Below are 56806 nucleotides of genomic sequence, written 5' to 3'. Positions count from 1 at the left end.
AACTCGACGAGCGACTGGCCAGCCGCCAGCGCGGGCTCATCCCGGCACCACGCCTGCTCGGTGCGGCCACCGGAGACGGCCATCGGGCACTGGGCCGGCCAGACGCCGGCCGCATCGCCGTCGGTGCGCGTGCTGATCTGGTGGCGGTCGACGTCGCCTCCGTGCGCACCGCGGGCGGCGGCGCCACCGCGGAGAATCTCGTCTTCGCGGCGAGTGCCGCCGATGTCACCGATGTCGTCGTCGACGGTCGCGTCATCGTCACCGAGGGCCGCCACCACCGTGTCGACGTTCCGAAGGCGATCGCCAGAAGCGTTGCCGCACTGTGGGAGGACCGATGACCGTACTCTATGACCGGATTGGCGAACTGGTCACCAACGATCCGCGGGTCGGCGATCACACCGCTCTCGGCGTCCTGACGGATGCGGCGATGGTCGTCGATGGCGAGCAGATCGCCTGGGTGGGCTCCCGTGCCGACGCCCCGTCGGCCGATCGCAGAGTCGACTGCCTCGGGTCGTGTGTGCTGCCCGGCTTCGTCGACAGCCACGCCCACCTGGTCTTCGCCGGTGATCGCAGCGAGGAGTTCGCCGCGCGGATGAGCGGAAAACCTTACGACGGCGGCGGTATCGCGACCACGGTCGCCGCCACCCGGGCGGCATCCGACGAGGCGCTCGGCGCGAACCTGTCCCAGTTGGCCGACGAACTGCACCGCAGTGGTGTGACCACGTTCGAGACGAAGAGCGGCTACGGGCTGACCACCGCCGACGAGCAACGCAGCCTGAGCGTCGCATCGACGCTCACCACCGAGACCACCTACCTCGGCGCACACGTCGTCCCGGCCGAATATCAGGCTGACCGCGACGCCTATGTCCGTCTGGTGGCCGGGGATATGCTCGACCGGTGCCGTGACCACGCGCGCTGGATCGACGTGTTCTGCGACCGTGGGGCATTCGACGTCGACGAGGCCCGGTTCATCCTGGAGACCGGGGTGGCCGCCGGCCTGACGCCACGGTTGCACGCCGCTCAGCTCGGACCGTCGGACGCGATACGACTCGGGGTCGACCTTGGTGCGGCGTCGGTCGACCACTGCACGTACGCCACCGATGACGACATCGACGCCCTTGCCGCCGGCACCACGGTGGCCACTTTGCTACCCGGCGCCGAATTCTCGACGCGCGCAACCTGGCCCGATGCCCGCCGGTTCCTCGACGCCGGTGTCACGGTGGCGCTGGCCACCGACTGCAATCCCGGCAGCTCATTCACCACGAGCATTCCGTTCTGCATCGCCGTGGCGGTGCGCGACATGGGCTTCACCCCCGCCGAGGCGGTGTGGGCGGCGACGGCCGGCGGCGCGGCAGCGTTGCGGCGCAGTGATGTTGGCGTGCTGGCCCCCGGCATGCGCGCAGACTTCAGCAGGCTCGACGCGCCGTCGTACATCCACCTGGCTTACCGACCGGGTGTACCGCTGATCGCCGACGTCGTCATCGGCGGCTCGCCGGCGGCTACCAGGGCTTGATGGGGTTCACCGCGAACTGGATCACCCGGTACGGGGTTCCGCCACGGGGCATGGTGTTCCACTGGCTGACGAACACCCGCACTACGTCGATGGTCGAGCCCGGCGAGATGTAGCCGCCGTAGGGCTGCGCGAGGCGGTTGTCCTCGGGTGGTGGCAGGTGTTCGGCCGGATCGGGCCAGTCAGAGGCGAACACCACCGTCGTCACCGGCGCGGTGCCCAACGCGGTCGGATCGTCGGCGACCCGCACCTCCATGTTGCCGGTGCTGGCGTTGAAGTACGACAGCACCGTCGTGCCGTCGATCTGGCGCACGCTCATCTCCCCCACCCGGTCGGTCCACAGCGGCACCGGTTCGTCACCCCACCCGCTGCCCGTCCAGCCCTGCCAACTCGCCCGGTCGGTGAACGACTCGGGGGCGGCCCGGTAGAGCACCACGGGCCCACTGCGGTCGAAGTTGTTGGCCACGATGTAGACCCAGCCGCTGGGCGACTCGGCGGTCGGAATCGGGTCGTAGTAGCCGCTGATCTGGGTCTGCCGCCCGCCGGCGTAGTCCGCGGGCCGCTCGGATCCCGCGATCGTCGGCCAGTTCCCCTGCCCGGGAAGGGCCTTGACCAGGCGGGAGGTTTGCGGGGTGAGGTTCTCGGTGGTGGTGACCATCATGTAGTTCTCGCGGTTGATCTCGATCACTCCCGCGGGCAGCTGCGAGGTGTCCGGCGCCGTCGGTTCGGCCAGCAGCGGGGTGGTCACGCCGGTCACCCCGTCATAGCGCACCCCGCCCGGATCGTCGAGCGAATCCCCCACCACGTGCAGGGCGATCGGCGAGTACCAGCCGCCATAACCCACCCCCTGCCCGGCGAAGCTGTCGCCGCACACCTGCAGGATGCCGCTGGGGAACTCCATGAACTCGCACAGGTCGGTCGCCCCGATCCCGTAGTCGGCGGTCGGGGTGCCGGTTCCGGCGGCCGGGCCGAGCCGCAGTACCTGGCCCGGCATCAGCGGCGGCAACGGCGACGACGGCGGCCCCTGCGCCGGCGTCGCGCCCGCCACCGGCGCCGAAATGGCATTCCAGCAGAGAAAGGCCGAGAAGAGGCCTGCCGGAATGCGAGTTCGGCGCAAGGTGCGTGGCGGGCTAGAGTTCGGCGGCGAGTAGCTCGGCGATCTGGATGGTGTTCAGTGCGGCACCCTTGCGCAGGTTGTCGCCGGACACGAACAGCGCCAGCCCGCGCCCGTCGGGCACTCCCGGGTCACGGCGGATCCGGCCGACCAGCGAGTCGTCGACGCCGGCGGCGGCCAGCGGCGTCGGCACGTCCACCAGCGTCACCCCGGGCGCCCCGGCAAGCAGCTCGGTGGCACGCTGCGGCGACAGCGGCGCGGCGAACTCGGCGTTGATCGACAGCGAGTGCCCGGTGAACACCGGAACCCGCACGCAGGTCCCCGAGACCGCCAGCTCCGGGATACCGAGGATCTTGCGGCTTTCGTTGCGCAGCTTCTGATCCTCGTCGGTCTCACCCGAGCCGTCGTCGACCAGCGAGCCGGCCAGCGGAACGACGTTGAACGCGATCGGCGCCACGTACTTGTTGGGCGCCGGGAAGTCCAGCGCTCCGCCGTCGTGCACCAGCTGCTCCACGCCGTCGATCACCGCGCGCGCCTGGCCGGCCAACTCCTCGACGCCGGCCAGCCCGCTGCCGGAGACCGCCTGGTAGCTGGACACGATCAGCCGGGTCAGGCCGGCCTCGTCGTGCAGCGGTTTGAGCACCGGCATCGCGGCCATCGTGGTGCAGTTCGGGTTGGCGATGATGCCCATGGGAAGGGACCGAGCCCGGTTTCCGACATCGCGCGCGAAGTTGACCTCGCTGACCACCAGCGGCACGTCGGGATCCTTGCGCCACGCCGACGAATTGTCGACGACGACCGCGCCCGCCGCGGCGAACCGGGGCGCCTGCACCCGCGACATCGTCGCGCCGGCGGAGAACAGCGCGATGTCCAGGCCGGACGGGTCGGCGGTCTCGGCGTCCTCGACCACGATCTGCCGTCCGCAGAAGTCCAGCTTCTTGCCCGCCGACCGCGCGGATGCGAAGAACCGCACCTCGGTGGCGGGAAAATCACGTTCGACCAACAGGTTTCGCATCACCTGGCCGACCTGGCCGGTCGCGCCGACCACCCCGATTCTGACCACCTAAGGCTCCCGTCGCTTCGCTCGCCCCGCCACCTACCGCCCCGTTCCCGCGTAGACGACGGCTTCCTCGTCGCCACCGAGCCCGAACGCATCGTGCAGCGCTGCGACCGCACGGTCCAGCTCGGTGTCCTTGATCAGCACCGAGATCCGGATCTCGGAGGTGGAGATCAGGTCGATGTTGACGCCGACGTTGGCCAGCGCCTCGCAGAACGTCGCGGTGACCCCGGGATGCGACCGCATCCCCGCACCGATCAGCGACACCTTGCCGATGTGGTCGTCGTAGAGCACCCGGGTGAAGCCGATCTCGTTCTGCAACGAGGCCAGCTTCTCCACCGCACCCGGTCCGCTCTCCCGCGAACAGGTGAAGGTGATGTCGGTCTTGCCGTCCTCGACCTTCGAGATGTTCTGCAACACCATGTCGATGTTGACGTCGGCGTCGGCGACGGCGCGGAAAACCTTGGCGGCGTAGCCCGGGATGTCGGGCAGCCCGACGACGGTGACCTTGGCCTCGCTGCGGTCGTGGGCGACTCCGGTGAGGATGGCGTCTTCCATGGGGATGTCCTCGATCGATCCTTTGACGATGGTGCCCGGCTTGTCGGAGTACGACGACCGGACGTGGATGGGTAGGTCGAAGCGACGGGCGTATTCGACGCAGCGCAGCATCAGCACCTTGGCTCCCGCGGCGGCCATCTCCAGCATCTCCTCGAAGGAGACGGTGTCCAGCCGCCGGGCATTCGGCACGATGCGCGGGTCGGCGGTGAAGATGCCGTCGACGTCGGTGTAGATCTCGCAGACGTCGGCCTTCAGCGCCGCGGCGACCGCCACGGCGGTGGTGTCGGACCCACCCCGGCCGAGCGTGGTGACGTCCTTGGTGTCCTGGCTGACCCCCTGGAACCCGGCCACCAGCACGATCTGCCCCTCGTCGAGCGCATCGCGCAGCCGGCCGGGCGTGACGTCGATGATCTTGGCGTTGCCGTGGGTGCCGGTGGTGATCACGCCTGCCTGTGAGCCGGTGAACGATCGGGCCTGCGCGCCGAGCGACTCGATGGCCATCGCGACCAGCGCATTGGAGATGCGCTCACCGGCGGTCAGCAGCATGTCGAGTTCGCGCACCGGCGGGGCCGGGGAGACCTGCTTGGCCAGGTCGAGCAGTTCGTCGGTGGTGTCACCCATCGCCGAGACGACCACGACGACGTCGTTGCCCGCCTTCTTGGTCTCGACGATGCGCTCGGCGACGCGACGGATGCGCTCGGCGTCGCCCACCGAGGATCCTCCGTACTTCTGCACGACGAGCGCCACGACGAAACCTTTCGGGTGCGGGGATGGAACCCACCAAGGATAAAGGCTCCCGGCACCTGCTTTTTCCGGCCGGTAGCGTGCTCACCGTGCCCGACGCGCCCGCCGATCGGTTGGCCGACACCTCGGTCCCGATCCATCCCGCCCTCGCCGGTCGCTGGAGCCCCCGCGCTTTCGATCCGGCCTTCGAACTGTCCGACGAGGATCTGACCGCGCTGTTGGAGGCCGCCCGCTGGGCACCGACGTGGGGGACGCGCCAGCCGGTGCGGTTCGTCGTCGGCCGACGTGGCGACGCGGCGTTCACCACGCTGACCGGCCAGCTGCGGCGCGGCAACAGCTACGCCAAGGCCGCCAGCGCCCTGATCCTGCTCTGCGCCGACCGCGGCGAGGACGAGCGCACCGAGCTTTATTCGGCCGTCGACGCCGGCGCGGCCATGGCCAACCTGTTGGTCGAGGCGGTGTCCCGTGGCCTGATCGCGCACCCGATGGCAGGTTTCTACCCGGAGCCGACCGCCGAGGCCTTCGGCCTGACCGACGGTCCGCGCCCGCTGGTGGTGGTGGCGATCGGACGACTGGGCGACTACGCGCAGATCGCGCCGGAGATCGCCGAACGCGACGGCCGGCCCCGCCGCCGCCTTCCGCTCAGCGAGATCGTGCTCAACGGGTAGCGCTTCGGCCCCTCGCGCTGCAGACGGTTTCCCATCGTAATACGGTGATTCACACCAAGAGACAAGGGGTGTCGTCGTGCCGCAGGACCTCGCCACGCTGGCTGAGCTGTGCAAACAGTACGGAACCAGGTTCATCCTGGCACTGTTCGTGGACCTGCGCGGGAAACCGTGCGCCAAGCTGGTCCCGGTCGAGGCGGTCGACCTACTGACCACCGAGGGCGTCGGGTTCGCCGGCTATGCCGTCGGCGCGATGGGCCAGGAGCCCAAGGACCCCGACCTGATGGCCATCCCCGACCCGGCGTCGTTCACCCCGATTCCCTTCATCAAGGAGGGCCTGGCGCTGGTGCACTGCGATCCGCACGTCAACGGCGAGCCGTGGCCCTATGCCCCCCGGGTCATCCTCAAGGCGCTGGTCGAACGGTGCGGCGACGCCGGATTCGAGCCGTGGGTCGGGGCCGAGGTCGAGTACTTCCTGCTCCGCCGCGGCCAGGACGGCGCCGTCTCGGTGGCCGACGCGGCCGACACCGCCGCGCAGCCGTGCTACGACGCGCGCGGGGTGACCCGGATGTACGACCACCTCACCGAGGTGTCCACCGCGATGAACCAGCTCGGCTGGTCCAACTACGCCAACGACCACGAGGACGGCAACGGGCAGTTCGAGCAGAACTTCAAGTTCGCGGAGGCGCTGACCACCGCCGACCGGGTGATCACGCTGCGCTACCTGCTGTCGATGATGGCCGCCGAACGCGGCATGGTCGCCACCTTCATGCCTAAGCCGTTCGCCGACAAGACCGGCAACGGGCTGCACCTGCACCTGTCGCTGACCAGCGGCGGGACACCGGTGTTCCCGGCCGACGGCGAGGACGGTCGCGGCCTGGGGTTGTCGGAGACCGCATACGGTTTCATCGGCGGCATCCTCGAGCACGCGTGCGCACTGCAGGCCGTCGTCGCCCCGACGGTCAACTCCTACAAGCGCACCGGCGCGACCTCCACCGCCTCGGGTGCCTCGTGGGCTCCGAAGACGCCGACCTACGGCGGCAACGACCGAACCCACTACATCCGGGTGCCCGACGGCGATCGTATCGAGCTGCGTGGCGGCGACGGCTCGGCCAACCCGTACCTGGCGATCGCCGCGGCACTGGGCGCAGGCATCGACGGCATCAAGCGCAGCGTCGATCCGGGCGCGGTCGGCGGCGGTGTCGGCACCCGCGCCCTGCCGCCGACGCTGCTGCACGCGGTGGAGGACTTCGAGGCCGACCCGGTGGTCACCGGCGTTCTCGACGCCGCCGGCGAGGGCGTATCCGGCTACTTCGCCGGAATCAAACGCGACGAGTTCTTCGGCTACCACGGCGCGGTGAGCCCGTGGGAGCTCGACCACTACCTGACGGCCTTCTGACATGTGCGGGATCGTCGGGTTGCATCTGCGTACCCCCGAGCTCTACCCCCGACTCGGGGAACTACTCACCGGCATGCTCTGCGAGATGGGTGATCGCGGCAGCGACTCGGCCGGCGTCGCGGTCTACGGCGACCCGACTTGGTCGCCGCCCGGCCGGGGCTGCGTCTCGATCGTCGACCTCGGGACCGGGCCGGGCACCGACGTGGGCGAGGTGTCGGCGGCGGTGGCCGAGGCACTCGGCGGCGACGTCGACGGAATCGCGGTCGACGGTAGCCACCTGCTGTCGGCCGCGGTGGACGCCGAGGTGCTGCTGGCCGCCGTCCGGTCGGCCTATCCGAAGGCCCTGATCGCCGGGTTCGGCCCGGACATGGCCGTTCTCAAGGGCATCGGTCATCCGCGCACGCTGACCGACGGCTGGGGGCTGGCCAAGGCTGAGGGCTGGCAGGGCGTCGGCCACACCAGGATGGCCACCGAGTCCGCGGTGACCCCTGCCGGATGCCATCCCTATGCCGTCGGACCCGGCCAGTGCATGGTGCACAACGGGTCGTTCGCCAACCACGCCACGATACGGCGCGAGCTCCGTTCGGCAGGAATCACTTTCGACAGTGAGAACGACACCGAGGTGGGTGCGCGCTTCATCGCCAAACTACTCGCCGACGGCATGGACGTCGAAAGCGCGCTGAAGGAACTGTGCGGCACGTTCGACGGCTTCTACACGCTGCTGGTGTCCAACCGGGACTCCTTCGCCGTCGTCCGCGACGCCATCGCCTGCAAGCCCGCGGTGATCGCCGAGACCGACGACTGGGTGGCGATGGGTAGCGAGTACCGAGCCCTGGCAGGACTTCCCGGCGTTGAGGACGCCAAGATCTGGGAACCCGAACCGGAGGTCGTCTACGCATGGAGCAGGTGATGGCCGCGAACTCTTCGCGCGAGCGCTCATCGGAGACACACTCTTCGCGCGAGCGCTCATCGGCGACGTTCGATCTGCGCACCACCCCGCTACGCGACGTCAACGCCGCACTGCATGCCCCGGATCTGGCCGGCGAGTTCGTCATCGAGCATCCCGCCGGGGCGCACAACGTCGCCGTCGGCCTCGACGCCCCGGTGACGGTGACGATCGAGGGCCACGTCGGCTACTACGCCGCGGGCATGAACCAGCGGGCCGAGGTGATCATCGACGGCAACGCCGGAACCGGTGTCGCCGAGAACATGATGAGCGGGTCGGTGTGGGTGAAGGGCAACGCGTCGCAGTCGGCGGGCGCCACCGCGCACGGCGGCCTGCTGGTCGTCGAGGGCAATGCCGCTGCACGGTGCGGTATCTCGATGAAGGGGGTGGACATCGTCGTCGGCGGCAACGTCGGGCACATGAGCGCGTTCATGGCCCAGGCCGGGCGCCTGGTCATCCGCGGCGACGCCGGCGAGGCGCTCGGCGACTCCATCTACGAGGCCCGGATCTACGTGCGCGGCGACGTCGCGTCGCTGGGGGCGGACTGCGTGGCCAAGCCGATGACCGAGGAGCACCACCTCGAACTGCGGGAGCTGTTGAAGGCCGCCGGATTCGATGGCGACGATACCGCCGCGTACACCCGATACGGGTCGGCGCGTTCGCTCTACCACTTTCACATCGACAACACGAGTGCCTACTGACATGACCTACAGCAGTGACGACCGGGCCCGACTGGGCCTGCGTGAATCGGCCACGTTCGACCGGGCCACCATCGCGGCCATCCAGCGCGCCGCCGACACCGGCATCTACGACATCCGCGGCTGGGGCGCCAAACGCCCGCTCCCCCATTTCGACGACCTGTTGTTCCTGGGCGCGTCGATGTCGCGCTACCCGCTCGAGGGCTACCGCGAACGCTGCGCCACCGATGTGGTGCTGGGCGACCGGTTCGCCAAACACCCTCTGCACCTGGACATCCCGGTCACCATCGCGGGGATGAGCTTCGGCGCACTGTCCGGGCCGGCCAAGGAGGCACTGGGCCGGGGAGCCAGCGAGGTCGGCACGTCGACGACCACCGGCGACGGGGGGATGACCCCCGAGGAGCGCGGGCAGAGCAAGCACCTGGTCTACCAGTACCTGCCGTCGCGCTACGGGATGAATCCCGACGACCTGCGCAAGGCCGACGCGATCGAGATCGTGCTCGGCCAGGGCGCCAAGCCGGGCGGCGGCGGAATGCTGCTGGGCCAGAAGATCTCCGAGCGGGTGGCGCACATGCGCACGCTGCCCGAGGGGATCGACCAGCGCTCGGCGTGCCGGCACCCGGACTGGACCGGCCCGGACGACCTGACGATCAAGATCAACGAACTCCGTGAGATCACCGACTGGGAGAAGCCGATCTACGTCAAGGTAGGCGCATCGCGCACCTACTACGACGTCAAGCTCGCGGTGCACGCCGGAGCCGACGTGGTAGTGGTCGACGGCATGCAGGGCGGCACCGCGGCCACCCAGGAGGTGTTCATCGAGCACGTCGGGATCCCGACGCTGGCCGCCATCCCGCAGGCCGTGCAGGCACTGCAGGAACTCGGCGTGCACCGCACCGCGGCGAGCGGCGCCAAAGACCGAAAGAGTGTGCAGCTCATCGTCTCCGGCGGGATCCGGCACGGCGCCGACGTGGCCAAGGCGCTGGCGCTCGGTGCCGACGCCGTCGCCATCGGCACCGCGGCGCTGATCGCCATCGGCGACAACGACCCGAGGTACGCCGCCGAGTACGAGAAGCTGGGCAGCGCGGCCGGGTTCTTCGACGACTACCAGGACGGCAGGGATCCGGCGGGCATCAGCACCCAGGACCCCGAACTGGCGGCGCGGCTCGACCCGGTCGCCGCCGGGCACCGGCTGGCCAACTACCTGCGGGTGCTGACCATGGAGGCCCAGACCATCGCGAGGGCCTGCGGCAAGGCCCACGTGTGCCACCTGGAACCCGACGACCTCGTCGCGGTGAGCATCGAGGCAGCGGCGATGGCGCGCGTTCCACTGGCCGGCACCGACTGGATCCCGGGGCAGACCGGCACCGGGCTGTGAGCGACGCCGGGCGTACCGCCGACGTCGTCATCGTCGGCGGCGGCATCGAGGGTTGCGCGGCCGCGTGGGCACTGAGCCGGCGTGGCGTCACCGATGTGGTGGTGGCCGAACGCCACACCGTGGGCGCCGGGATGACCGGCAAGTCCAGCGGGGTGGTGCGCTGCCACTACGGGGTGAGCTCGCTGGCCGCGATGGCCACCACCAGCCTCGACGTGCTCGAACGGCCCCGGGAGTTCCTCGGCGAACAGATCACCGACATCGGTTTCCGCCAGGCCGGCTACGTCGTGGGCGTCGCCGAGGCCAACGTGGACGCGCTGCGCAAGAGCCTGGCCGCGCAGCGGCGCGTCGGGGTCGAGACCGAGGAGATCGGTCACGCCGAGGTGGCGAAGCTGTGGCCGTTCGCCGACCTGACCCCGTTCGCGGCGTTCGGTTGGGAGGCCCGCGGCGGATACGGCGACGCGTACCTGACCGCGCAGGCGTTCTCGACGGCGGCGCGCGCGGCGGGCGTGCGGGTACGCCAGGGCGCCGCGGTGACGGCGCTGCTGGTCGACGCCGACCGGGTCACCGGGGTTCGGCTGGCCGACGGCAGCCAGATCTCGGCGGAGACCGTCGTCGTCGCCACCGGGGTGTGGACCCGCCCGTTCCTGGCGCTCTACGGCATCGACGTGCCGATCACGGTGGCCCGCGAGCAGATCGTGATGATCGACCCGGGGATCGACAGCGCCGCGGTGCGCCGGCTTCCGGTCTTCTCCGACCTGGTGTCACTGCAGTACGTGCGCCCGGAGGTCGGCGGCGAGATCCTGTTCGGCAACAGCGACTTACCGAGCTACGACGAAATCGATCCAGCCGATCCCGATGACTACCTCAACCGCGCGACCGAGGCGTTCGTCGACCTGACCATCGACAAGGTCGGCAACCGTTTCCCCGGCTTCCCCGACGCGGCGATCGCCAGCAGCTACGCCGGCTGCTACGACGTCACACCGGACTTCAACCCGGTGATATCCCGCGCGCCGCTGGACGGCCTGGTCATCGCCGCCGGCTTCAGCGGACACGGTTTCAAGATCTCGCCCGCGGTCGGCCGGCTCGTCGCCGACATCGTGGTCGACGGCCGCAGCGGCGACCCCCGGATCCCGGAAACGGACTTCCGGCTGTCCCGCTTCGACGAGGGTGAGCTCCTCAAGACGCCGTACCCCTACGTCGGCGCAGGCGAAATGCGCTAGACAGGAGTCTTGTGGCCCCGCCTGACGATCACGCCGACGATCATGTCCCGCTGCTCCGCAACAAATCGGGCACGGCCCGCGACCGGGATCCGGCCGAACCCGTCGACGAACTCGAGATCGAGTCGGCGATCGGTCGCAACGTGCGCCAGCTGCGGCTGCAGCAGGGCCTGACGGTCGCCGAGACCGCCGCCCGGGTCGGCATCTCCAAGGCCATGATGAGCAAGATCGAGAACGCACAGACCTCGTGCAGCCTGTCCACCCTCGCGCTGCTGGCGAAGGGCTTCGACGTGCCGGTGACCAGCCTGTTCCGGGGCGCCGACATGGAACGGCCCGCCGCGTTCGTGAAGGCCGGCACCGGTGCGCGGATCGTGCGGGAGGGCACCCGGGAGGGCCACGAGTACCAGCTGCTGGGCTCGCTGCGCGGGGAGCACAAGCGGCTGGAGTGCCTGCTGGTGACGCTGTCGGAGAAAAGCCAGACCTACCCGCTGTTCCAGCACCCGGGCACCGAGTTCATCTACATGCTCGAGGGCGTCATGGACTACAGCCACAGTCGCTCGGTGTACCGGCTCAACCCCGGCGACTCCCTGCAGATTGACGGCGAGGGCGCGCACGGGCCCGTCGATCTGATCTCGGTGCCGATCCGGTTCCTGTCGGTGATCGCCTTCCCCGACTCCCAGGTCTGAGCCCTGTCACCTGCCGTTGGGTCTGCGCCCATGGCGGGAAAGTGCGAGTGGACGACGCCGTGGGTGCAGTGCCAACGGGCTCGGGGCCGCGGTTTGGGCATCCGCGGACACGGGAGTAGAGTGTCCGGCGTGCAGCGGGTGCTCCTTCTCGGACGCCGCGACGGGGTCTAGCCAGACCGGCCTCCCGTCGCGGGTGTTTCGCGATGCGCCGGTCTGAAATCCACCCGAGACCCACCGGAGCACCGAAATGACCAGCTTCTCCACGAACATCAATCCCGCCGACTCCTATTCGTCGGCACGCACCATCAGCACCCCGCACGGTGCACCCAACCCCGGCCAGCCTTCGTGGAACACCCAGCGTGGCACCTCGATGCCGGTGGACCGCTACCGCAGCTTCGCCGACGAGGTGGAACCCATCCGTCTGCCGGACCGCACCTGGCCGGACAAGGTCATCGACCACGCTCCGGCGTGGTGCGCCGTCGACCTGCGCGACGGCAATCAGGCGCTGATCGACCCGATGAGCCCGGCCCGCAAGCGCCGGATGTTCGACCTGCTGGTGCGGATGGGCTACAAGGAGATCGAGGTCGGGTTCCCGTCGGCCAGCCAGACCGACTACGACTTCGTCCGCGAGATCATCAACGACGGCGCGATCCCCGACGACGTCACCATCCAGGTGCTGACCCAGTGCCGCCCCGAGCTGATCGAGCGCACCTTCGAGGCCTGCGCGGGCGCCCCGCGGGCCATCGTGCACTTCTACAACTCCACGTCGATCCTGCAGCGCCGCGTGGTGTTCCGCGCCGAACGTGACATCGTCAAGAAGATCGCCACCGAAGGCGCCGCGATGGTCGTGTACGAGGCCAAGAAGTACCCGGACACCCAGTGGCGCTTCGAGTACTCGCCGGAGTCCTACACCGGCACCGAGCTGGAGTACGCCGTCGAGGTGTGCAACGCGGTCGCCGACATCGTCGAGCCCACCCCGGACTGGCCGCTGATCATCAACCTGCCCGCGACCGTCGAGATGGCCACGCCCAACGTCTACGCCGACTCGATCGAGTGGATGAACCGCAACCTGGCCCGCCGGGACTCCATCATCCTGAGCCTGCACCCGCACAACGACCGGGGAACCGCCGTCGCGGCAGCCGAACTGGGCTACCAGGCCGGCGCCGACCGCATCGAAGGCTGCCTGTTCGGCAACGGCGAGCGCACCGGCAATGTGTGCCTGGTGACGCTGGGCCTGAACCTGTTCAGCCGTGGCGTGGATCCGCAGATCGACTTCTCCAACATCGACGAGATCCGCCGTACCGTCGAGTACTGCAACCAACTGGGTGTGCACGAGCGTCATCCCTACGGCGGCGACCTGGTCTACACGGCGTTCTCCGGCAGCCACCAGGACGCCATCAACAAGGGCCTGGACGCGATGAAATACGCCGCCGACGAAGCCGACAGGGACATCGACGACATGCTGTGGCAGGTGCCCTACCTGCCGATCGACCCCAAGGACGTCGGTCGCACCTACGAGGCCGTCATCCGGGTCAACTCGCAGTCGGGCAAGGGCGGCGTCGCCTACATCATGAAGGCCGACCACGGGCTGGCGCTGCCGCGACGGCTGCAGATCGAGTTCTCCCGCGCGATCCAGACGATCGCGGAGGGCACAGCTGGTGAGGGCGGCGAGGTCTCCCCCAAGGAGATGTGGGACGCCTTCTACGAGGAGTACCTGGCGCCGATCACCCCGCTGGAGCGGATGCGGCAGCGCGTGGACGCCGCCGAGGTCGACGGCGGCACCGACACCATCGTCGCCGAGGTGAAGATCGACGGCGTCGAACGCGAGATCGTCGGCGCCGGCAACGGGCCGCTGGCCGCGTTCGTCGACGCTCTGGGCGCTGCGGGCTACCACATCAGCGTGCTGGACTACTCCGAGCACGCGATGTCGGCCGGCGAGGAAGCCCAGGCGGCGGCCTACGTCGAGGCCTCGATCGGCGGCCGGACGGTATGGGGTGTGGGCATCGCGACCTCGATCACCACGGCATCGCTGCGCGCGGTGGTCTCCGCGGTGAACCGGGCCGCCCGGCAGAACGCCGGCTGAGCCGCCGGTATCGGGGCGCGTGGAGACCTCGCTGCTGCCGTTGGCCCGCAGCCGCTGGATCTTTCAGCTCATCGCGTCCAGCGTCGCGCTCTCGGTCAGCCTGATCCTCGCCGCGGCAGCGCTGTCGGGCATCGCCAACCCGCTGTATCTGGCGTTGGCGATCGTGTCCGCGCTGATGTTCGGCACGGTCTTCGTCGGATGTGTGCGCACGCTGGCCACCAGCGGGCTGACCCTGTCCGATGCGGGATTCCGTTATGCCGGACGCTTCTACCCGCGGTCGGACATCGCCGGGTTCACTCCGGTCGGGATGTTCGGCAAGAGCCACGTACGAATCCTGTTCGTGCCCGGCGCAACGCTGGACTGGGAGGAGAAGCTGGCCGAGACGACCGCCAAAATCGGCTTCTACCATCCCGCTTCGCACATTCCGATCAAGGGTTTCGAGACCGGCGGGGTGCCGCTGGAGAAGGTCCTGACCGATTGGCGACGCCGGGCGTGACGGGTTCCACATCCGCCGTTCGTGATTAACTTGCGGTCGCGCGGAACCGCGCAGGACTCGGTTAAGGAGCAGCCGTATGTGGGATACGTTTTGGCACTTTCTGTGGTCGATGATCGTCATCTTCGCCGTCATCGCCTACCTGATGATCCTGTTCAGCATCCTGGTGGACCTGTTCTGGCGCGACCAGAAGACATCGGGCTGGGTCAAGGCCGTCTGGGTGATCTTCCTGATCGTGCTGCCCTATCTGACGGCGCTGGTGTACCTGATCGCCCGCGGTGGCGGCATGGCCGAGCGGGCCCGCGAGCAGGCCATGCAGGCCAAGAAGGAGACCGACGACTACATCAAGCAGGCCGCCGGACGTTCCCCTGCGCAGGAGATCGCCGACGCCAAGGCCCTACTGGAGTCCGGAGCGATCACCCAGGCCGAGTTCGAATCGCTGAAGGCCAAAGCGCTGAGCTGAGCCGGATCCGGCCGGCCTACCGGCGTCCGGCGAAGGCCGAGAGGGTGTTTCCGGTATCGCGGCAAGCGTGGGTGCACCAAGCCGTTCTCTCCGGTGTCTTCGTCGGGGTGGGCGTTGGCGTCGTCGGGTACGGTCTCGTCGGACTCAACGGCGGCGGGGGGCGCTTGTTGGCCGCCATCGGACGCATTTGCCGAACGGTGGATTCGACACCGGCGGGCGACCACTCGATGCCGTCCTGGCCGAAGGCCCGCGCCGGCACCGGGATGGCCGAACCCACTAGTCAGAACAGCCTGAACTGGTCGTCGTCGATGGTGGTGTCGGTGAACGTCTCGATTCCCGCACCACCGACGACGGAGTCCAGCAGGCGCATGAGCTCGGCGCTGGTGACCAAGGGCACACCACGCTCGGTGGCCTGAAATCCCTTGCCCTGCTCCGGCGCCGGGCTGTCGCACACCACCGCCGACGTATGCAGGTCCACCGCATCGGTATAGGCCAGGCCGGCGTGCAGGATCCGCTCGATGAGTTCCTCGTGGGTCCGGCTCACTTCGGCGATCGCGATACGCATGCCCTGCACGAGCGGACGGCCGGAGACGAAGCGGCCGGGGTTGGCATACGGGCAGGGCAGCCGCGCGGCGACCACCTTCAGGGGATGCAGTTCGTCGTGGGTGACCCTGCCGTTGGGCCAGGCCCGCCGGGTGACCGGATGCACCGGCAACCACACCCGGCGTTCCTGGGCGCGCACCAGAACGGGCTTGAGGATCTGGGTCAGCACCATGGCGTCGTCGAGCGCGTCGTGCGGGCGCATCTGGCTGATGCCCCAGTGGCCGGCCAGCGTCTCCAGCCGCAGGTTCTCCAGCCCCAGCTCGAGGCGGCGGGTCAGCTCCACCGTGCACATCACCGTCTCGACGGGCAGCTCGGCATCCACCAGCTCGGCCTCGGCGGCCAGGAACGAATAGTCGAAACCGACGTTGTGTGCGACCAGGGTCCGTCCCCGCAACACCTCCACGAGATCGGCGGCGATGTCGCCGAACGTCGGCTGACCCTCCAGCATCTCGGCGGTCAGTCCGTGCACATGCGTCGGCCCGGGGTCGACGCCGGGATCGAGCAGGGTGTAGAGGCTCTTCTCGACGTTGCCGTCATCGCTGAGCGCCAGCGCCGCGATGCTGACCACCCGGGCCTGCCCGGGGCGAAAGCCCGATGTCTCGACGTCCACCACCGCCCAACCGGCTCCACACTGGTCGGCGGGCCTGCCCCAGCTGCTTCCACCGATCGAGCTCACATTTCGAGGATGGCACGCAGGGGTGACATGCCCCGCTCCATCGGCCGCGTGTCGGGCACTCTTCTAGACTCCCGGGCATGATCACCCCGCGTGGACGCGTCGCCCTGGCGGCGGGCGCCGCCGCGCGGTGGGCATCGCGGGTCACCGGCCGCGGCGCGGGCGCGATGATCGGCGGGCTGGTGGCGATGACGATGGACCGGTCCATCCTGGGCCAGCTGGGCCGGGGCCGCCGCACGGTGATCATCACCGGGACCAACGGCAAGTCGACCACCACCCGGATGACGGCCGCGGCACTGGCCACGGTCGGCCCGGTCGCGACCAACGCCGAGGGCGCCAACATGGATGCCGGCCTGGTGGCCGCTCTGGCCGCCGCGCCCGATGCGGGGTTGGCGGCGCTCGAGGTCGACGAGATGCACGTCCCGCACGTCAGCGACGCGGTCGAACCCGCGGTGATCGTGTTGCTGAACCTGTCCCGCGATCAGCTGGACCGGGTCGGTGAGATCAACCACATCGAGCGCACGCTGCGCGCCGGGCTGGCCCGGCACCCGTCGGCGGTGATCGTCGCCAACTGCGACGACGTGCTGATGACGTCTGCCGCCTACGACAGCCCGAACGTGGTGTGGGTGGCCGCCGGCGGCGGCTGGGCCGGCGACTCGGTGAGTTGCCCGCGCTCCGGGGAGATCATCGTCCGCGAACAGAACCACTGGTACTCGACGGGCAGTGATTTCAAGCGGCCCGACCCCGACTGGTGGTTCGACGACACCCACATCCACGGTCCCGACGGCCTGTCGCTGCCGATGACGCTGACGCTGCCGGGAACGGTCAACCGCGGCAACGCCACCCAGGCGGTCGCCGCGGCGGTGACGCTGGGCGCCGACCCGGCCGCCGCGGTCGCAGCGGTGTCTGCGGTCGACGAGGTCGCCGGCCGGTACCGCACCGTGCGGGTCGGTGCACACACCGCGCGCATTCTGCTCGCCAAGAACCCGGCCGGCTGGCAGGAGGCCCTGTCGATGGTCGACCGCGAAGCGGCCGGCGTGGTGATCGCCGTCAACGGCCAGGTGCCCGACGGGGAGGACCTGTCCTGGCTCTGGGACGTGAAGTTCGAGCATTTCGACACGACGGCCGTGGTGGCCGCCGGTGAGCGCGGCACCGATCTGGCGGTGCGCCTCGGGTATGCCGGTGTAGAGCACACGCTGATCCACGACACCGTACGGGCGATCGGGTCCTGCCCGCCCGGCCACGTCGAGGTGCTGGCCAACTACACGGCGTTCCTGCAACTCAACCGCGCCCTGGGACGGATGGCGTGACCTCGGAGTCGACGGTGCGGATCGGGCTGGTGCTGCCCGACGTGATGGGCACCTACGGGGACGGCGGCAACTCGGTGGTGCTGCGCCAGCGGCTACGGCTGCGCGGCATCGACGCCGAGATCGTCGAGATCACCCTGGACGACCCGGTGCCCGCCGAACTGGACCTCTACACCCTCGGTGGCGCCGAGGACTACGCGCAGCGGCTGGCGACCAAACACCTGATCCACTATCCCGGCCTGCAGCAGGCGATCTCGCGAGGCGCGCCGGTGCTGGCGATCTGCGCGGCCATCCAGGTGCTGGGCCACTGGTACGAGACCTCCGCGGGTGAACGGGTCGACGGGGTCGGGGTGCTGGACGTGACGACCTCACCGCAGCCGGAGCGCACCATCGGCGAAGTCGCCTCGACTCCGCTCGTCGAAGGACTCACCGAGCAGCTCACCGGCTTCGAAAATCATCGCGGCGGAACGGTGCTGGGCACCGATGCGCGCCCGCTGGCCGCGGTGACCAAGGGCGCGGGTAACCGGGCCGGCGACGGTATCGACGGCGCGGTCCAGGGCAGCATCGTGGCGACCTACCTGCACGGGTGCTGCCTGGCCCGCAACCCCGAGCTGGCCGATTACCTGCTGGCAAAGGTGGTCGGCCCGCTCGCGCCGTTGGATCTGCCCGAGGTCGCGCAGTTGCGCCGGGAACGGTTGGCCGCGCCGCGCCGCGTCTAGGCCGCCGAACCCCCGACGGACCGCGGGATTTCGACCCCGTCCAGCGGGCATCCGCGGTCGCGCAGCGCGACCTCGACCCTGGCCAGCCACTCCCGCGGCCGGTCTTCGGCGATGACGCGCACCACGATCCACCCCATCTGCTCGAGCATGCGCAACCGGTTGATGTCCTTGACGTACTGCCGCCGGTCCTTGCGGTGGTGGTCACCGTCGTACTCGACAGCGACCAGGTACTTCGGCCAGGCCAGATCGAGGAACGCCACCGGCCGCGACCCGATCACCACCGGCTGCTGGGTCTGCGGACGCGGAAATCCGTTGTCCAGCAGCCACAGCCGGATCCGGCTCTCCCGCGGGGAGGCGGCACCGCCGTCGACCAGCGGAAGCAGTTCGCACAGCTGCCGGACCCCGCGGGCCCGCGGGCGGCGTTCGGCCAGTGACACGACGTCGTCGATGTCGAAGCGCTGATTCCACATCAGCGCGTCGAGCCGGGCCAGTGCCTCGGGGCGGTCCAGATGACGACCGAGGTCGAATGCGGTCCTCTCCCGGTTGGTGACGGGAAGTCCTGCACGCCGGGTTATCTCGTCGGCGGCGATCCGTTCCTCCCGCAACACCAGGCCGCGCTGTGGCCGGCCTTTCACGCCGCTGACCTCGACGGGTTGGCTTGGATCCACCCATGGCGCGCCGTGCAGCGCGGCCGCAGTCACCCCCGCGATTACCCCCTTGCGCCCCGTGGCCAGCCATGCCCCGATCGCCCGGTCGCGCAGCGTGATCTCGCCATCACGGCGCACGAACACGCCCCGATACAGCTTGTCGTAGTCGCGTGCGAGTTCGTGACGGGTGACCACGCCAGCCCGGACCGCTTCCCCACCCAGGATGACCTTGCTCATGCCGGTCATGCTGCCAACGCCCCCCGACAGATTTCGAAACCCACGTTTTGCAGCAGAAGTGCGAGTAACCGGCCGCAAAACGTGGGGCTCGTCGCGAGCAGCCGCGGCGAGCCGCGCATCAGGCCACCGCGGCCGAGCCGCGCATCAGGCCACCGCGGCCGAGCCGCGCATCAGGCCACCGCGGCCGAGCCGCGCATCAGGCCATCGCCCGGCGGCCGGCCAGCGCCCGGCCCAGCGTCAGCTCGTCGGCGAACTCGAGGTCACCACCCATCGGCAGGCCCGAGGCGATGCGCGTCACCGTCAATCCGGGGATGTCGCGCAACATCCGCACCAGATAGGTCGCGGTCGCCTCGCCCTCGGTGTTCGGATCGGTGGCGATGATCACCTCGGCGACGTCGACGCCGTCCACCCGCTCGCCGATCCTGTTCAGCAGCTCGCGGATGCGCAGCTGGTCCGGCCCGACGCCGGACAGCGGATCCAGCGCACCGCCGAGTACGTGGTAGCGGCCGCGGAACTCCCGGGTGCGTTCCACCGCCTGCACATCCTTGGGTTCCTCGACCACGCAGACCAGCGAGGCGTCCCGGCGGGGATCGCTGCAGATCCGGCATCGTTCGGCGTCGCTGACGTTGCCGCACACCGCGCAGAACGTCACGCCGTCGCGGATCTTCGCGAGCACCGCGGTGAGCCGGTCGATGTCCGGTGGTTCGACCGACAGCAGGTGAAATGCGATCCGTTGCGCGCTCTTGGGCCCGACACCGGGCAGCTTGCCGAGCTCGTCGATCAGATCCTGGACGGGGCCTTCGAACATCGAGGTCCGGTCACATCCCCGGCAGGCCGAGATCGCCCATACCGCCGGCCAACGGGCCCAGCCGGTCGTGGGCCAGGATGGTGACCTGCTTGGCGGCGTCGGCGATGGCGCCGACGACGAGGTCCTGCAGCGTCTCGACGTCGGCGGGGTCGACGACCTTCGGGTCGATGTTCACCGAGACGACCTCGCCACTACCGCGCATGCTGACCTGCACCAGCCCGCCGCCGGCCTGACCGTGCACCACGGCGTTGGCAAGGGCCTCCTGGGCCTCCATCAGCTGCTGCTGGACCTGCTGGGCCTGCGCGAGGAGCGCTGACATGTCGGGTTGGCCGCCAGGTTGCATTGCTGGTCCTCTGTACGTGTTGGTGTGCGGATAGGTTGCGTACCGGTCTCGACTTGGTTGCGCTCGCCCGGATCCGGCCCTTCGGGGTTTCAGCGTAGTCGCCGACCGGGCTACCGTGGCGCGGTGCACGTGACAGCCAGCCTGCGTGTCGGCCTGCGGAAAGGCTCAGCGATCACCGCCGGTGCGCTCGTCGCTGCGTCGACACTCGCCGCCCCCACCGCCGATGCGGCGCCCGCGAACATCGCGGGCAAGATCGTCTTCCTCGATCCCGGCCACAACGGTTCCAACGACGCCTCGATCAGCAGGCAGGTCCCCACCGGACGCGGCGGGACCAAGGACTGCCAGGCCAGCGGCACATCCACCGACGACGGCTACCCCGAACACACCTTCACCTGGGACACCACGCTTCGGATCCGCCAGGCACTGACCGCCCTGGGCGTACGCACCGCGATGTCGCGGGGCGACGACACCGGACTCGGCCCGTGCGTGGACCAGCGCGCGGCGATGGCGAACTCGATCCAGCCCAACGCCGTCGTCTCGATCCACGCCGACGGCGGCCCGGCGACCGGGCGCGGATTCCACGTGCTCTATTCGTCGCCACCGCTCAACGCGGCGCAGGCCGGCCCGTCGGTGCAGTTCGCCAAGGTCATGCGTGACACGCTGACCGGGTCCGGCATCCCGCCGTCGACCTACATCGGATCGTCGGGTCTCAACCCGCGTTCCGACATCGCCGGGCTCAACCTCGCGCAGTATCCGTCGATCCTGATCGAGCTGGGAAACATGAAGAACCCCGCCGACTCGGGCCTGATGAAGACACCCGAGGGCAGGCAGCGCTACGCCGACGCCGTGGTCCGCGGCATCGTCGCGTTTCTAACATCCCAGCGCGCCTAGGTGCCGGTCGGGGCTAGATGCGGGTCGGGCCCAGGTGCCGTTGGGGCCCGGGTGCCGGTCGGGCCTAGGTGCCCTCGATGCCCTCGGTGCCCTCCACCTCGCGCTTGAGGTTGCCCAGCACCTCCGCCTGGATCTTGCGTAAGCCGATCGGGGCGAACGCCTTCTCGAAGAAGCCGCCGATGCCACCCGCCCCGTTCCAGGAGGTCTTGACCGTCACCGACGACCCGGGTCCCGCCGGCGCGACGGTCCAGTTCGTCACCATCGACGAGTTCGCGTCCTTCTCGATGACGGTGTGTCCGGCCACCTGGACGCCGGCCTTGACGTCGCGTGAACGCGACTTGGTCGCCTGCAGCTTCCACACCGCGACGGTGCCCTCCCCCTGACCACCCTCGAGCACCTGATAGCCGCTGTAGTGCGGGGAGAGGATCTTGGGGCGCATGGCCTGGTAGTCGGCAACCGCGCCCAACACCGTCGCCGGGTCGGCGTCGATCAAAACCGTACTGGTGGCGCTGACCTGTCCCATCAGTGCACACTCCTTGTCAACCGGGGGATCCTGCCTTGGTGCGGTCGCACAGGTTGCGACCGCGGACTAGCGTATATGTGTGTCAGTTGCCTCGACCGACGCACGGTCTGCCTACGCCGACGGCGTGCGGCGGCTGCTCGCCAGCTACCGGGCCATTCCCTCCGACGCGACCGTGCGACTCGCCAAACCCACGTCCAACCTGTTCCGGGCGCGCGCCAAGAACACCGCCCCCGGCCTGGACACCTCCGGTGTGACCGGCGTCATCTCCGTCGACCCGGAGGGACGCGCCGCCGACGTGGCCGGCATGTGCACCTACGAGGACCTGGTCGCCGCCACCCTGCCCTACGGCCTGTCCCCGCTGGTGGTGCCGCAGCTGAAGACCATCACCCTGGGCGGCGCCGTCACCGGCCTCGGCATCGAATCGGCATCGTTCCGGAACGGCCTGCCGCACGAGTCGGTCCTGGAGATGGACATCCTCACCGGCACCGGCGACGTGGTGCGCGCCAGTCGCGACGAGTGTGCCGACCTCTTCGCCGCATTCCCGAACTCCTACGGCACGCTGGGCTACTCGGTGCGGCTGAAGATCGAACTGGAGCCGGTCAAACCCTTCGTCGCGCTGCGCCATCTGCGCTTTCACTCGCTGACCGCGCTGATCGCGGAGATGGACCGGATCGTCGAAACCGGTGGACTCGACGGTGCGCCGGTGGACTACCTCGACGGCGTGGTGTTCAGCGCCGACGAAAGCTACCTGTGCGTAGGGGTCCAGACCGCCACACCGGGACCGGTCAGCGACTACACCGGCCAGGACATCTACTACCGGTCCATCCGGCACGACTCCGCCGGCGAGGGCGGTGAGAAACACGATCGGCTCACCATCCACGACTACCTGTGGCGCTGGGACACCGACTGGTTCTGGTGCTCGCGCGCGTTCGGGGCGCAGAACCCGCACATCCGGCGGTGGTGGCCGCGCCGCTACCGGCGCAGCAGTTTCTACTGGAAGCTGATCGGCTACGACCAGCGATTCGACATCGCCGACCGGATCGAGAAGCACAACGGGCGCCCGCCGCGCGAGCGCGTCGTGCAGGACGTCGAGGTACCCATCGGCCGGACCGTGGAATTCCTCGACTGGTTCCTCGACAACGTGCCGATCGAACCGATCTGGCTGTGCCCGCTGCGGCTCAGGGACGACCGGGGCTGGCCCCTGTATCCCATCCGGCCGCACCACACCTACGTCAACGTCGGATTCTGGTCCTCGGTGCCCGTCGGACCGGAAGACGGGTACACCAACAAGATGATCGAACGCAGGGTCAGCGAACTCGACGGACACAAGTCGCTGTACTCGGATGCGTTCTATTCGCGCGAGGAGTTCGAGTCGCTCTACGGCGGTGAGACGTACAAGACCGTGAAGAAGGCCTACGACCCGGACTCCCGCTTCCTGGACCTTTACGCGAAGGCGGTGCAGAGGCGATGAGCGGAGGAACACCATGACCACATTTCGAGAGCACACCGGTGGGCAGGCGCAGGACGCCGACGGCAGACTCTCGCTGGCCGAGATCCTGGAGATCTTCGCCGCGGGCCGGCTGCCACTGAAGTTCACCGCCTACGACGGCAGCAGCGCAGGACCCGAGGACGCGACGCTCGGACTCGACCTGCTCACCCCGCGCGGAACCACCTACCTGGCCACCGCACCGGGCGACCTCGGGCTGGCCCGCGCCTACGTCTCCGGCGACCTCGAACCCCATGGTGTCCACCCGGGCGACCCCTACGACCTGCTGACCGCGCTCGCCGAGAAGATGGACTTCAAGCGGCCACCGGCGCGGGTGCTGGCCAGCATCATCCGGTCGATCGGAATCGAGCACCTCAAGCCGATCTCCCCGCCCCCGCAGGAGGCGCTGCCGCGCTGGCGCCGCATCGCGGAGGGCCTGCGGCACAGCAAGACCCGTGACGCGGATGCCATCCACCATCACTACGACGTGTCCAACACGTTCTACGAGTGGGTGCTCGGCCCGTCGATGACCTACACCTGCGCGTGCTACCCGCATCCCGACGCCACCCTGGAGGAGGCGCAGGAGAACAAGTACCGGCTGGTGTTCGAGAAGCTGCGGCTCAAGCCGGGCGACCGGCTCCTCGACGTGGGCTGCGGCTGGGGCGGCATGGTGCGCCACGCCGCCCGCCACGGGGTGAAGGCGATCGGGGTGACGCTGTCCAAGGAGCAGGCGGCCTGGGCGCAGAACGCGATCGACGAGGAGGGGCTGGGCGACCTCGCCGAGGTGCGCCACAGCGACTACCGCGACGTACGCGAGTCCCAGTTCGACGCGGTGTCCTCGATCGGCCTGACCGAGCACATCGGGGTGGCGAACTATCCCGCCTACTTCCGGTTCCTGAAGTCGAAGCTGCGCACCGGCGGTCTGGTGCTCAACCACTGCATCACCCGCCACGACAACCGCTCCGGCGCGGCCGCCGGCGGTTTCATCGACCGCTACGTGTTCCCGGACGGGGAGCTGACCGGTTCGGGCCGGATCATCACCGAGATCCAGGACGTCGGCATGGAGGTGGTGCACGAGGAGAACCTGCGCCACCACTACGCGATGACGTTGCGCGACTGGTGCCGCAACCTGGTCGAACACTGGGACGAGGCGGTCGCCGAGGTCGGGCTGCCCACCGCGAAGGTGTGGGGTCTGTACATGGCCGGGTCCCGGGTCGGGTTCGAGCAGAACACGATTCAGCTGCACCAGGTGCTGGCGGTCAAGCTCGACGAGCTGGGCCGCGACGGCGGGCTGCCGTTGCGGCCGTGGTGGACGGCGTAGCGGCTAGGCTCGTGGCGTGATCCGTTTTCTGCTACGCGTCGCCGTGTTCCTCGGCTCCTCGGCGATCGGACTGCTCGCCGCCTGGTTGCTGGTGCCGGGGGTGGGGGTGTCTGCGCTGGGCTTCATCGTCGCGGTGTTGATCTTCACCGTGGCCCAGGCGCTGCTGTCACCGTTCTTCCTCAAGATGGCGAACAAATACGCCTCGGCGTTCCTGGGCGGGATCGGGCTGGTGTCGACGTTCGTCGCGCTGCTGCTCGCCTCGCTGCTGTCCAACGGGTTGACCATCAACGGGATCGGCTCGTGGATCGGGGCCACCGTGGTGGTCTGGCTGGTGACCGCGTTGGCGACGCTGGTATTGCCGATGCTGGTGCTCAAGGAGAAGAAGAAGGACGCCGCGTCCTAACCGCCGTCGATTCGGCGCGCGCCCAGTTCGTTCTGGAGGAGCTCGAGTGCCGCCTCCTCCGGATCGCGCCGTGGCGCGGCGTCGACGGTGCCGGCCTCGGCGAGCATGCTCTCCTCGTCATCCTCGGGTTCGGGCTCGGGGTCTGGGGCGGCCGGGGCGGGCCCGGGTGCGGCGGCCCTGGGTGCGGTCGGCGCCGCGCCGGTCTCGCACCGGATCGTCCAGTTGACGCCGAGGGCATCCTTGAGGGCTTCCCGGATCACATCGGCGTTGCGCTGCTCAGACAGCCGCTTGGCCAGCGGCGCCGACTCGTGGCTGAGGATCAGGGTGTCGCCGTCGACCGCACGCACGATCGCGCCGGCCAACATCACCTCGGTGGTGCGGCTGCGTTCGCGGACCTTTTCCCGCACCGTCGTCCACATGCTGCGCACCGCGGCCGCGCTCGGTTCACCGGCAGGTGGTGCGGCATGGGCCGCCGGAGGCCGGGCCGGCGCACGTTCGGGGGGCGGGGGTCCGCTGCGCGACGGCGCTGCGGGCTCGGGCGGAGGCGGTGCCGCTTCAGGTGGCGCGGTGCGTGGCGGTGCCGCTTCAGGTGGCGCGGTGCGTGGCGGTGCCGCCTGCTCAGCCGCACGCGGCGCTGCGGCGGCGGCCGGCACTTCCGACGGCTCCTCTGCGGTTCTGGTCTTGCGCACGTACTGCTTGGGCGGTGCCATATCGGCGGGGACCTCGTCGCCGGCCGGGATGGACATCTCGAGTCGCTTCTCGATGCGCTCGACCCGCTGCAACAGCGCGGCCTCGGTGTCACTGGCCGACGGCAGCAGCAACCGGGCACACACCACCTCGAGCAGCAGCCGCGGGGCCGTCGCCCCGCGCATCTCGCCCAGCCCGTTGTGCACCACCTCGGCGTAGCGGGTCAACGTAGCGGCGCCGAGCCGGGCAGCCTGGTCCCGCATGCGTTCCAACACGTCCTCGGGGCCGTCGACGACCCCGCGCGCCACCGCGTCGGGGACCGCCTGCAGCACGATCAGGTCACGGAACCGCTCGAGCAGGTCGGTGGCGAACCGGCGCGGATCGTGACCGGCGTCGATCACGCCCTCGATGGCCCCGAACAGCGCTGCCGAGTCACCGGCGGCCAGTGCGTCGATCGCGTCGTCGATCAGGGCGACGTCGGTCGCGCCGAGCAACGCGAGCGCACGCTGATAGGCCACCCGGTTGCCCTCGGCCCCGGCCAACAGCTGATCCAGCACGCTCAGCGTGTCGCGGGGAGATCCACCGCCGGCCCGGATCACCAGCGGATAGACCGCGTCGTCGACGTCGGCGTCCTCGGCCGCGATGATCTTCTCGACCAGGGCCCGCATGGTGCGCGGGGGCAGCAGCCGGAACGGGTAGTGGTGGGTGCGTGACCGGATGGTGGGCAGCACCTTCTCCGGCTCGGTGGTCGCGAACACGAATATCAGATGTTCCGGCGGCTCCTCGACGATCTTCAGCAGCGCATTGAAACCGGCCGTGGTGACCATGTGCGCTTCGTCGATGATGAAGATGCGGTAGCGGGACTGGGCCGGTGCGTAGAACGCACGGTCGCGCAGTTCCCGGGTGTCGTCGACGCCGCCGTGGCTGGCCGCGTCCATCTCGACGACGTCGACGTTGCCCGGGCCGTTCGGCGCCAGCGCGACGCAGGAGTCGCAGACCCCACACGGTGTGGCGGTCGGGCCCTGCACACAGTTCAGCGAGCGGGCCAGGATCCGGGCCGACGACGTCTTACCGCAGCCCCGCGGCCCCGAGAACAGGTAGGCGTGGTTGATCCGGCCGGAGTCCAGCGCGGTGGAAAGCGGCTCGGTGACATGTTCCTGGCCGACGACCTCAGCGAACGTCGCCGGGCGGTACTTGCGGTAGAGAGCCACCCAAGCAGGCTACTCAGTCGGTCCGACTACTCGCCGGGCAGCGCCGAGAGCAGCCGCTCGGTCGCCGAGTAGAGCGCGCAGGTCGCCAGACCGTCGATGGCCTCACGAAGATCGGACGTTGAGGGGAACGTCGGCGCGATGCGGATGTTCTTGTCCTCCGGGTCATTTCGGTAGGGGAACGACGCCCCTGCCTCGGTGACCGCGATCCCGGCGTCCTTGGCGAGTGCCACTGTCCGCTTGGCGGTCCCGGGCAGCACGTCCAGGCTGACGAAGTAGCCGCCCTTGGGTTCGGTCCAGGACGCGATCTTGGAGTCGGCCAGCCGGTCCTCGAGGATCTCCAGTACCAAAGCGAACTTCGGCGCCAGCAGCTCCTGGTGGCGGCGCATGTGCAGCCGCACACCGTCGGCGTCGCCGAAGAACCGCAGGTGCCGCAGCTGGTTCACCTTGTCCGGCCCGATCGACTTCTTGCCGGCGTGCTGCAGGTACCAGGCGATGTTGCCCAGCGATCCACCCAGGAAGCTCACGCCGGCACCGGCGAAGGTGATCTTCGACGTCGAGGCGAACACCAACGGCCGGTTCGGGTGGTTGGCCGCAGCCGCGAGGCCCAGCACGTCGACCTGCCTGACGAACTCGTGGGTCAGTGTGTGCACCGCGTAGGCGTTGTCCCACATCAGCCGGAAATCGGTTGCCGCGGTGACCATCTGGACCAGTCGCCGGACGGTCTCCCAGGAGTAGGTGGTGCCGGTGGGGTTGGAGAACACCGGCACACACCACATGCCCTTGATGGCCGGGTCCGCGGCCACCAGCTCCTCGACGAGGTCGACGTCGGGCCCGTCCTCGAGCATCGGCACGGCGATCATCTCGATGCCGAGGCTCTCGGTGATCGCGAAGTGCCTGTCGTAGCCCGGTGCAGGACAGAGGAACTTCACACCGGTGCCGTCGCGGAGCTCGTCCACCCACGGCCGCGGCGAGTCGACGCCGCCGTGCAGCATCGAGTACACGACGACGTCGTGCATCAGCTCCAGGCTGGCGTTGTTGCCCGCGATCAGGTTGGGCACCGGGATGCCCAGCAGCTCGCTGAAGATCGCACGCAGCTCCGGCAGGCCGTGCAGGCCGCCGTAGTTGCGGGTGTCGGTGCCCTCACCGTCACGGAACGAGTCCGCACCGGTTCCCGGCAGGCCGAGAAGAGCGTTGGACAGGTCCAGCTGGGCCGGCGACGGTTTCCCGCGGGTCAGGTCCAGCCGAAGACCCTTGGCCTGCAACTCGGCGTAGTTACGCCGCTGCTGTTCATGCTCTTCTACCAGTTCGGCACGGCCCAGCGACTGAAACGACACCGCGCGCCTTTCACCGTGTGGATCTCGGACGAGTTGGGGGACCCCGCGCACCCGCCAGAGCCCGTTGACCCTTGCTGCCTTCCGGCCCTGGGGGAGTTCACAGGATGGACGCCGCGCGGGGTCCACAGGCGAGTCTATAACCCACCCACCGACCATCCGCCGCCGAGGAGCACCGAGCGGATTTGTGGGCCGGGGAGCCTGGTCGGCTACCATGGCCCGCGGAGGATTCGCCTAGTGGCCTATGGCGCTCGCCTGGAACGCGGGTTGGGTTAACAGCCCTCGCGGGTTCAAATCCCGCATCCTCCGCACTCAGCCCGGGCTGCGGCCGGTCGGCGCACCGTTCGGCCGCATCCCGGGCACCACGATCGAGGAGGGGTATGGGCCGCACCGTCGCGGTGGTCTGGCACGCGTCATTCTCCCTCGCCGCCGGTGTTCTGTACTTCTTCTTCGCCCTCCCCCGTACCCCAGAGCTGCTGGGCCAGACCTCCCACCCGCTGGGCACCGCACTGCGCATCGTGACCGGTGCGTTGATCGGGCTGGCCGCGCTGCCGGTGGTGTTCACGCTGGTCCGGACCCGCCGGCCCGAGTTCGGCACCCCGCAGCTGGCGCTGAACCTGCGCACGTCATCGATCGTGCTGCACGTGCTCGCCGGTGCGCTGATCATCGGCACCGCGATCAGCGAGATCTGGCTGTCACTCAACGACGCCGGGCAGTGGCTGTTCGGGATCTACGGTGGCGCGGCCGCGATCGCGGCGCTGGGCGTGTCCGCGTTCTATCTGGCGTTCATCGCCGAACTGCCGCCGCCCCCGCCCAAGCCGGTGAAGGTCAAGCAGCGTGCGACGCGACGCGGTCACACCGGCGACGCCGACCAGGCCGAGCCGGCCGACGAGGACACCGCGGCCAACGCAGCCGACGCAGCCGACGCAGCCGACGACGAAGCTGCGGAATCCGAAGCCGAAGTTGTCGCCGAATCCGCACCGGCAACCGATACTGATCGGGATGCCGATGACGACACCACCGCCGACACCAGCGGAGACGATGCAGACAACGACTCCCCCGAACCGTCCGACGGCAAACTCCAGAACCGCCATCCGGCCGGCAAGGGATCGGTACTCGGACGGCGGAAGCGGATCCGTGGCGGCGTCGCTGTCGAGGACTGATCGGCGGGGGCCACGTCGACAGCGGCCCGAGCCAACGCCACTATTGATGGGTATGGGCCCGTTTCCCCCGCTGCGGCTTGCGCTGATCGCGCTGGCGACGATCTTTGCGCTCGTCGCCCCGGCCGCACCCGCAGCCGCCGCGCCCGGCGACCCGATCGAGGCGGCCGCGGCGGCCGAACCCGCGGTGGTGCGCATCGACACCACCGTCGACTACCAGGGCGTCATCGGGGTGGGCACCGGCACCGTGCTGGACCCGGGCGGACAGGTGCTGACCAACTTCCACGTCGTACAGGGCGCCGACCGGATCACCGGCACCGTCGCGGGCCAGACCTTCCCGGCGTTCCTGGTCGGCTACAACCGCGACCGCGACGTCGCCATCATCCAGCTGGCCGGCGCCGCCGGGCTGCCGGTGGCGGCGATCGGGGACTCCAACGCGCTTGTCCCGGGTGAACCGGTGGTGGCACTGGGCAACGCGATGGGTACCGACGCCCCGCTGACCCGGGAGGTCGGGACGGTGACCGGGTTCGGGCGAACGGTCACCGCCGAAGACACCCTGACCGGCAGCTCCGACGAGTTGACCGGCCTCATCGAGTTCGCCGCCCCGGTGCGCGCCGGCGACTCCGGAGGGCCGTTGGTCAACGGTGCCGGGCAGGTCGTGGGCATCACCACGGCGGCATCGGTGAACTTCCGGATGGGACCCGGCGGCAAGGGTTTCGCCATCCCGATCAACGACGTGATGGGTGTGGCGGGACAGATCCAGGCGGGCGTCCCCTCCGACACGGTGCACATCGGCCCACCGGTGCTCCTCGGCGTCGGCGTGCGCACCACCACGCGCGACGAGTCCGGCGTGCTGATCCAGGACGTCATGGTCGGGGGCCCGGCCGACCTGGCCGGGCTGGTTGCCGGCGACGTGCTGCTCGTCCTCGACGGCGTCTCGCTGGACTCGACCGACAGGCTGACCTCGGTGCTGGACCGGCACTATCCCGGTGATGTGCTCGACATGACCTGGATCGACGTCGGTGGGCAGACCCGCACCGGCAAGGCGGTGCTGACCCCCACCCCGTGAATCGGCGGAAACACCGGGGCAGCGGGTCGGTGAACCCTATGCTGAGCGAGTGCCCAACAATGCGCCTTACCGGGTCGTCCAGTGGACGACGGGAAACGTCGGCAAGAGCTCGGTCGCCGCGATAGCCAAGAACCCGACCCTGGAGCTGGTCGGCTGCTATGCCTGGTCCGCCGACAAGGTCGGTCGCGACGTCGGCGAGCTCGTCGGCATCGAACCCCTGGGGGTGACCGCCACAGACGACGTCGACGCCCTGCTGGCGCTGAAGCCCGACGCGGTGGTCTACAACCCGATGTGGATCGACGTCGACGAGCTGGTCCGGATCCTCGAGGCCGGTGTCAACGTGGTGGCGTCGGCCTCGTTCATCACCGGGCACAATCTGGGCGAGGGCCGGGACAGGCTCGTCGACGCGTGCACCCGCGGCGGATCCACGCTGTTCGGCTCGGGCGTCAGCCCCGGTTTCGCCGAGCTGCTCGCGATCGTGGCGGGCACCGCGTGCGACCGCATCGACAAGGTCACGATCGCCGAGTCGGCGGATACGACCCTCTACGACTCGCCGGACACCGAGCGGCCCGTCGGATTCGGCACCGCGATCGACGACCCGAACCTCGCGCCGATGGCGGCGAAGGGCACCGCCGTGTTCGCCGAGGCCGTGCAGCTGGTCGCAGACGCCCTCGGCGTCGAACTCGACGAGATCACCTGCGTGGCCGAATACGCCCAGACGACCGAGGACCTTCCGATGGCGTCGTGGACCATCCCGGCGGGACACGTCGCCGGGGTTTTCGCCAGCTGGCAGGGTATCGCCGACGGCAAGACCGTCATCGACATCAACGTGCGGTGGAAGAAGGGCCAAACCCTGCAGCCGGACTGGCAGCTCGACGGCGACGGCTGGAAGATCACCATCGACGGCAGGCCGACGGTCAACATGTCCGTCGGCTTCCTGCCGCCACAGGACATGATCGAGAACGCCAAGACGATCGAGGACTTCTTCGTGCTCGGACACATCATGACGGCGCTGCCGCCGATCCACGCGATACCGGCCGTCGTCGCGGCGGCGCCGGGCATCGCGACGTACGTCGACCTGCCGCTGCCGGTGCCCCGCGGCGTGGTGCCGACCGGCTAACCCGGCTCGGTGTCGCGCAGCACCTGCGCGACCACCCCGACCACCCGCTGCGGCTGCTTCTCGAGATAGAAGTGGCCCCCCACGAAGGTGTGCACCTCACCGCCACCGGACGTGTGCTGCAGCCAGGCGGCCGCGTCGGCGACGCTGGCCTTCGGGTCGTCGGTCGCGGTCATCACGACGATCGGCGCGTCGATCACAACATCGGGGGCGCAGCGGAAGGCCTGCATCGCCCGGTAGTCGTTGCGGAATGCGGGCAGGAAGGTCGCCCGCAGTTCGGGATCGTTCAACACCCGCGGGTCGGTGCCTCCGAGGTCGCGCATCACCCCGATGAGATCGGGGTCGGTCCCGGCGACGCGGTCGTCGCCGCCGTGGCGGCTGGGCGCCCGGGAACCCGAGGCGAACACCACGAGGGGCCGGCGGCCGGCCAGCGTCTCGAGGCGGCGGGCGACCTCGAACGCGAGGACCGCACCCATGCTGTGGCCGAAGAACGCCACCTGCGCGTCGGCCAGCGCGCCGAGCTCGGCGAACACCTGATCGGCGAGCTCGCCGATGGATTCGACCAGCGGTTCACCGTGCCGGTCCTGACGGCCCGGGTACTGCACCACGAAGACGTCGAACTCCGGCGACAGCGCCGTCGCCATCGGAAAGTAGTAACTGGCCGACCCGCCGGCGTGCGGGAAGCACAGCAGCTTGATGCGGGCGGTCGGCGCGGGATGGAAGTTGCGGATCCAACGGCTGCGCTCGGCCGGTGCGGGCGGTGATGTCACTGCGGCGGCTGCCCCTCGAACACTCGCAGCACATTGGCCTGCAGCTGGGCCCCCGGCGGCCCCTCGACGGTGACATCCTTGAGGATCTCGGCCCTCTGACCCTCGACGGTGAACCGGCCCGGCTGAGGCTCGCGTCCGCCGACCACCTCGTATTCGACAGTGAACGGTTTTTCCGGGAACGGGTGCAGGCCAACGTAATTCGGGTCGATAGTGTAGGTGTAGACGCAGGCACCCTCGGGATCGCAGTTCGTGGCGGTGACGACCACACCGATGAGGAACTCCTTGGCGGTCGGCACCGACGGCGGGGGTGGCTGCGGAGGCGTGCGTACCGGCGCCTCGGCCTGCTGGCCGGGCCCGCTGAGGATCACGAACGCCGCGAGCCCGATGCCGCTGGCCAGCATCCCGATGATCGCCAGCGCCGCGAGCAGCTTTCGGATGGTCGTCCAGCCCGGCCGTGAGATCGACATGCACAGCAGGGTAGCGGCACCACCGGCCCCGCCGAACCATCGGCGGGGCCGGTAACAGCCTCGACCGTCAGTGAAGCCGGGCGGCCTGCGCCTCGGCGACCGGGTCCGCTTCGGCCGTCGACTGGCCGGTGCGGCGATCGAAGATGGTGGTCAGGATCGCGGCGAACGCATACATGCCCACGAAGATCCAGATCACCCCCGCCTCGCCGACCCGATCGATGAAGAGGGTGACGATGATCGGTCCGACCGCCACCGATGCGCCCATGCCGATGTTGTAGGCCGACATCACCGCCCCGGGGTGGCTCGGTTCCAGCGACGCCGTGATCGCCGACAGCGGAACGAATCCCGCGAGGCTGATTCCGAACGCCATACCCGCCAGCACGGCGAGCCCGTAGGAACCGGTCCAGGCCGGCAGATAGTAGAGCGCCAGCAGGCTGGCACCGGAGCCGACCGCACCGAACCAGCGCACGGTCTGAACCCACCCGAGACGGTCGCCGACCATGCCGAACACAACGTTGAACGGGATGTTGGCCGCGTAGATGATCGTGGTCAGCAGCAGCCACTTCGCCAGCCCGAAACCGAACTGCTCGGCGAACAGCGCCGGGAAGAACACGAACGACCCGTACTGGGGTGCGGTGTTGATCATCCGGATCACCGCGGCCGACAGCACCCGCGGGCGGGTGGCGATCAGCTTCAGCCCGGTGGCCAGCACGGTGAAGGGCGGTTCGTCACCGACGGCCAGTCGCGACCGCCCGGTGGGTTCCTTGACGCCCAGCAGCGCGATCAGCCCGCCCACGATCACCATGCCCATCGACAGCCAGAGCGTGTTGTACTCGCCGATCAGCGGAATCGAGCCGTTGGCCACCAGCGCACCGAGGGTCGGCAGCCCGGCGGTGAACATCACGTAGAACCACCCGATGGCGGTGGCCAGCCGGCGCCGGTTCGCCACCGCGGCGATCCACACCAGGAAGCCGAACGCGAACAGTGGATAGCCGACGCCGCGCAAGGCATACGAGATGAACATGACCGTCTCGTTGTTGCCGGCTACACCCGCCGTCAGGAAAACCACCTCGAACGTCACCCACGCGACGAACCCGATCGCCATGACGCGACGGGGTCCCCACAGGTCCGACAGCGCGGCCGACAGCCAGGCGGCGATCGCGACCACGATGCCGTACAAACTGACCAGCGCGGCCACCCGCGAGGTGTCCAGTCCGTTGTTGTCCCGCAGGAACGGCGCGATGTAGTTGGATTCGACGCCGTCGCCGATCATGAAGAACAGGAGGCCGAGATAGCCGAGGGCCAGGCTCCTGGGCAGGCCGAGCCGGTCCCATATCGAGGCCTTTACAGACACGGCGAAGTCCGCAGTCTGGGTCATGACAGTGCTCCCTTTCGAGGAATGGGTGAACGAGGACACCGCGTCGGCGCGGTGGGTCTTGTGGGGCCGCTCAGGTGAGGTCGCTGAGGGCGTGCAACGCCGGCCGGAGGCTCTGGTAGAGGCCTCGGTACACGGGCCAGAACGTGTCGTAGCGGGCACCGGTTTCGGCGTTCGGCGCCACGGTGGATCCGTAGCGGACCATCGCCTTGGCCGCAGCCTCCATCGACGGCTGCAGTCCGGCGGCGACGACGCCGATCATCGCCGCACCGAGTGCCGTGGTCTCCTGTTCGGAGCACAGCGTGAGCGGGCGCTGCAGGATGTCGGCCACCATCTGCACCCACAGCGAGCTCCGTGAGCCGCCACCGGTCACATACACCTGGCGCAGCGGAGCGCCGACGGCTTCCAGGCCGGCCACCTCGAGCTTGATCTCGAACGCGATGCCCTCCAGGATCGCGCGATAGATGTGGCCGCGGCCGTGTCGCCCGGTCAGCCCAACCAGCGCACCGCGGGCGCGGGAATCCCAGTACGGTGTCTGCGCCGCGTTCCAATACGGCAGGGCCAGTAGGCCTTCCGAGCCCGGCGGCAGCTCAGCCGCTATCCTTTCGGCGTCGGCGCCGCCCTCCTCGGTCCCGCCGAACTCCTCGCGGAACCAGTTCACCAGATAGGTGCCCGATGACGTGAATGCTTCCAGCAGGTAGCCACTGCCGTTGGCCCCGGCGACCGTCCGGTACGCCCGGTCCCAGCTGTAGCTTTCGCTGGCGCGCCCGCAAACCACCGCGGTGCCCATGTTCAGGTACAACGCACCCGCCTCGTGGACACCGGCGCCGACGGCGGCGCACTGACCGTCACCAGCACCGGCGACCAGCGGGGTGCCCGCAGCCAAGCCGGTTTCGCGCGCTGCTGCGGCGGTGATCGCCCCCACCACTGTTCCCGGCGCAACCACGGTCGGCAGCACCCGTTCGTCCACGCCTGTCAACGCCAGCAGCTCCGGCGACCACTCCAGCTCGGCCATGTCGAACAGCCCCATCGAGTCGGCACTGGCCTGACTGGAGATCCACCGCCCACACAACCGCATGTTCAGAAAGGCACTGACGTCCCCGATGTGGCGTGCATGTGCCATCGCGTCGCGCTCGTTGCGGATCAGCCACGCCAGCTTGTAGATCGACGGCGTGTTGTCCGGCGGCCGGCCGGACACCGCATGGACGTGTTCGCAGCCCAGTTCGGCCACCAGATCGCGGGCGCGGGTGTCCATCCACACGATGCCCGGGTATACCGCTCGACCATTCCGGTCGAGGCTGACGAAGGTCTCTCGCTGAGTCGTGACGCACACCGCCGCCACACGCCCCGCATCGACGGTGGCAAGTGCGGCGCGGAGTGCCTCACAGGTCGCCGACCACCAGTTCTCCGGATCCTGCTCGTGTCGCCCCGGGCCGGGCTGCATGGTGCGGATGGCGCTACGCCCGGAGGACAGCGCCTGTCCCTGTGCATCGAACACGACCGCCTTGCTCGCCGTGGTGGAGCAGTCCACCGCCACGACGAGGTCGCCCGACGTACCTGGCGCTGGTGTGTGTTCGCCCATGCTGAGGCTCCTCTTCCGATGGGCGACAGCCGGTTTCACTAGCTGCCGCCCTGCCGTCGCCCCTGGGATCGGGGTCTGGCCGCTATGGCTTGTATCACATCTACATCTAACATATGCAACATGTCAAGTGTTGAGTTTGTCAGTTATCTCCGTTACCTTTGTGATGTTGGTTGATGAGTTTGAGGAGCGACGATGGCGGAGTTGCCACTTCGGCGGCGTGAACGAATCGCGCGGTACATCCAGGAGGTCGGTGCCGCACGCACCGAGGACCTGGCCGAACGCTTCGAGGTCAGCGCGATGACGATCCACCGTGATCTGGATGCGCTCGAGGCCGAGGGCTGGCTGGAACGCACCCGAGGTGGCGCACGCACTGGTGGTCTGCGACTGCATGAGCGCAATGTGGTGCTGCGGATGCGACAGCAGGTCGCCCAGAAGCGTGCGCTCGCCCGGGCCGCGCTCGGCCATCTGGACCCCGGCTCGACGCTGGCCCTCGACGACTCGACGACGACGCTGGCGCTGTTGCCCCATCTGGCCGCACTGAAACCCATGACACTGATCACGAACTTCCTGCCCGCGATCCGCTATGCCACCGACGACCCCGACATCGACCTGTTCGGGCTCGGAGGTCAGTACGATCGCAGCCTCGACTCGTTCGACGGCCCTGCGGTCATCGACCAGTTGCAGCTGCTGTCCGCCGATGCCGTCGTGATGTCGGTTGCGTCCGTGCACAAGCAGTGGCTCCTGCACCCATCAGCTGAGACCGCCAGGCGCAAAAGAGCTTTCATCGAGAGCGGGGTCAAGCGCATCCTGCTGGTCGATTCCACCAAGTTCGCGCACCGGGCCTCACACCGGCTCGGGGAGATCGACCTGTTCGACCTCGTCATCGTCGATGACGCCGTCGGCGAAGAGCACATCGAATTTCTTCGCAAGCGCGGCGTCAGTGTCGAGATCGCCAGTGTGACAACCGAAGACATCACTGCAGACAGTCAACTCGTCTAGCGAAACCCCTCCGGGCCGATGACCCGGAAAGTGAAAGGAAAGAAGTGAGAGCAGCAATATTCCGCGGTCCAGGCCAGCTGGCTATCGAAGAGGTGCCACGACAGCAACCCGGCCCGGGCGAGATCTCGGTGGACGTCTACGCCGCCGCCACCTGCGGTACCGACCTGAAGTCCTACCGGCGCGGCCACCCGAAGCTCTTCCCAGCGCTGCCTGCGCGTTTCGGTCATGAGTTCGCCGGCGTCGTCGATGCGGTCGGTCGAGGGGTGGACGACTTCCAGGTCGGTCAGCGTGTGGTCGCCGCGAACACCGCGCCGTGCGGCTCGTGTTGGGCCTGCACGAAGCAGCGGCCCAGCCTGTGTGAAAACCTCAGCTTCCTCAACGGCGCCTTCGCCGAGCAGGTCGTGATCCCCGCACCGATCGTCGCCCGCAACACCTACGTACTGCCCGAGACGGTGTCCTTCGCCTCCGCCGCGCCGCTGGAGCCGCTGTCGACCGTGGTGCATGGCATGGCCGAGGCAGATGTCGCGCTGGGAGACACCGTGGCCGTCAACGGGTGCGGGCCCATCGGCCTGATGTTCATCCGGCTGTCGAAGCTGCGCGGGGCACGGGTCATCGCCACCGACATGTCGTCGCTTCGCCTGGCCCAGGCCCGCAGTGCCGGAGCCGATGTCACGGTCGATCTCACCGAGATGAGCGACACCGCCGAGCGTTCAGCCGCGGTGCGCGACCTGACCGAGGGACGTCGGGGCGCCGACATCGCCATCGAGGCGGTAGGCCTGCCCGAGGTATGGGAGCAGACCGTCGAAATGCTGCGGCCCGGCGGCACCGGGGTGCTGTTCGGCGGCCCCAAGGCCGGTTCGCGGTTCTCCGTCGACGCGGTGGCAATGCACTACAGCGAGTACACCCTAAAGGGGGTCTTCCACCACACACCGCAGTACGTGCGGGTCGCCCTGGATCTGCTGGCCTCCGGCGCGCTCGACGGCGAGAGCCTGATCAGCGAGGTCCGCCCGTTGGAGGCGCTGGTCGACAGCCTGGAGGACATGGCGGCCGGAAAGGGCGCCAAGTACCTGTTGGATCCGAGGGTCGCGGCATGAGCGCGGATATGATCCTTGCCGAAGAGCGCGCAGCGGTAGCCGAGTTCGCGCGCCGGATGGTTCGTGACGGCCTGGTGGTCGGAACATCCGGAAACATCTCGCTGCGGCGCGACACCCTCATCGCCGTGACCCCGTCCGGGGTCGACTACGACACGATGACCGACGGCGACATCGCGGTGGTGGACATGGATGGCACCGTCGTCGACGGCAGTCTCAAGCCGACGACCGAGCTGCCGTTCCATCTCGCCTGCCACAACCGCCACGGCGCCCAGGCAGTGGTGCACACGCATTCCACGGCCGCCACCGCGCTGTCGCTGCTTCGTGACGATGTGCCGTTCGTGCACTACCAGATCGCCATGTTCGGCGGTTCGGTGTCGGTGGCGCCCTACGCCACCTACGGCACCGAAGAGCTGGTCGCCAACGTCGACTTCGCGATGCGGGACCGCACCGGCTGCATCCTCAAGCACCACGGCACATTGTGCATCGGCGACAGTCTGGGCAAGGCCTACGACCGGGCCCGCCAACTCGAATGGCTGTGTGATGTGTGGCTTCGCGCCAGCGCAGTCGGCCGGGCCGGGCTGCTGCCCGCTGACGAGATCGACCGGGTTGTCGAACGTTTCGGCACCTACGGACAGCCACAGACGATCGCGGCGGGCCGATGAGCGGGCACCTTTGCCCAGACGACTCGAGGGGCAGCAATCCCAAGGGTTAATCAGTTGATCGGCACTCGCGAGATCCGCTGCACGCAAGGTGTCTCGTATGCAACGATCCGACCACTTGCCTCGCCGAAGAATGGGCTGGAGAGATGGTCGCGGGAGCAGGCTATCCCGACAGCGCTCAGGCCGGCGGCCCTCCGGGCCGCCGAGCGGGCAAGGACCCGGCCATCGAGACCCTGCGCGGAGTAGCGATTGTCCTGGTGGTGATCGGCCATGTCATCGGCATCGACGCCGACCGAGGTATGCAGGCTGCGCTTGATTCGCCCTGGCGGATCTTCTACCTCGCTCTGGTCGACGTCCGACTGCCGCTGTTCACGATGATCTCCGGTTACATCTACGCGCTGCGGCCCCTGACCTCACCAGACGGTCTAGCGGGACTGTTGAAGACCAAATCACGCCGACTGCTTCTGCCGTTGTTGACGGTCGGGACGCTGCTGTTCGTCACCCAACGGGCGGTCCCGGGCACCAACTACAAGCCTCATCTGGATGAGTACTACCGGATTTTCATCTACCCTTATGAGCACCTCTGGTTCCTTCAGTCGATCTTCGTGATCTTCGTACTGGTCGGACTGTTGGACGCGTTCGGTCTGCTCAACACCGCCTGCCGCGCACTCGTGGCCCTGGCCGTCAGCTTGGCGATGTTCGAGGTGATACCGGTTCCGCAGTACGCCGACATCTTCAGCGCCAGTGGAGTTCTGAGGTTGCTGCCGTTCTTCCTGCTCGGGTACATGCTGAATCGGTACTGGCCCCGTGGCGTTTCCTGTGCCCGGTTGGCCGCCATGGTGGCTTCGCCTTCGGCATCTATCTGCTACACCCGTTCGGAACTGCGGCCACCAGGATTCTGCTGACCCATGCGGGTGTCACCGCCGGCCTCGTGTTGTTCAGCATCGGCGTGGCAGTCGGTCTCGGGTGGCCGATCATCTTCGAGAAATTGACGAAGCGCTCCCGGGTGATACAGACATTCATCTTCGGCGAAAAGTGGGCTCCGAAAAAATGAGCACCGGAAGCGATGGTCCGCCAGACCGTATCTAGTCGCCCACCCGGTTGCCCTGCTCGTCCCAGTGCGCGGCCACCTTCTTGCTCGGCTGCACCCGTGGCGGTTCGCCCGGCATCTTCGGAGTGCCGCCCCGTTTAGCGTTGTGCTGACCTGCGGCTTTGCAGGCGGATTCGGTGCGTCGTGCGGGAGTTATCGGGCGAGTACTCGCCGCACCTATAGTGCAGCCTGCCCGCGCACCGCGTTTTATATCGGCACCACCGGCCTGACCGTCGACGGCCTCCTGCGCAGCCGACTCCCAGTCGCGGCGCACCTCACTGACCCGCCGGGCGAGCGACGAATCGAAGAATGGCCGTATGGCTTGCAAGCCGTTCAAGCAGGCTGCGGCTGCAGCGCCGCCAGCGCGTCTATCTCGCTGGCTATTCAGCTCTTATCTCCAAGAGCGAGCGCGTGGGTATTGGGGGATGGCACCGATGTCGATCATCTCCTCGCGGTACTGGTTGTACGCTTGCTGCTGATCGTGCAGGAGATCCATCTCGACCGGGCACACACTCGAATCAGCAAGCGCCACAGCCTTTTCAGGGTATTCAGTGGTTCCCCAGTCCCACAACCACTGGACCGGGTCGACGAGGAGTTCCATCTCATACTCAAACCACTGATCGAAGGGGAGATCTTGCATCTCCGAAACCTCTTGGCACAGCTTCTCCGCGTCGCGCGCCACCCACTCGTCGTCGGCGGTCGCGACCGGGGACATGACCAGTGCGGCGAGCAGCGCAGCGAGCGCCATCATTAAAGCCATTCCAACCCTGCTCACCCCCAAAACCCTAAGCGATGCGGCGTACGGCGTTCAACATGACCGATGGGACTCTCGACGGCCGCCGACCGGCTCGAGCGACTCGGTAGCGTGCAGCCCATGAGCAGCATCGCCAGCATCGGACCCCAGTAGCGCCAAGCCGTCCGATCCGCCTGCAATAACCATGCTGACGGCGTAACCTCCCTGCTCACAGGCAAAAGTTGCGAGGGGATTCCGATGCCTCTTCTTGGTAGATGCCGTGGCTGAACCCGGTTGGTATCCCGACCCGCTGGGGGGTGAGGGTGCCCGGTATTGGGATGGCAGCGAATGGGAAGGCGCACTGCACCCCGGCACACCGCACCCCGACCCCACGACTGTTCATGAGTTCCCCGAGCCATCGCGGCGCTTGTGGCCGGTGTGGGTGGGGTTGGGTGTGGCTGTGGCGATTGCTGTCGGGTCTGCGGTGTTCGTGTTGACTAGACCTATCGGGGAGACTCCGAATGCCACACCGACGCCGACCACAACAACGGTGCCGAGTCCCACTGTCTCGCCGGCCGAAGTGGCTGCCGCCGAGGTGAAAGTCTCGATGCAGCGGAAGCTGGATTCCGACCCCGACTTGAAGGAGCTCGGGTTGACAGTGGTTGACGTCGTGCTGGTGAACAAATCTGGCAACGAGTTCAAGGGCATCGCGACGGTGAAGACACCAGATGGCGTCAAGCATGATGTTCCGGTCGAGGTGACCTCCGACGAAGACAACACGCTGTGGGAAACCCCGCCCGGGGCGTTTGTCTTCGCACACGACACACCGCCTCCAGCAGCCCCCCCGCCACCATCTCCCCCGGCTGCGAATCCGGGCTTGGAGAACTTCAAGCTTTGCCCATCGGGACTGAGCGGGGTTGCCTCGGCTGACACCAGTTGCGCTTTCGCCGACAGCGTCCGATCAGCGTGGTATTCCAGTCCGAGCTCCACGGTTGTCGCCTACAGCCCAGTGACTCACCAGTCATACCTGATGCACTGCACCTCGGCGGTGACGGACATATGGCCGGAAGCGAAGCGTTGTGTTGGCACCAACGCCCAGGGCACGCTCTTGGTCGTTTACATAGACTAGAAAACGCAGAAATCCGACCGTTTCTGGTCGAGGGGCGGGTGTCATCATTAGTCACCCGCCCGGTCGTCTGGCACCGGGAACGACTCGGCCCACTCTTTCGGAACCGCGGCGATCCCCTGAACACCAAAGCACTCGTTCGGGCCGTGTCCTTGCTAGCCGACGAGTGCGTCGAGTACGGCTTGGTATTGGGGAATCGCTGCCGGGTCGGTCGGGTTGCTGCCTCCCAAGTTGTAGCGCAACACGATCAGTCCACGCTTGTACATGCCGCCATCAGCGACGGCGGTACCAGATAGACCCCCGGCCCACTTACTGGCTGGCTCTTCGTCGGCGAACTGGTAAACCGAAACGTCGTCAGTCGTGATGAGCTGCACGCACGGAACCGAAACTGAATCGCACATGTTGTTCGTGTTGTCTCGGGGATCAGTCGCAGGCAACCCCGCCGCGATGAAGGCATCGACTACCTGCTGAGCCGTCACAGCACCGGGCGCCGCCTGCGGCAACGGACCCGGCGGATCCGTTGGACACTTCACGCCCGTAAGCGGCTTGAACTCGCGAGCACCGTCCGCAAGCCCAAGGCGGGCCGCACCGATAGCGCCGACAGCGAATCTAGCGTTCGCCAGCCGATTGTCGCTGCTCTCCGTGCCGCCCGTCGAACAGTTGATCTGCACAAAGTAGCCGTCGGGCTGATCTGCGTACTGCTGTTGAAGTTCAGCGACGATCGAATCCAACTCGGACGGCGAATATAACTGATCAACAAACACTCTCAGTGTGTCCTGCGCGGACCTCTCAACTCGATACGGCGGGGCGGCAATACCAGTCGACGAGGGTGAAGATCGGCCGTCGCCGCCCTGCGGGGTTCCACATCCACCGAGCAGTACGGCAGCGACCATCACCACACCCACCAACACCGTCCTCATCGCGTCCTCCCCACCCCGATGAAACTGCCCCTTGCAAGGCCAAAGACTACGAGAGTGATCCCCCCAGCGCGCCAGGCATTCGCGGACAGTTCCCCGGCATCGAACAACTCCGGTGAGACGGGCGAGGACTCTCCATCGGGTTGGAGGCGCCAGCTGACGGTTCCGCGTCAGCCCGCTTAGAGCGTCGTCGTTTACGACACCCGCTGCCACGGCTGGCAGTTCGACGTCGAGAACGCCGCATCCGAAGCCAGAATCTCCACCACCTGCGGCCCCTTGGCGCCCTCGTTGTCGATGATGTCGCTCGAGTCGAAGCTCGCCAGGCGTTTGTAGTAGCAATTCCGCCCCGTGCTCACCGGCCCCGCGGTGCGATACACACCCGGAAGGATGTCGGTGCCCACGACATAGGTGCCGTCCGAGGCGATCGTCGTCTGCGGTCCCGTCGGCCGCGGCGCTGCAGCTGATGACTGGGGGGCCTGCGTCTGTGCGAACCGCGTCACCGTGACGGTCGATCCCGTAGTCGAGTTGTTTCCACTCGGTGAGGTGACCACCCCGAACACGCAGCCACCCAAGCCGCCAAGAATGAACGCTGCGGCGGCGATCGCGATGACCGCACCGGCACCTAACCCGGTCGATTCCCCCATGCGCCGGGATGCTAGCGGAGGCCGGCGACAGGTGCGGGCTGATTCGGACGAGTGCGCGTTCTGCTCATCGAGACAGTTCATCGACCAACGCCGTCGACCCACCGTAACGGTCACGCACAGCGGTTACGATCCCTCGGCGGCGATCTCGTCTGTGATTTAGTTCGCCCAAGTGCCTCCAACGTCTAGCCCCCGATTGTTAGCGTGCAACGTCTGGCGGCAAAGCTGCCTCCAAGTAGCCGGGAGGGTGTGCGGGTGGACTCAAACGCTGGCGTGCTGTCCGATGTATGCGTCGCTCTTCGTGACGGGGACTCTCGTTCTGCTAAGGCGATCCTTAGGGAGCGCTATCCGTTCGTGCCGGTAGAAAAGATCGTCCGCCGGTACTCGGAACGCCAGTCGATGGACCTGTTTATGCGTGATGGCTTCATCGACCGCTACACGGGCGACCGACTCGTTAACCCCGGCGTTCTCCGCCTCCTCCATGTTGTGCTCGGGGACGACTTCCCGGCACATGCGAACTGGAAGGTCTCAAAGACGCACCCCGCTTTCTGGGAGTTGTTCCCGACGGTCGATCATCTCGTGCCCCTCAGCCGAGGTGGGCGCGACGACGAGTCGAACTGGGTCACAGCGTCGATGCTGAGCAATCAGGCTAAGGCCCAATGGTCGGTGGACGACCTCGGTTGGGAGCTGCATCCGCGTGGCGATGTGGAGGAGTGGGACGGGTTGTCGCGGTGTCTGGTCGACTATCTCGCGGCGAACCCGACCGTGTTGGACGAGGCAGCTGAGCCCCACCGTGGCTACATCCGACGATGGCTTAGGGTCACCAAGGCGGCGCTAGAAGCGGAGGACTAACCGGTCGAGTTCCGACACAGAGCAACAATAAAGCCGAGCAAGTAGGGCGGCCCTAAATGCACTTCGGGGTGAAGTGACAACCGCCGGTCCCTGAGTGACTCTTGATCTGGCCCATTCAACACCGATCATCAATCAACCAGCGATAGCATTCGCCTGCATGAAGCGCATCGCAGTTCTTTGTGCGACGGCAATTCTGACTCTAGGGGGGATTGCTTCCACGGCAGAGGTTGGCGCCGCCCCTCCGTGCCATGACGGCGCTGTGATTCCCGCGCCAAGCAACGGACGTGCAGACGCGTACTTCATCTGCTGCGGTGGCACCTGGGTCCATGTCGTGCCCTACACCGATCCCAACAGCGCCGACGGGTACGGCCCCAACCAAGAGCTACCACCGCTTTGCGTCCGATTCCCTGGACAATTCCCCTGCCCGACCTAGTCGGCTGGAGGTTCGATAGCCGGCCCCCTGGGCGAGAAGCGGGCTGCCGCGGTCGTGTGTCCCGGTTACGACGCCACCGGACACGGGAGGACCATCAGTGTCGAAGGCTTCTCCCCTTTCTAGCCCGTTGAAACCTCAACATTGTTCGTGCGACGCGGCCAGTGTCAAGGTCGCGCCGAAAATGCGAAAAATTTTTTCGGCACTCTCTCTCGGGCTGCCTATGCTGCGGACGGCGCGACGGGCATATCGGGGGTATCCCCCGGTGGATCGCCTTGGGGTGCGGCAGCCGGGTGGACTCGGCTAAAAGGTCCGGTTCGCACACCCAAGCTCCTCTAGCCCACCTGCACCTGCAACGGGTCGTTCGACGGCGGCGCCGGTTCGGTCCTGCCGTACGGCTGGAACGCGGCGATGTCTGCGGCGCGGAGCACGGCGCCGATCTCGCGCAATGCGCTCCAGCGTGAGCATCGGCGTTGTGCGGGCACGGCGACGGTGAACCCCTGAGCGGCCTTGGCTGCGGCTGCGGAGTAGAGCTGGTCGGAATCCCAAGCAGCCCAAAGCTGTTGCCGGTCGATGTCGCCGGGGTCGACGGTCAACGCCAACAGCAGGTCGGCCTCGACGATGTCGTCGCGGTGGTGAGAACCCCGGTTGGCGTGGGGATTTTCGGAGCTGCCGGTGACGCCGGCCAACAGTGCTGCGGACAGCAGCGCGGGCGTGAGCGCGGTGAGTTCGGCGGCGGCGGCCGCGCTTGTCTTCCAGGCTTTCTGGAGCTCGGCGCTGGCTTCGATAGCTACCTGAGGTGATGCCTCTGGATCAAAGGTGTTGGCGGCCTTGATGAATGCCTGGGCAGCCGCGTTGAAATTCTTGCTGACCGCGGCGTAGATGTCGGGCGCGTGCTTGCTGTAGACCGTCCTGATTCGTTGAGAGATGTCGACGCGGACGGCTTCGAGCACGTCGTTACGGGCAGGGCTGGCTTCACCCAGCGCCAACGCGAACAAAGCTGCGGTGTCGGTGTCGCCGGTGGCGATGGCGTCCGTCAGAGCTTTTAAGCAACTCCTCCCGGTGCTGGCGGTTTCGAAGGCTTCGAGTCGGGCGGTGAGTTCGGCGCATTCGGGCGGCAATTCGACGCCGGCCAGTCGCAGGCTGCGCGTCCTGCGGTTGAAAGCGCTGTCGGAGCGGGTTTCGACAAGCTGTGCCATTTTGGTCGTTCTCCCTTCACCATCCGCGGCTTTGCTCGCGGATGAGCTTCTGTAGTTGCGCGGCTTTGATGGATTGCGCTGTCGCCCAGTCACCTTCGCGTTCGGCGGCGGCGAGTTGGCCGTGTTCGGATGGGCGTTGCGGCTGCTGTCCCAGGTTGGGGATGGCGGAGCCCTTGCCGATGCTGGGTGGTCGTGTCCTGGTGATGAGTTCGTCGAACTCGGCGTCGCTCATCATGGCGATATGTTGTTCGACCGCTGCGGCGATCCATGCGGGGTCCGGTTCAGTCACTCGTCTTTCCCTTCCCTGTCATATGTCGGCGGGGAAAACCCACACCCGGCCGTGTTTGTGGCCGCCGAGCCGTTCGGCGATGCGCCGCGCATAGCGCGGAGTGCAGCCCAGCCGTTGCGCCGCTTCGACGCTTGTAATCCATTCTGGCGGATCAGGACTCGGCTCAGTACCGCCAGCGGAACCGTTGAGAACGTGCTCGAGGTGTTCGAGGAGGCGGTCAGCGGCTGCCGGCACAGGTTTCTTCGACTGTATGTGCACATTCCGGTAGAGAGTCACCGCGGTCAGCGCCATCGCCAGATCGGTGCGATCAAGGGGCGGTGGGGCGCTCATCAGCTAGCCGTCTGCCGTCTCGACGTCGTGGTCGGGAACGACAACGGAGTGCAGGAAGTCGGCGGCGTCGGCGTGCAGGCGGGTCAACACGGCGGTGCTGATCGTGGTGGTGGGCGGCCAGTGCCAGAAATAGACCCCCTTCTCGGCGGTGCCAGTCGGGTTGCTGAGGCAGCGGTCGATCTGCAGACCGATCGCGGCGATCTCAGCTTTGAGGATGTCGGCGGGGGTCGACGGGCGCCGGCGGGATCGGGTGAAGTAGTAGCGGCGGGTGATGGTGGTGGTCATCGGGTGGCCTCGCCTTCACTGATGACGCGGTAGTCGATCAACGTGTCGACGTTGGTGAGCGCCTGGGCGTGGTCGACGGGTTCACCGTCGGGGCGGTGGCCGAGGCGTTCGTTGCGGGCGACGAGTTTGCATTCGGCGCACAGCCCGGTCAGGTTGTGCGCGTGCAGCGGGGCTTCGCAGATGACGCAGTCGGTGGGTATTCCTGCGCTTATGGGTTCACCCCGTTCAACGGGGTGACGGGGTTTTTGACCTCGGCGGTTGGGCGTTGAGTGTCCGTGTTCGACCCCGTTTCTATATACGGGGTAACGAACTGACGGACTGACTCAACCGAGTCCGTTGACGAACTGGCAACGAACTGCAACGAACTGACGAACTGGATCATGTGAAGGTCATCTCCTCGGCGCTGTCGGGGCACGATTCGTGCCGTGGCCGCCCCGTCGACACCGGCAGCCGGCACACCGCGCAGGGGTTGGTGATGTAGTGCAGCTTGGAGTTGCGCGGCCCGTCGTCGACCGACACCAACCCGGCGCGCACCAGCGCGGTGACCGCCTGCCGGATCGCCTTCTGGGTGTGCGGAGGCACCAACTCGGCTTCGATGGCGCTCGCGTTGGGTTTGGCTCCCCGGCCGGCGGCGTCGACCAGCAGGGTGATGACATCGGCGCGGGCCGCCTCGGCGCGGGCGTCCGAGCGCGACCCGTTGATGTAGGACAGGCGGCGGGTGGCGGGGTCGAACGTCAACCGGCCCTCGGGCACGTTCACGTCGCGCCCGTAGGCGGAGAAGAACCGCTCGGAGTCGGGTTCCTCGGTTTCCCGCACGATGCGCCACAACGCGTCCGGCCAGTCCTGTAGCCGGGAGTCGCCGCGGGCGCGTTCCCCGCTGTGCCCCATGTGCTGGACGACGAAGGCGTCACCGACACCGGCTGCGGTCAGCATCGCGTCGAACGCCGCCAGGAATCGGCCGGCGTCACGGTTCTCGTCGAGACCGAGGGCGTCGAGGATCGGGCGCAGGCAGTCCAGGATGAGGTAGTCGCATCCGAGGTCTGTCAGTCGCTGCACCCATTGCTGGTGGCAGTGGTCGTCGAGCAGGTTGAACGCTGCCAGCTTGCCGCGCAGCGACATCACGTCCGCGACCGCTTTGGTGTTGGTGATGTTCTGCTCGCGCAGCCACCTTCGCAGTGTGTTCTCCGACAGTTCGTCGTCGATGAGGACCAGGCGGGTGGCGGGTGCGGGGATCTCGAAGGTGCCGAGGAACGGTTCGGCGTCCACCATGGATCGCATCAGGTTGGCGACTGCGGTGGACTTGCCGGCCTTGAATTGGGCCGACAGCATGATCCGCGCGCCTTCGGGGGCCAGCCGGTCGATGCGGTAGCGGATGGGCGGGTCGGGTTCGGCGAGCAGCACGGGCAGCGGTTTGACGACCGGCAGCACGGTCTGGGGCCGCGTTTCGGCGTCGAGGCGTAGCCGTGCTTCGTGGCGTACCCGCATCCTGTCGAGTTCGATCCCGATCGCTTTCTCGCGCCAGTCGATGTCGTCCTCGGGGGGTTCGCCGCCGGTGTCGTCCTGGTCGGGTGGCGGTTCGCCGATGTTGCGGGTCCAGTCGCCGTAACTCGGGTCCGCCAGCAGGTCGGCGACCTTGTCGGAGAACACGAACTTGTCGAACTCGGTGCTGGCCTCCTCGGCTCCGCCGGGGCGGTCGGGGCCGACAGCGGCGACGAACGCCTTCTTGAGTTGCTTGAGCGCCAGCAGGACTCCGGGTTCGCCTTGCTTGCCGCAGCGCAGCAGGCCGAGGACGTGATCGCGGATGGCGTCGTGGCGGCTGCCGCCCGTGCAGGCCACCACCGCCTGCCCGAGCTTGCCGGCTACCCTCCACGACGGTTCACCCTCGGTGAGCGCCTGGCGTATGTTGTACGGCCCGTCAGAGCCCAATCCGGTGGGGCTGGTGGTCTTCTCGGGTTTCCGCAGCCCTTCGATCCAGGCGGCGGGCAGCTCGGGGATGTCGTCAGCATGGGGTGGGTCGGTGACCGCGCCGTCGTCGTCGATCCACTCGTAGGTGCGGCCTTCGGGATGCACCGAAGGCCATGCCATGACGTAGCGGTGGTGGGGTTGGATGATCTCCACCCCGCCGGTTTCCGGTTCTCCGAGGTACGTCACGAACTTGACGCCGGGCGGTACGCGGTAGATGCAGATACCGGAGCCGTCGCTGCGGCTGGTAGACCTGCGGATGGGGGGCAGTTCGCCCCAACGCTTTTCGGCCTCGGCGATGGTCTGCTGACCTTTCTTGCCGCCGTAGCGGTCCTCGTCGATGCCGATGAACCCGTCAGCGAGCCGCAGGGCGGTGTTGCCGTGGGGTTCTTCGTCGGCCCAGGCGTGCCGGTCGGCGGCGGAGGGGTAGGCGCCGTCGGCTCCGGTCCACCCGGCCGGCGGCGGGTACTTGATACCTGCTTTGAGTTTGATCGGCCACCAGCCGAGGTCGGCGTAGAGCTGGTGGACGTCGGCATAGCCGAGTTGCTTGGTGCCGGTCATTCGGTCACCCCTGCCCGTGCGTGGCAGACCGGGCCGAGGAACCGTGCCACGGACTCGGCGGCGACCAGCGGGTGCCCACATGCCCGGCAGTTCACGCTGATGCGGTAGCCCATCGCCTTGACCTCGGCGAGCAGTTCTTTTTCGCGACGTTCGGCCGGGGTCAGGGGCTGATGGCGCTCGTCGGGATTATGCTGGACGTATCCGTTGGTGCGGTGTGGAGAAGGCCGGTTGCCCGCCGGCCTTTTTCGTGTCTGAGGCATCTATGCGGCACCGCCGATCTGCGCTTCAGCGGCGGCGGCTTCGGCGTCGAGCTGGTCCGCCTCGGCGCGAGCCTCCTTCGCGCGGCGGCGGGCCTGCGCGGACTTCAGCGCCAACCGCTGAAAGTGCGCCTTGCGGGCGTTAGCGGCGCGTTTGGCCCGCTCGGCGGGCGTCAGAACGCCGTCGGGGTCGACCTGCTTCTCGAACTTGTCGAGCATGGCCTTGCGGGCGGGTGCAGTCGCCGCTGTACGGTCTTGTGTCTGCGCCCACTTGGTGTGCGCGGCGATCTGGGCTATCTGAGATCGGACTGAATCGGACATGCGTAGTCAAGCTCCATTCGGAGTCTTGACTCGCTGCCAGTTCGAAATTGCGAGCCTTCCAGGCATGCCTGGGGCGTTACGATCCCAAGCATAACGCTCGTTTGGCGTATGACTGCCCTAAGGTCGCTCTGCTGACCGTGTCGGAAGCGGGTTTCGCTTCGGCTTATCCAATACCCCGAGGTCCGCAAGCAATGGCCCCACGGGAGTAGAGAACTTCCGACCACACTTCGTGCAGGAGACTCCGATGTCATCTTGGTTGGCGCTTGCCAGATACGATCCCTGCAAGCCCTTCCGGCGAAATCCGGTGAGCGCGCCTATGCCGACAATGCTTGCACCAGAATCCATTCCGCGATGAACGGCTACTGGCCACACTGCTCCGTCGAGTTGGGCAGCGGTGTAGACGCGGAGGATCAGTTCCCCACAGTTGGGGCACACGTACATCCGTTGCGGTTGCTGACTCCTCGCCATTACACCCGGTCTCCGCGCCTGAGTCTCCGCGCTGCTTCCCGTGCCCGGTGATCGGCCGCTGAAGCACCATAGCGCTCCAGCATCGTGTCCGAGCGCCAGCCCATGAGCCGCTTGAGGTCGCGCTCCTGACCGCCCGCCAACAGGAAGTCGTGGGCGTTGGTGTGCCGGAAGCGATGTGGGTGCACAGCCGCCGGGTCTAGTCCCGCCATCTCGGCGCGCACCTTGACCCGCTCACGAACTCCGTCGGGGGTGAAACGACCGCGCTCCCCAAGGAACAGTGCCGAACTGGATGCGTGGCGGTGCTTGGCACGCTCGCGGAGGTAGCGGTCGAGAGCCTGCCCGGTCTTGGCGCCGAAGTAGGCGTTCCGCACCCGCGACCCCTTCCCGGTGACGATGACGGTTTCCCCGTCGAGGTCCAGGTCCGAAAGGTCAATACCGGTGATCTCGGAGACCCGCATGCCGCAGTCGATGAGCAGGCGGATGAGAGCCTCGTCGCGCCGTTCACGGAATCCCTTGCCCTTGCATGCTCCGATGAGTGCGGCCAGGTCCTCATCGGTGAGTACCGGCACCGGCGGTGGTTCCGGCTTGTCGATCACGATGCCGGCGAGCGGGTCGCCGGTGATGATCTCTTCGGCGTGCAGCCAGTTGACGAAGCGCCGCAGGCCGCGCCAGCGGGTCTGGATGGTGCCCGCGGTCTGCCCCTTGCTGCGGAGGTGGTCGAGCCAGTGCAGCACGTTGTCTCGGGTGAGGTTGGAAACATCGGGCATCTGTCCGCGCTGCTCGAGCCACTGGCTGAAGTAGGTGATGCTCTGCCCGTAGAGCACCAGCGTGCGGTCAGCCTTGCCCTCGACGCGCAGGGAGCGGTTGAAACTGGTTCGCAGTGACTCCAGGCTCTCGGGCATGAGATCTAGGTTATCGGGCGAGCGAGCGCTATGCTAGTAGGGCACTACAACCGTTTTCCTGCATCATCCCAGTTAGATGCTACTTTTCGGCTCGGCTGCACCCGTGGCGGTTCGCCCGGCATCTTCGGATAGCTGGGCGGGTAGGGCAGGTCGCCGAGACCGCGTTCCTCGTCGGCGGCCACCATCTCCAGCAGCGGCTCGATCGACTGGGCGACGTCGTCGATGCCGGCCCACGGGTCGGGCCGGCCGTCGACGAAGTCCGGCACGGTGGCGATCGTGTAGTCGTCGGGGTCGGCGTCGCGCACCTCCTGCCAGGTCAACGGTGTCGACACCGTGGCGATGGGGGTCTTGCGCGCAGAGTAGGCCGACGCGAAGGTGCGGTCGCGGGCGTTCTGGTTGTAGTCGATGAAGATCCGCGCGCCCCGCTCTTCCTTCCACCACGACGTCGTCACCGCATCCGGCGCACGCCGCTCGACCTCGCGGGCCAGCGCGATACCGGCCCGGCGCACCGCGATGAAGTCCCAATCGGTGGCGATGCGCAGGAAGACGTGGATGCCGCGACCGCCCGAGGTCTTCGGGTAGCCGACCAGCCCGAGTTCGTCGAGCACGGGTTTGAGGATCTCGGTGGCGACGTGGGCGGCCTCGGCGAAGCCGGTGCCCGGCTGTGGGTCGAGGTCGAGGCGCAGCTCATCGGGATGCTCGGTGTCGGGGCAGCGCACCTGCCACGGGTGCAGCGTCACCGTACCCATCTGCGCCGCCCAGATGATCGCCGAGGGGTGGGTTATCTTCAGCGCGTCTGCGGTGCGGCCGGACGGGAACGTCACGGTGCAGGTCTGCAGAAAGTCGGGATGTTTCTGCGGGATCCGCTTCTGGTAGATCTCTTCCCCTTCGATGCCGTCGGGGAACCGCTGCAGGTGCACCGGCCGGTCGCGCAGCAGGACGACCATCCGCTCGGCGACGGCCAGGTAGTACTCGACCAGTTTGCCCTTCGTGCCGTTGGCGCCCAGCTTCGGGAAGTACGGCTTGTCCGGGCTGGTCAGCCTGACCTGGACGCCGCCGACGTCGAGTTCGGTTGCGGGAGTGCGCATATCAGGTTCTTTCTTCTGTCACTTCGCTCGCCCCGCCCGCCAACACGTCGAAGAGGTCGTAGCGCAGCGGCACGTCGAGTTGGTCGAAGGTGCAGCTTGCGGGGTCCCGGTCGGGGCGCCAGCGCAGGAACTTCACGGCATGGCGGAAACGCTGTCCGTGCTGCGTGTGCCCCTCCATCTGGTCGTAAGCCACCTCGCACACCAGCTCGGGGCGCACCGGAATCCAGCGTTTGTCGGCCGCGGAGTTCCATCGGCTGGGTTCGCCGTCACGGACGTCGTCGCCGATGCGCAGCGGTTCCAGGTCCGCCAGCAGCGACAACCTGGCCTTGGCGGTGAACGACGCCGCGCCGCCGACCATCTGCAGTTCGCCGTTGTCGCGGTAGAGGCCCAGCAGGATCGAGCCGATGCCCTCGCCGCTCTTGTGGATCCGGTATCCGATGGCTACGCAATCGGCGTCGCGATGGTGCTTGACCTTCACCATCTCGCGCTTGCCGGGCAGGTAGGCGCCGTCCAGTCGTTTGGCGATGACCCCGTCCAGGCCGGCACCCTCGAACTCCTGCAGCCACTGCGCGCCCAGAACGGGATCCTCCGTGCTGCGGGTGACGTGGCACCACTGCCTCTCGTGGACGGCCCCGACCAGTGCCTGTCGGCGCTCACGGAACGGCGCGCGCATCAGCGACGTGTCGTCGATCGCCAACGCGTCGAAACCGATGAAGTGCGCCGGGGTCTGCTCGGACAGCAGGCGCACCCGGGACTCGGCGGGGTGGATGCGCTGGCTCAGCGACTCCCAGTCCAGCCGGGTACGCCGCCCGCCCGTCGTGCTCCTGGCGTCCGCGCCCACAACGCGGGGCACCACGATCTCGCCGTCCAGCACGCAGCGCGGCGCAAGTTCGCTGCACACCGCAGTGATCACCTCCGGGAAGTAGCGGCCGAGATCCTTACCGCTGCGCGACAGCAGCACGACGTCGTCCCGGTCGCGGAACACCAGGGCGCGGAAGCCGTCCCATTTCGGTTCGTAGCACCACACCCCGGCCTCGTCGGGAACCCTGGTCTGCGCCTTGGCCAGCATGGGCTCCAGCGGCGGCTGCACGGGGAGGTCCACACGCCCTATTGTCACGTCCATACCGACATAGACTGAACAGCCCGGACCGAGTCATCGTGGAGTCGTCGTGGACCTGCCCGTGATGCCGCCGGTGTCGCCGATGCTGGCCAAGCCGGTCGGCGCGATGCCACCGGGAGCCTCGTACGAGCCGAAGTGGGACGGCTTCCGCTCGATCCTGTTCCGCGACGACGACGAGGTCGAGCTGGGTAGCCGCAACGAACGGCCGATGACCCGGTACTTCCCCGAGCTTGTGGAGGCGGCGCGCGCCGAGCTGCCCGAGCGGTGCGTCATCGACGGCGAGATCGTCGTCCCGGTCGGTGACCGACTCGATTTCGAGGCGCTGCAGCTGCGGCTGCACCCGGCCGCGTCGCGGGTGGCGATGCTGGCCGGGAAGACGCCGGCGTCGTTCATCGCGTTCGACCTGCTGGCGCTCGGCGACGACGACTTCACGGCGCGCCCGTTCAGCGAGCGGCGCGCCGCACTGGTCGAGGCGCTGACCCAGGCCGGGGCGGCGTTTCACGTCACGCCGGCGACCACCGACCCCGGCACCGCCCGGCGGTGGTTCGACGAGTTCGAGGGCGCCGGCCTGGACGGCCTGATCGCCAAGCCGCTGGACGTCCGCTACGTGCCGGACAAACGGGTGATGTTCAAGGTCAAGCACGCCCGTACCGCGGACTGCGTGGTGGCCGGCTACCGGCCGCACAAATCGGGCGACGACGCGGTGGGCTCGCTGCTGCTCGGGCTCTACCTCGACGACGGCACGCTGGCCTCGGTCGGCGTCATCGGGGCATTTCCGATGGCCCGGCGCCGACAGCTTGTCGCCGAGTTGGCACCGCTGGTCAGCACGTTCGACGAACACCCGTGGAACTGGGCGGCGCAGGTGGCCGCCGAGCCCGATCTGGCGCGCCGGTACGGCGGCGGATCGCGCTGGAACGCAGGCAAAGATCTGTCGTTCGTGCCGCTGCGGCCCGAGCGCGTCGTCGAAGTGCGCTACGACCACATGGAGGGCCGGCGCTTCCGGCATACGGCGCAGTTCAACCGTTGGCGTCCGGATCGGGATCCCCGTTCGTGCACCTACGAGCAGCTCGAAGTCCCAGTGACGTTCCGACTCGGCGACATCGTGCCCGGGCTAGGGTCGGGATGACCGGCGAATGTTGAGTAAGGACAGCATGATGCAGCGGACCCATCTACCCATACCCGCCCAGCCCCGAACGGGGCTGGTCACCTACGACGCGAAAGACCCCGACACCAGCTACCCACCGATCGTGCCGGTGCGGCCGCCCGACGGCGCCCCGAACGTTCTCATCGTTCTGCTCGACGATGTCGGGTTCGGTGCGTCCAGCGCGTTTGGCGGGCCGTGCGCAACACCGATCGCCGAGCGGCTGGCTTCCGACGGACTGCGCTACAACCGCTTTCACACCACCGCACTGTGCTCGCCGACGCGTCAGGCCCTGCTGACCGGGCGCAACCACCATTCCGCGGGCATGGGCGGTATCACCGAGATCGCCACCGGCGCTCCGGGCTACAGCTCGGTGCTGCCGAACACGATGTCGCCGATCGCACGCACTCTGAAGCTCAACGGGTACAACACGGCGCAGTTCGGCAAGTGCCACGAGGTCCCGGTGTGGGAGACCAGCCCGGTCGGCCCGTTCGACGCCTGGCCCAGCGCGGGAGGTGGCTTCGAGTACTTCTACGGCTTCGTCGGCGGCGAGGCCAATCAGTGGTATCCGACGCTGTTCGAGGGCACCAACCCGATCGAGGTGACCCGGACCCCGGAAGAGGGCTACCACTTCATGGAGGACATGACCGACAAGGCGATCGCCTGGATCGGCCAGCAGAAGGCGCTCGCCCCGGACAAGCCGTTCTTCGTCTACTTCGCTCCTGGCGCCACCCACGCACCGCACCACGTGCCCAAGGAGTGGGCCGACAAATATCGCGGCAAGTTCGACCAGGGCTGGGACAAGCTGCGCGAGCAGACCTTCGCCCGTCAGAAAGAGCTAGGGGTGATCCCGCAGGACTGCGAGCTCACCGTGCGCCACCCCGAGATCCCGGCGTGGGACGACATGCCGGAGGACCTCAAGCCTGTCCTGCGCCGGCAGATGGAGGTCTATGCGGGATTCCTGGAGTACACCGACCACCACGTCGGCCGGCTGGTCGACAGCCTGCAGCGGCTCGGCGTTCTCGACGACACCCTGATCTACTACATCGTCGGCGACAACGGTGCCTCGGCCGAGGGCACGATGAACGGCACGTACAACGAGATGTTGAACTTCAACGGCCTAGCCGCCATCGAGACGCCGCAGTTCATGGCCGAACGCATCGACCAGTTCGGCGGCCCCGACTCGTACAACCACTATTCGGTGGGTTGGGCCCACGCCATGGACACGCCCTACCAGTGGACCAAGCAGGTCGCATCGCACTGGGGTGGCACCCGGAACGGCACGATCGTGCACTGGCCGAACGCGATCACCGCCAAGGGCGAGATACGCTGGCAGTTCCACCATGTCATCGACGTGGCGCCGACGCTGCTCGAAGCCGCGGGGTTGCCGGAACCGTTGTTCGTCAACGGCGTCCAGCAGCATCCCATCGAGGGTGTGAGCATGCTGTATTCGTTCAACGACGGCGCGGCCGCCGATCGGCACGAGACCCAGTACTTCGAGATGTTCGGCAACCGGGGCATCTACCACAAGGGCTGGACGGCGGTGACCAAGCACAAGACACCCTGGCTGCTGGTCGGCGAGGAGACCCCGGCGTTCGACGACGACGTCTGGGAGCTTTACGACACGACGGCGGACTGGAGCCAGGCCCGGGATCTGTCCAAGGAGATGCCGGAGAAGCTGCATGAGCTGCAGCGGCTCTGGCTCATCGAGGCCACGCGCTACAACGTGCTCCCGCTCGACGACGACACCGCGCGCCGGCTGAACTCCGACCTCGCCGGCCGCCCCGTACTCATCAGGGGCAACACCCAGTTGTTGTTCGCCGGCATGGGCCACCTGTCGGAGAACAGCGTGCTGAACCTCAAGAACAAGTCGCACTCGGTCACCGCGGAGATCGTGGTGCCCGACTCCGGAGCCCAGGGCGTGATCATCGCCCAGGGCGCCAACATCGGCGGATGGAGCCTCTACGCTCACGACGGCAAGCTGAAGTACTGCTACAACCTGGGTGGCATCAAGCATTTCTTCGTCGAGTCCGACGCTGCCCTCGCTCCGGGGACACACCAGGTGCGGATGGAATTCGACTACACCGGAGAAGGTTTGGGTGGGGGCGGCTCGGTCCGGCTGTACGTCGACGGGAACCTCGTGGGCAGCGGCGAGGTGGAGGCGACGCTGGCCATGGTCTTCTCTGCGGACGATGGCTGCGATGTCGGCCTGGACTCCGGTTCAGCGGTCTCCCCGGACTACCGCGCCGGCCAGACCACCTTCAACGGACGGATCAAGGGAGTGCAGCTCGCGATCGCCGACGCCGCGATCGCCGAGGACCACCGGGTTTCGCCCGAGGAGGCGCTGCGGGTGGCGATGGCGCGGCAGTAGCCCGCGAGCAGTGGCCCGCTAGAAGGGCGGTGGGTCGTCGCCGTAGTCGGGTTGGTAGCCCGGTGGGCGTATCGGGAAGCGGTCGTCGAGATCGGGGGACGGTCTCGGCGGTTTCGCTTCGCGTTCGGCCGCGGCTTTGGCTCGGCGTTGCTCGGCGGCTTGTTCGGCGGCGGCGCGGTCGAGTTCGCGTTGTAGGGCGTTGAGTCGGCGTTCGCGGGTGATGTAGGCGG

Annotated in this window: 56 protein-coding genes, 1 tRNA gene, 1 other RNA gene and 2 pseudogenes (1 of these 60 cut by a window edge); 31 read left to right on the top strand and 29 right to left on the bottom strand. The window is 67.9% G+C overall.

Going from position 1 to position 56806, the window contains the following annotated elements:
• Both JDV09_RS03450 and hutI read left to right on the top strand, forming a co-directional pair.
• On the top strand, positions 1 to 338 hold the 3' end of the coding sequence (locus JDV09_RS03450; RefSeq protein WP_308123988.1) for a formimidoylglutamate deiminase. The gene continues 979 nt to the left of window position 1, outside the view; only the last 338 of its 1317 coding nucleotides appear in the window; its start codon lies beyond the left edge, outside the window; the stop codon is at positions 336 to 338.
• A complete protein-coding gene (gene hutI, locus JDV09_RS03445) occupies positions 335 to 1513 on the top strand; it encodes an imidazolonepropionase (protein ID WP_221367717.1) in 1179 nt (392 codons plus the stop codon). Before JDV09_RS03450 ends, hutI begins: the two co-directional genes overlap by 4 nt.
• Here the strand turns inward: hutI and JDV09_RS03440 are convergent.
• The 3 genes from JDV09_RS03440 to JDV09_RS03430 are packed head-to-tail and all read right to left on the bottom strand — an operon-like array spanning position 1500 to position 4986.
• Entirely contained in the window at positions 1500 to 2627 is a 1128-nt protein-coding gene (locus tag JDV09_RS03440; protein WP_372452835.1) for a DUF4185 domain-containing protein, read from the bottom strand. The genes hutI and JDV09_RS03440 overlap by 14 nt on opposite strands.
• A gap of 13 nt (positions 2628 to 2640) precedes the next feature.
• A complete protein-coding gene (locus JDV09_RS03435) occupies positions 2641 to 3687 on the bottom strand; it encodes an aspartate-semialdehyde dehydrogenase (protein ID WP_221367716.1) in 1047 nt (348 codons plus the stop codon).
• Positions 3688 to 3720: 33 nt separating this feature from the next.
• A complete protein-coding gene (locus JDV09_RS03430) occupies positions 3721 to 4986 on the bottom strand; it encodes an aspartate kinase (protein WP_221367715.1) in 1266 nt (421 codons plus the stop codon).
• A gap of 86 nt (positions 4987 to 5072) precedes the next feature.
• Here JDV09_RS03430 and JDV09_RS03425 point away from each other — a divergent pair, with 86 nt between their 5' ends.
• The 10 genes from JDV09_RS03425 (at position 5073) to JDV09_RS03380 (ending at position 15011) form a co-directional block, all read left to right on the top strand.
• Entirely contained in the window at positions 5073 to 5651 is a 579-nt protein-coding gene (locus tag JDV09_RS03425; RefSeq protein ID WP_308124001.1) for a nitroreductase family protein, read from the top strand.
• Between the two features lie 76 nt (positions 5652 to 5727).
• The gene (gene glnT, locus JDV09_RS03420; RefSeq protein ID WP_221367713.1) at positions 5728 to 7047 is read left to right on the top strand and encodes a type III glutamate--ammonia ligase; all 1320 of its coding nucleotides are present in this window, start codon (positions 5728 to 5730) and stop codon (positions 7045 to 7047) included.
• A 1-nt stretch (position 7048) separates the two neighbouring features.
• Positions 7049 to 7957, top strand: coding sequence for a class II glutamine amidotransferase domain-containing protein (locus JDV09_RS03415; RefSeq protein ID WP_221367712.1), 909 nt, complete (start codon positions 7049 to 7051; stop codon positions 7955 to 7957).
• Positions 7957 to 8694 carry a GltB/FmdC/FwdC-like GXGXG domain-containing protein gene (locus JDV09_RS03410; RefSeq protein WP_221367711.1) on the top strand — a complete coding sequence of 246 codons (738 nt, stop codon included), beginning with the start codon at positions 7957 to 7959 and terminating at the stop codon, positions 8692 to 8694. The genes JDV09_RS03415 and JDV09_RS03410 overlap by 1 nt, the downstream gene beginning before the upstream one ends.
• A gap of 1 nt (position 8695) precedes the next feature.
• Positions 8696 to 10069, top strand: a complete 1374-nt coding sequence (locus JDV09_RS03405) for an FMN-binding glutamate synthase family protein (protein ID WP_221367710.1) — start codon at positions 8696 to 8698, stop codon at positions 10067 to 10069.
• Complete coding sequence (locus tag JDV09_RS03400; RefSeq protein ID WP_221367709.1) at positions 10066 to 11289, top strand: NAD(P)/FAD-dependent oxidoreductase; 1224 nt, start codon at positions 10066 to 10068, stop codon at positions 11287 to 11289. Before JDV09_RS03405 ends, JDV09_RS03400 begins: the two co-directional genes overlap by 4 nt.
• A gap of 11 nt (positions 11290 to 11300) precedes the next feature.
• Positions 11301 to 11972, top strand: coding sequence for a helix-turn-helix domain-containing protein (locus JDV09_RS03395; RefSeq protein WP_221367708.1), 672 nt, complete (start codon positions 11301 to 11303; stop codon positions 11970 to 11972).
• 247 nt (positions 11973 to 12219) lie between these two features.
• Positions 12220 to 14055: a 2-isopropylmalate synthase gene (gene leuA / locus JDV09_RS03390; protein ID WP_221367707.1), complete on the top strand. Its 1836-nt coding sequence runs from the start codon at positions 12220 to 12222 to the stop codon at positions 14053 to 14055.
• Positions 14056 to 14074: 19 nt separating this feature from the next.
• The gene (locus JDV09_RS03385; RefSeq protein ID WP_221367706.1) at positions 14075 to 14551 is read left to right on the top strand and encodes a hypothetical protein; all 477 of its coding nucleotides are present in this window, start codon (positions 14075 to 14077) and stop codon (positions 14549 to 14551) included.
• A gap of 76 nt (positions 14552 to 14627) precedes the next feature.
• Positions 14628 to 15011: an SHOCT domain-containing protein gene (locus JDV09_RS03380; RefSeq protein WP_221367705.1), complete on the top strand. Its 384-nt coding sequence runs from the start codon at positions 14628 to 14630 to the stop codon at positions 15009 to 15011.
• Positions 15012 to 15291: 280 nt separating this feature from the next.
• Here JDV09_RS03380 and JDV09_RS03375 read toward each other — a convergent pair whose 3' ends face one another.
• The gene (locus JDV09_RS03375; protein WP_221367704.1) at positions 15292 to 16290 is read right to left on the bottom strand and encodes a DEDDh family exonuclease; all 999 of its coding nucleotides are present in this window, start codon (positions 16288 to 16290) and stop codon (positions 15292 to 15294) included.
• Between the two features lie 77 nt (positions 16291 to 16367).
• Here JDV09_RS03375 and JDV09_RS03370 point away from each other — a divergent pair, with 77 nt between their 5' ends.
• Together JDV09_RS03370 and JDV09_RS03365 are read left to right on the top strand one after the other, a co-directional pair.
• Complete coding sequence (locus JDV09_RS03370) at positions 16368 to 17597, top strand: Mur ligase family protein (RefSeq protein ID WP_221367703.1); 1230 nt, start codon at positions 16368 to 16370, stop codon at positions 17595 to 17597.
• Entirely contained in the window at positions 17594 to 18313 is a 720-nt protein-coding gene (locus JDV09_RS03365) for a type 1 glutamine amidotransferase (RefSeq protein ID WP_308123987.1), read from the top strand. The genes JDV09_RS03370 and JDV09_RS03365 overlap by 4 nt, the downstream gene beginning before the upstream one ends.
• Here the strand turns inward: JDV09_RS03365 and JDV09_RS03360 are convergent.
• The 3 genes from JDV09_RS03360 to JDV09_RS03350 all read right to left on the bottom strand — a co-directional run bounded on the left by JDV09_RS03360 (position 18310) and on the right by JDV09_RS03350 (position 20348).
• Entirely contained in the window at positions 18310 to 19197 is an 888-nt protein-coding gene (locus JDV09_RS03360; RefSeq protein WP_221367702.1) for a type IV toxin-antitoxin system AbiEi family antitoxin, read from the bottom strand. The genes JDV09_RS03365 and JDV09_RS03360 overlap by 4 nt on opposite strands.
• A gap of 196 nt (positions 19198 to 19393) precedes the next feature.
• Positions 19394 to 20005, bottom strand: a complete 612-nt coding sequence (recR, locus tag JDV09_RS03355; RefSeq protein ID WP_221367701.1) for a recombination mediator RecR — start codon at positions 20003 to 20005, stop codon at positions 19394 to 19396.
• A gap of 10 nt (positions 20006 to 20015) precedes the next feature.
• Complete coding sequence (locus tag JDV09_RS03350; protein ID WP_221367700.1) at positions 20016 to 20348, bottom strand: YbaB/EbfC family nucleoid-associated protein; 333 nt, start codon at positions 20346 to 20348, stop codon at positions 20016 to 20018.
• A gap of 153 nt (positions 20349 to 20501) precedes the next feature.
• Here JDV09_RS03350 and JDV09_RS03345 point away from each other — a divergent pair, with 153 nt between their 5' ends.
• A complete protein-coding gene (locus JDV09_RS03345; protein WP_372452838.1) occupies positions 20502 to 21239 on the top strand; it encodes an Rv3717 family N-acetylmuramoyl-L-alanine amidase in 738 nt (245 codons plus the stop codon).
• A 64-nt stretch (positions 21240 to 21303) separates the two neighbouring features.
• Here the strand turns inward: JDV09_RS03345 and JDV09_RS03340 are convergent, their stop codons facing one another.
• A complete protein-coding gene (locus JDV09_RS03340; RefSeq protein WP_221367699.1) occupies positions 21304 to 21762 on the bottom strand; it encodes an SRPBCC family protein in 459 nt (152 codons plus the stop codon).
• A 79-nt stretch (positions 21763 to 21841) separates the two neighbouring features.
• Here JDV09_RS03340 and JDV09_RS03335 point away from each other — a divergent pair, with 79 nt between their 5' ends.
• Genes JDV09_RS03335 through JDV09_RS03325 form a run of 3 tightly spaced genes read left to right on the top strand, consistent with a single transcriptional unit; the run spans position 21842 to position 24972 of the window.
• The gene (locus tag JDV09_RS03335) at positions 21842 to 23233 is read left to right on the top strand and encodes an FAD-binding oxidoreductase (RefSeq protein ID WP_221367698.1); all 1392 of its coding nucleotides are present in this window, start codon (positions 21842 to 21844) and stop codon (positions 23231 to 23233) included.
• Positions 23234 to 23246: 13 nt separating this feature from the next.
• Complete coding sequence (locus tag JDV09_RS03330) at positions 23247 to 24569, top strand: class I SAM-dependent methyltransferase (protein WP_221367697.1); 1323 nt, start codon at positions 23247 to 23249, stop codon at positions 24567 to 24569.
• A 16-nt stretch (positions 24570 to 24585) separates the two neighbouring features.
• The gene (locus JDV09_RS03325) at positions 24586 to 24972 is read left to right on the top strand and encodes a phage holin family protein (RefSeq protein WP_221367696.1); all 387 of its coding nucleotides are present in this window, start codon (positions 24586 to 24588) and stop codon (positions 24970 to 24972) included.
• Here JDV09_RS03325 and JDV09_RS03320 read toward each other — a convergent pair.
• The 3 genes from JDV09_RS03320 to ffs form a co-directional block, all read right to left on the bottom strand.
• Entirely contained in the window at positions 24969 to 26870 is a 1902-nt protein-coding gene (locus tag JDV09_RS03320; protein ID WP_221367695.1) for a DNA polymerase III subunits gamma/tau, read from the bottom strand. The genes JDV09_RS03325 and JDV09_RS03320 overlap by 4 nt on opposite strands.
• A gap of 26 nt (positions 26871 to 26896) precedes the next feature.
• Positions 26897 to 28204 carry an aspartate aminotransferase type Ic gene (locus JDV09_RS03315; RefSeq protein ID WP_221367694.1) on the bottom strand — a complete coding sequence of 436 codons (1308 nt, stop codon included), beginning with the start codon at positions 28202 to 28204 and terminating at the stop codon, positions 26897 to 26899.
• A 32-nt stretch (positions 28205 to 28236) separates the two neighbouring features.
• Positions 28237 to 28331: signal recognition particle sRNA small type (ffs, locus tag JDV09_RS03310), an RNA gene on the bottom strand.
• Positions 28332 to 28424: 93 nt separating this feature from the next.
• Between ffs and JDV09_RS03305 the strand changes: the two genes are divergently transcribed.
• The 4 genes from JDV09_RS03305 (at position 28425) to JDV09_RS03290 (ending at position 31550) form a co-directional block, all read left to right on the top strand.
• Positions 28425 to 28510: transfer RNA gene (locus tag JDV09_RS03305), tRNA-Ser, on the top strand.
• Between the two features lie 71 nt (positions 28511 to 28581).
• Positions 28582 to 29364: a lipid uptake coordinator LucA gene (gene lucA, locus JDV09_RS03300; RefSeq protein ID WP_221367693.1), complete on the top strand. Its 783-nt coding sequence runs from the start codon at positions 28582 to 28584 to the stop codon at positions 29362 to 29364.
• A gap of 46 nt (positions 29365 to 29410) precedes the next feature.
• Positions 29411 to 30430, top strand: a complete 1020-nt coding sequence (locus tag JDV09_RS03295; protein WP_221367692.1) for a S1C family serine protease — start codon at positions 29411 to 29413, stop codon at positions 30428 to 30430.
• Between the two features lie 49 nt (positions 30431 to 30479).
• Positions 30480 to 31550 carry an NAD(P)H-dependent amine dehydrogenase family protein gene (locus tag JDV09_RS03290; RefSeq protein ID WP_221367691.1) on the top strand — a complete coding sequence of 357 codons (1071 nt, stop codon included), beginning with the start codon at positions 30480 to 30482 and terminating at the stop codon, positions 31548 to 31550.
• Here JDV09_RS03290 and JDV09_RS03285 read toward each other — a convergent pair.
• From JDV09_RS03285 to JDV09_RS03270, 4 genes are all read right to left on the bottom strand, one after another.
• Positions 31547 to 32317: a thioesterase II family protein gene (locus JDV09_RS03285; protein ID WP_308123986.1), complete on the bottom strand. Its 771-nt coding sequence runs from the start codon at positions 32315 to 32317 to the stop codon at positions 31547 to 31549. The two genes, JDV09_RS03290 and JDV09_RS03285, sit on opposite strands and share 4 nt — an antisense overlap.
• Positions 32314 to 32784: a hypothetical protein gene (locus tag JDV09_RS03280; RefSeq protein ID WP_221367690.1), complete on the bottom strand. Its 471-nt coding sequence runs from the start codon at positions 32782 to 32784 to the stop codon at positions 32314 to 32316. Before JDV09_RS03280 ends, JDV09_RS03285 begins: the two co-directional genes overlap by 4 nt.
• A gap of 67 nt (positions 32785 to 32851) precedes the next feature.
• The gene (locus JDV09_RS03275) at positions 32852 to 34162 is read right to left on the bottom strand and encodes an MFS transporter (RefSeq protein ID WP_221367689.1); all 1311 of its coding nucleotides are present in this window, start codon (positions 34160 to 34162) and stop codon (positions 32852 to 32854) included.
• A 70-nt stretch (positions 34163 to 34232) separates the two neighbouring features.
• Positions 34233 to 35741 carry a xylulokinase gene (locus JDV09_RS03270; RefSeq protein ID WP_221367688.1) on the bottom strand — a complete coding sequence of 503 codons (1509 nt, stop codon included), beginning with the start codon at positions 35739 to 35741 and terminating at the stop codon, positions 34233 to 34235.
• Between the two features lie 192 nt (positions 35742 to 35933).
• Here JDV09_RS03270 and JDV09_RS03265 point away from each other — a divergent pair, with 192 nt between their 5' ends.
• The 4 genes from JDV09_RS03265 to JDV09_RS03250 all read left to right on the top strand — a co-directional run bounded on the left by JDV09_RS03265 (position 35934) and on the right by JDV09_RS03250 (position 39398).
• The gene (locus JDV09_RS03265; RefSeq protein WP_221367687.1) at positions 35934 to 36740 is read left to right on the top strand and encodes a DeoR/GlpR family DNA-binding transcription regulator; all 807 of its coding nucleotides are present in this window, start codon (positions 35934 to 35936) and stop codon (positions 36738 to 36740) included.
• 92 nt (positions 36741 to 36832) lie between these two features.
• A complete protein-coding gene (locus tag JDV09_RS03260; RefSeq protein ID WP_308123985.1) occupies positions 36833 to 37834 on the top strand; it encodes a zinc-dependent alcohol dehydrogenase in 1002 nt (333 codons plus the stop codon).
• The gene (locus JDV09_RS03255) at positions 37831 to 38496 is read left to right on the top strand and encodes a class II aldolase/adducin family protein (protein ID WP_221367685.1); all 666 of its coding nucleotides are present in this window, start codon (positions 37831 to 37833) and stop codon (positions 38494 to 38496) included. The genes JDV09_RS03260 and JDV09_RS03255 overlap by 4 nt, the downstream gene beginning before the upstream one ends.
• A gap of 143 nt (positions 38497 to 38639) precedes the next feature.
• Positions 38640 to 39398: an acyltransferase family protein gene (locus JDV09_RS03250; protein ID WP_221367684.1), complete on the top strand. Its 759-nt coding sequence runs from the start codon at positions 38640 to 38642 to the stop codon at positions 39396 to 39398.
• Positions 39399 to 39974: 576 nt separating this feature from the next.
• Here the strand turns inward: JDV09_RS03250 and JDV09_RS03245 are convergent.
• A complete protein-coding gene (locus tag JDV09_RS03245) occupies positions 39975 to 40358 on the bottom strand; it encodes a hypothetical protein (protein WP_221367683.1) in 384 nt (127 codons plus the stop codon).
• 238 nt (positions 40359 to 40596) lie between these two features.
• Between JDV09_RS03245 and JDV09_RS27380 the strand changes: the two are divergent.
• Together JDV09_RS27380 and JDV09_RS03240 are read left to right on the top strand one after the other, a co-directional pair.
• Positions 40597 to 40692 (top strand): annotated as a pseudogene (locus JDV09_RS27380) (DUF2510 domain-containing protein); the annotation flags it as partial.
• A gap of 84 nt (positions 40693 to 40776) precedes the next feature.
• Positions 40777 to 41445, top strand: a complete 669-nt coding sequence (locus JDV09_RS03240; RefSeq protein ID WP_255604778.1) for a hypothetical protein — start codon at positions 40777 to 40779, stop codon at positions 41443 to 41445.
• A gap of 152 nt (positions 41446 to 41597) precedes the next feature.
• On the opposite strand, the gene JDV09_RS03235 is transcribed toward JDV09_RS03240, so the two are convergent.
• Together JDV09_RS03235 and JDV09_RS03230 are read right to left on the bottom strand one after the other, a co-directional pair.
• Positions 41598 to 42362, bottom strand: coding sequence for a hypothetical protein (locus tag JDV09_RS03235; RefSeq protein ID WP_221367681.1), 765 nt, complete (start codon positions 42360 to 42362; stop codon positions 41598 to 41600).
• 191 nt (positions 42363 to 42553) lie between these two features.
• Positions 42554 to 43003, bottom strand: a complete 450-nt coding sequence (locus JDV09_RS03230) for an Rv1352/Rv1906c domain-containing protein (protein WP_221367680.1) — start codon at positions 43001 to 43003, stop codon at positions 42554 to 42556.
• A 252-nt stretch (positions 43004 to 43255) separates the two neighbouring features.
• Here JDV09_RS03230 and JDV09_RS03225 point away from each other — a divergent pair, with 252 nt between their 5' ends.
• Positions 43256 to 43852 (top strand): HNH endonuclease, encoded by a 597-nt coding sequence (locus JDV09_RS03225; protein WP_308123984.1) that lies wholly within the window; start codon positions 43256 to 43258, stop codon positions 43850 to 43852.
• Between the two features lie 765 nt (positions 43853 to 44617).
• On the opposite strand, the gene JDV09_RS03220 is transcribed toward JDV09_RS03225, so the two are convergent.
• The 10 genes from JDV09_RS03220 to JDV09_RS03175 form a co-directional block, all read right to left on the bottom strand.
• Complete coding sequence (locus JDV09_RS03220; RefSeq protein WP_221367679.1) at positions 44618 to 45481, bottom strand: hypothetical protein; 864 nt, start codon at positions 45479 to 45481, stop codon at positions 44618 to 44620.
• Positions 45482 to 45497: 16 nt separating this feature from the next.
• Positions 45498 to 45770, bottom strand: coding sequence for a hypothetical protein (locus tag JDV09_RS03215; RefSeq protein ID WP_221367678.1), 273 nt, complete (start codon positions 45768 to 45770; stop codon positions 45498 to 45500).
• 18 nt (positions 45771 to 45788) lie between these two features.
• Positions 45789 to 46100, bottom strand: coding sequence for a helix-turn-helix domain-containing protein (locus tag JDV09_RS03210; protein ID WP_221367677.1), 312 nt, complete (start codon positions 46098 to 46100; stop codon positions 45789 to 45791).
• A gap of 3 nt (positions 46101 to 46103) precedes the next feature.
• The gene (locus JDV09_RS03205; protein WP_221367676.1) at positions 46104 to 46385 is read right to left on the bottom strand and encodes a hypothetical protein; all 282 of its coding nucleotides are present in this window, start codon (positions 46383 to 46385) and stop codon (positions 46104 to 46106) included.
• A 378-nt stretch (positions 46386 to 46763) separates the two neighbouring features.
• Positions 46764 to 48908, bottom strand: coding sequence for a bifunctional DNA primase/polymerase (locus JDV09_RS03200; RefSeq protein WP_221367675.1), 2145 nt, complete (start codon positions 48906 to 48908; stop codon positions 46764 to 46766).
• Positions 48905 to 49168, bottom strand: a complete 264-nt coding sequence (locus JDV09_RS03195; protein WP_221367674.1) for a DUF6011 domain-containing protein — start codon at positions 49166 to 49168, stop codon at positions 48905 to 48907. The genes JDV09_RS03200 and JDV09_RS03195 overlap by 4 nt, the downstream gene beginning before the upstream one ends.
• On the bottom strand, positions 49169 to 49486 hold the full coding sequence (locus JDV09_RS03190; protein WP_221367673.1) for a DUF6481 family protein: 318 nt from the start codon (positions 49484 to 49486) through the stop codon (positions 49169 to 49171).
• A gap of 467 nt (positions 49487 to 49953) precedes the next feature.
• Entirely contained in the window at positions 49954 to 50856 is a 903-nt protein-coding gene (locus tag JDV09_RS03185; protein WP_221367672.1) for a tyrosine-type recombinase/integrase, read from the bottom strand.
• Between the two features lie 44 nt (positions 50857 to 50900).
• Entirely contained in the window at positions 50901 to 51944 is a 1044-nt protein-coding gene (gene ligD, locus JDV09_RS03180) for a non-homologous end-joining DNA ligase (RefSeq protein ID WP_221367671.1), read from the bottom strand.
• A 1-nt stretch (position 51945) separates the two neighbouring features.
• The gene (locus JDV09_RS03175; RefSeq protein ID WP_255604777.1) at positions 51946 to 53067 is read right to left on the bottom strand and encodes an ATP-dependent DNA ligase; all 1122 of its coding nucleotides are present in this window, start codon (positions 53065 to 53067) and stop codon (positions 51946 to 51948) included.
• A gap of 46 nt (positions 53068 to 53113) precedes the next feature.
• Here JDV09_RS03175 and JDV09_RS03170 point away from each other — a divergent pair, with 46 nt between their 5' ends.
• Positions 53114 to 54190, top strand: coding sequence for an ATP-dependent DNA ligase (locus JDV09_RS03170; RefSeq protein ID WP_221367670.1), 1077 nt, complete (start codon positions 53114 to 53116; stop codon positions 54188 to 54190).
• A gap of 25 nt (positions 54191 to 54215) precedes the next feature.
• Positions 54216 to 56576, top strand: a complete 2361-nt coding sequence (locus tag JDV09_RS03165; protein ID WP_221367669.1) for an arylsulfatase — start codon at positions 54216 to 54218, stop codon at positions 56574 to 56576.
• A gap of 18 nt (positions 56577 to 56594) precedes the next feature.
• Here the strand turns inward: JDV09_RS03165 and JDV09_RS03160 are convergent.
• Positions 56595 to 56806 (bottom strand): annotated as a pseudogene (locus JDV09_RS03160) (hypothetical protein); the annotation flags it as partial.

It is taken from the genome of Mycolicibacterium xanthum (genome assembly GCF_019710635.1).
Taxonomy (GTDB): Bacteria; Actinomycetota; Actinomycetes; order Mycobacteriales; family Mycobacteriaceae; genus Mycobacterium; species Mycobacterium xanthum.
The sequence above is the reverse complement of the archived record's forward strand: the minus strand, read 5'-3'. Positions and strand labels throughout refer to the sequence as shown.

Bases quoted from the DNA above. Each gene is read 5' to 3' on its own strand.
- hutI (WP_221367717.1), top strand. From the start codon at position 335: ATGACCGTACTCTATGACCGGATTGGCGAACTGGTCACCAACGATCCG.
- JDV09_RS03415 (WP_221367712.1), top strand. From the start codon at position 7,049: ATGTGCGGGATCGTCGGGTTGCATCTGCGTACCCCCGAGCTCTACCCC.
- JDV09_RS03410 (WP_221367711.1), top strand. From the start codon at position 7,957: ATGGCCGCGAACTCTTCGCGCGAGCGCTCATCGGAGACACACTCTTCG.
- JDV09_RS03405 (WP_221367710.1), top strand. From the start codon at position 8,696: ATGACCTACAGCAGTGACGACCGGGCCCGACTGGGCCTGCGTGAATCG.
- leuA (WP_221367707.1), top strand. From the start codon at position 12,220: ATGACCAGCTTCTCCACGAACATCAATCCCGCCGACTCCTATTCGTCG.
- JDV09_RS03380 (WP_221367705.1), top strand. From the start codon at position 14,628: ATGTGGGATACGTTTTGGCACTTTCTGTGGTCGATGATCGTCATCTTC.
- JDV09_RS03370 (WP_221367703.1), top strand. From the start codon at position 16,368: ATGATCACCCCGCGTGGACGCGTCGCCCTGGCGGCGGGCGCCGCCGCG.
- JDV09_RS03360 (WP_221367702.1), bottom strand. From the start codon at position 19,197: ATGAGCAAGGTCATCCTGGGTGGGGAAGCGGTCCGGGCTGGCGTGGTC.
- recR (WP_221367701.1), bottom strand. From the start codon at position 20,005: ATGTTCGAAGGCCCCGTCCAGGATCTGATCGACGAGCTCGGCAAGCTG.
- JDV09_RS03350 (WP_221367700.1), bottom strand. From the start codon at position 20,348: ATGCAACCTGGCGGCCAACCCGACATGTCAGCGCTCCTCGCGCAGGCC.
- JDV09_RS03340 (WP_221367699.1), bottom strand. From the start codon at position 21,762: ATGGGACAGGTCAGCGCCACCAGTACGGTTTTGATCGACGCCGACCCG.
- JDV09_RS03330 (WP_221367697.1), top strand. From the start codon at position 23,247: ATGACCACATTTCGAGAGCACACCGGTGGGCAGGCGCAGGACGCCGAC.
- lucA (WP_221367693.1), top strand. From the start codon at position 28,582: ATGGGCCGCACCGTCGCGGTGGTCTGGCACGCGTCATTCTCCCTCGCC.
- JDV09_RS03295 (WP_221367692.1), top strand. From the start codon at position 29,411: ATGGGTATGGGCCCGTTTCCCCCGCTGCGGCTTGCGCTGATCGCGCTG.
- JDV09_RS03280 (WP_221367690.1), bottom strand. From the start codon at position 32,784: ATGTCGATCTCACGGCCGGGCTGGACGACCATCCGAAAGCTGCTCGCG.
- JDV09_RS03275 (WP_221367689.1), bottom strand. From the start codon at position 34,162: ATGACCCAGACTGCGGACTTCGCCGTGTCTGTAAAGGCCTCGATATGG.
- JDV09_RS03270 (WP_221367688.1), bottom strand. From the start codon at position 35,741: ATGGGCGAACACACACCAGCGCCAGGTACGTCGGGCGACCTCGTCGTG.
- JDV09_RS03265 (WP_221367687.1), top strand. From the start codon at position 35,934: ATGGCGGAGTTGCCACTTCGGCGGCGTGAACGAATCGCGCGGTACATC.
- JDV09_RS03255 (WP_221367685.1), top strand. From the start codon at position 37,831: ATGAGCGCGGATATGATCCTTGCCGAAGAGCGCGCAGCGGTAGCCGAG.
- JDV09_RS03250 (WP_221367684.1), top strand. From the start codon at position 38,640: ATGGTCGCGGGAGCAGGCTATCCCGACAGCGCTCAGGCCGGCGGCCCT.
- JDV09_RS03235 (WP_221367681.1), bottom strand. From the start codon at position 42,362: ATGAGGACGGTGTTGGTGGGTGTGGTGATGGTCGCTGCCGTACTGCTC.
- JDV09_RS03230 (WP_221367680.1), bottom strand. From the start codon at position 43,003: ATGGGGGAATCGACCGGGTTAGGTGCCGGTGCGGTCATCGCGATCGCC.
- JDV09_RS03220 (WP_221367679.1), bottom strand. From the start codon at position 45,481: ATGGCACAGCTTGTCGAAACCCGCTCCGACAGCGCTTTCAACCGCAGG.
- JDV09_RS03210 (WP_221367677.1), bottom strand. From the start codon at position 46,100: ATGAGCGCCCCACCGCCCCTTGATCGCACCGATCTGGCGATGGCGCTG.
- JDV09_RS03205 (WP_221367676.1), bottom strand. From the start codon at position 46,385: ATGACCACCACCATCACCCGCCGCTACTACTTCACCCGATCCCGCCGG.
- JDV09_RS03200 (WP_221367675.1), bottom strand. From the start codon at position 48,908: ATGACCGGCACCAAGCAACTCGGCTATGCCGACGTCCACCAGCTCTAC.
- JDV09_RS03195 (WP_221367674.1), bottom strand. From the start codon at position 49,168: ATGCCTCAGACACGAAAAAGGCCGGCGGGCAACCGGCCTTCTCCACAC.
- JDV09_RS03190 (WP_221367673.1), bottom strand. From the start codon at position 49,486: ATGTCCGATTCAGTCCGATCTCAGATAGCCCAGATCGCCGCGCACACC.
- JDV09_RS03185 (WP_221367672.1), bottom strand. From the start codon at position 50,856: ATGCCCGAGAGCCTGGAGTCACTGCGAACCAGTTTCAACCGCTCCCTG.
- ligD (WP_221367671.1), bottom strand. From the start codon at position 51,944: ATGCGCACTCCCGCAACCGAACTCGACGTCGGCGGCGTCCAGGTCAGG.
- JDV09_RS03175 (WP_255604777.1), bottom strand. From the start codon at position 53,067: ATGGACGTGACAATAGGGCGTGTGGACCTCCCCGTGCAGCCGCCGCTG.
- JDV09_RS03165 (WP_221367669.1), top strand. From the start codon at position 54,216: ATGATGCAGCGGACCCATCTACCCATACCCGCCCAGCCCCGAACGGGG.